General features: G+C 43.8%; 37 protein-coding genes and 1 pseudogene. 19 read left to right on the forward strand and 19 right to left on the reverse strand.

The window, feature by feature from the left end; translation table 11 throughout:
* The 11 genes and pseudogenes from NDI35_RS25340 to NDI35_RS25390 all read left to right on the forward strand — a co-directional run.
* Positions 1-228: pseudogene (locus NDI35_RS25340) on the forward strand (UDP-glucose 4-epimerase GalE); the annotation flags it as partial.
* A gap of 101 nt (positions 229-329) precedes the next feature.
* Positions 330-1,259, forward strand: coding sequence for an alpha-1,2-fucosyltransferase (locus NDI35_RS25345; RefSeq protein WP_445315135.1), 930 nt, complete (start codon positions 330-332; stop codon positions 1,257-1,259).
* Between the two features lie 24 nt (positions 1,260-1,283).
* Positions 1,284-2,120, forward strand: a complete 837-nt coding sequence (locus NDI35_RS25350) for a glycosyltransferase family protein (RefSeq protein ID WP_445315136.1) — start codon at positions 1,284-1,286, stop codon at positions 2,118-2,120.
* 280 nt (positions 2,121-2,400) lie between these two features.
* Positions 2,401-3,552, forward strand: coding sequence for a glycosyltransferase family 4 protein (locus tag NDI35_RS25355; RefSeq protein ID WP_445315137.1), 1,152 nt, complete (start codon positions 2,401-2,403; stop codon positions 3,550-3,552).
* 92 nt (positions 3,553-3,644) lie between these two features.
* Positions 3,645-5,648, forward strand: coding sequence for an ABC transporter ATP-binding protein (locus tag NDI35_RS25360; protein ID WP_445315138.1), 2,004 nt, complete (start codon positions 3,645-3,647; stop codon positions 5,646-5,648).
* A gap of 187 nt (positions 5,649-5,835) precedes the next feature.
* The gene (locus NDI35_RS25365) at positions 5,836-7,077 is read left to right on the forward strand and encodes a glycosyltransferase family 4 protein (protein WP_445315139.1); all 1,242 of its coding nucleotides are present in this window, start codon (positions 5,836-5,838) and stop codon (positions 7,075-7,077) included.
* Between the two features lie 143 nt (positions 7,078-7,220).
* Positions 7,221-8,171, forward strand: coding sequence for a glycosyltransferase family 10 domain-containing protein (locus NDI35_RS25370; protein WP_445315140.1), 951 nt, complete (start codon positions 7,221-7,223; stop codon positions 8,169-8,171).
* A gap of 11 nt (positions 8,172-8,182) precedes the next feature.
* Positions 8,183-9,292, forward strand: a complete 1,110-nt coding sequence (locus tag NDI35_RS25375) for a formylglycine-generating enzyme family protein (RefSeq protein WP_445315141.1) — start codon at positions 8,183-8,185, stop codon at positions 9,290-9,292.
* A gap of 109 nt (positions 9,293-9,401) precedes the next feature.
* The gene (locus NDI35_RS25380) at positions 9,402-10,376 is read left to right on the forward strand and encodes an Npun_R2821/Npun_R2822 family protein (protein ID WP_445315142.1); all 975 of its coding nucleotides are present in this window, start codon (positions 9,402-9,404) and stop codon (positions 10,374-10,376) included.
* Complete coding sequence (locus tag NDI35_RS25385; protein WP_445315143.1) at positions 10,373-11,245, forward strand: Npun_R2821/Npun_R2822 family protein; 873 nt, start codon at positions 10,373-10,375, stop codon at positions 11,243-11,245. The genes NDI35_RS25380 and NDI35_RS25385 overlap by 4 nt, the downstream gene beginning before the upstream one ends.
* Positions 11,246-11,396: 151 nt before the next feature.
* Entirely contained in the window at positions 11,397-13,295 is a 1,899-nt protein-coding gene (locus tag NDI35_RS25390) for an Npun_R2821/Npun_R2822 family protein (protein ID WP_445315144.1), read from the forward strand.
* A gap of 127 nt (positions 13,296-13,422) precedes the next feature.
* Here NDI35_RS25390 and NDI35_RS25395 read toward each other — a convergent pair whose 3' ends face one another.
* From NDI35_RS25395 to NDI35_RS25410, 4 genes are all read right to left on the reverse strand, one after another.
* Positions 13,423-14,373, reverse strand: a complete 951-nt coding sequence (locus tag NDI35_RS25395) for an NAD-dependent epimerase/dehydratase family protein (protein WP_445315145.1) — start codon at positions 14,371-14,373, stop codon at positions 13,423-13,425.
* A gap of 193 nt (positions 14,374-14,566) precedes the next feature.
* Positions 14,567-14,941, reverse strand: coding sequence for a hypothetical protein (locus NDI35_RS25400; protein ID WP_333095054.1), 375 nt, complete (start codon positions 14,939-14,941; stop codon positions 14,567-14,569).
* A gap of 148 nt (positions 14,942-15,089) precedes the next feature.
* Positions 15,090-16,766, reverse strand: coding sequence for an ABC1 kinase family protein (locus NDI35_RS25405; RefSeq protein WP_445315146.1), 1,677 nt, complete (start codon positions 16,764-16,766; stop codon positions 15,090-15,092).
* Between the two features lie 409 nt (positions 16,767-17,175).
* Complete coding sequence (locus NDI35_RS25410; protein ID WP_445315147.1) at positions 17,176-18,333, reverse strand: DegT/DnrJ/EryC1/StrS family aminotransferase; 1,158 nt, start codon at positions 18,331-18,333, stop codon at positions 17,176-17,178.
* Between the two features lie 127 nt (positions 18,334-18,460).
* On the opposite strand from NDI35_RS25410, the gene NDI35_RS25415 reads away from it, so the two are divergent.
* Complete coding sequence (locus tag NDI35_RS25415) at positions 18,461-19,240, forward strand: ABC transporter permease (protein WP_006634775.1); 780 nt, start codon at positions 18,461-18,463, stop codon at positions 19,238-19,240.
* Positions 19,241-19,401: 161 nt separating this feature from the next.
* Here the strand turns inward: NDI35_RS25415 and NDI35_RS25420 are convergent, their stop codons facing one another.
* The 7 genes from NDI35_RS25420 to NDI35_RS25450 form a co-directional block, all read right to left on the reverse strand.
* Entirely contained in the window at positions 19,402-20,178 is a 777-nt protein-coding gene (locus NDI35_RS25420; RefSeq protein WP_445315148.1) for a hypothetical protein, read from the reverse strand.
* The gene (locus NDI35_RS25425; protein WP_445315149.1) at positions 20,171-21,307 is read right to left on the reverse strand and encodes an AAA family ATPase; all 1,137 of its coding nucleotides are present in this window, start codon (positions 21,305-21,307) and stop codon (positions 20,171-20,173) included. Before NDI35_RS25425 ends, NDI35_RS25420 begins: the two co-directional genes overlap by 8 nt.
* A 169-nt stretch (positions 21,308-21,476) precedes the next feature.
* The gene (locus NDI35_RS25430) at positions 21,477-23,366 is read right to left on the reverse strand and encodes a hypothetical protein (RefSeq protein ID WP_445315150.1); all 1,890 of its coding nucleotides are present in this window, start codon (positions 23,364-23,366) and stop codon (positions 21,477-21,479) included.
* Between the two features lie 159 nt (positions 23,367-23,525).
* A complete protein-coding gene (locus NDI35_RS25435) occupies positions 23,526-24,242 on the reverse strand; it encodes a nitroreductase family protein (RefSeq protein ID WP_445315151.1) in 717 nt (238 codons plus the stop codon).
* Positions 24,243-24,362: 120 nt separating this feature from the next.
* Complete coding sequence (locus tag NDI35_RS25440; protein ID WP_333063099.1) at positions 24,363-25,346, reverse strand: GntR family transcriptional regulator; 984 nt, start codon at positions 25,344-25,346, stop codon at positions 24,363-24,365.
* 209 nt (positions 25,347-25,555) lie between these two features.
* Positions 25,556-27,241 carry an adenylate/guanylate cyclase domain-containing protein gene (locus tag NDI35_RS25445; RefSeq protein WP_445315152.1) on the reverse strand — a complete coding sequence of 562 codons (1,686 nt, stop codon included), beginning with the start codon at positions 27,239-27,241 and terminating at the stop codon, positions 25,556-25,558.
* Between the two features lie 58 nt (positions 27,242-27,299).
* The gene (locus tag NDI35_RS25450; RefSeq protein WP_445315153.1) at positions 27,300-28,688 is read right to left on the reverse strand and encodes an aminopeptidase P family protein; all 1,389 of its coding nucleotides are present in this window, start codon (positions 28,686-28,688) and stop codon (positions 27,300-27,302) included.
* 395 nt (positions 28,689-29,083) lie between these two features.
* Here NDI35_RS25450 and NDI35_RS25455 point away from each other — a divergent pair, with 395 nt between their 5' ends.
* Together NDI35_RS25455 and NDI35_RS25460 are read left to right on the forward strand one after the other, a co-directional pair.
* Positions 29,084-29,527: a DUF4332 domain-containing protein gene (locus NDI35_RS25455; RefSeq protein WP_445315154.1), complete on the forward strand. Its 444-nt coding sequence runs from the start codon at positions 29,084-29,086 to the stop codon at positions 29,525-29,527.
* Between the two features lie 78 nt (positions 29,528-29,605).
* Positions 29,606-29,965 carry a Spx/MgsR family RNA polymerase-binding regulatory protein gene (locus tag NDI35_RS25460; RefSeq protein WP_445315155.1) on the forward strand — a complete coding sequence of 120 codons (360 nt, stop codon included), beginning with the start codon at positions 29,606-29,608 and terminating at the stop codon, positions 29,963-29,965.
* A 2-nt stretch (positions 29,966-29,967) separates the two neighbouring features.
* Here the strand turns inward: NDI35_RS25460 and NDI35_RS25465 are convergent, their stop codons facing one another.
* The 5 genes from NDI35_RS25465 to NDI35_RS25485 form a co-directional block, all read right to left on the reverse strand.
* Positions 29,968-30,396, reverse strand: a complete 429-nt coding sequence (locus tag NDI35_RS25465; RefSeq protein ID WP_445315156.1) for a GNAT family N-acetyltransferase — start codon at positions 30,394-30,396, stop codon at positions 29,968-29,970.
* Positions 30,386-31,996 carry a cyclic peptide export ABC transporter gene (locus NDI35_RS25470; RefSeq protein WP_445315157.1) on the reverse strand — a complete coding sequence of 537 codons (1,611 nt, stop codon included), beginning with the start codon at positions 31,994-31,996 and terminating at the stop codon, positions 30,386-30,388. The genes NDI35_RS25465 and NDI35_RS25470 overlap by 11 nt, the downstream gene beginning before the upstream one ends.
* A gap of 262 nt (positions 31,997-32,258) precedes the next feature.
* Positions 32,259-32,858 (reverse strand): Uma2 family endonuclease, encoded by a 600-nt coding sequence (locus tag NDI35_RS25475; protein ID WP_445315158.1) that lies wholly within the window; start codon positions 32,856-32,858, stop codon positions 32,259-32,261.
* A gap of 110 nt (positions 32,859-32,968) precedes the next feature.
* Positions 32,969-33,460: an OsmC family protein gene (locus tag NDI35_RS25480; RefSeq protein ID WP_445315159.1), complete on the reverse strand. Its 492-nt coding sequence runs from the start codon at positions 33,458-33,460 to the stop codon at positions 32,969-32,971.
* 266 nt (positions 33,461-33,726) lie between these two features.
* Entirely contained in the window at positions 33,727-35,298 is a 1,572-nt protein-coding gene (locus tag NDI35_RS25485; RefSeq protein WP_445315168.1) for an NAD(P)H-quinone oxidoreductase subunit N, read from the reverse strand.
* A gap of 265 nt (positions 35,299-35,563) precedes the next feature.
* On the opposite strand from NDI35_RS25485, the gene NDI35_RS25490 reads away from it, so the two are divergent.
* Genes NDI35_RS25490 through NDI35_RS25510 form a run of 5 tightly spaced genes read left to right on the forward strand, consistent with a single transcriptional unit; the run spans position 35,564 to position 40,429 of the window.
* A complete protein-coding gene (locus NDI35_RS25490; protein ID WP_445315160.1) occupies positions 35,564-35,779 on the forward strand; it encodes a hypothetical protein in 216 nt (71 codons plus the stop codon).
* 35 nt (positions 35,780-35,814) lie between these two features.
* Positions 35,815-36,807: an ABC transporter substrate-binding protein gene (locus tag NDI35_RS25495; RefSeq protein WP_445315161.1), complete on the forward strand. Its 993-nt coding sequence runs from the start codon at positions 35,815-35,817 to the stop codon at positions 36,805-36,807.
* Positions 36,804-37,796, forward strand: a complete 993-nt coding sequence (locus NDI35_RS25500) for an ABC transporter substrate-binding protein (protein WP_445315162.1) — start codon at positions 36,804-36,806, stop codon at positions 37,794-37,796. The genes NDI35_RS25495 and NDI35_RS25500 overlap by 4 nt, the downstream gene beginning before the upstream one ends.
* Entirely contained in the window at positions 37,793-39,889 is a 2,097-nt protein-coding gene (locus tag NDI35_RS25505) for a SpoIIE family protein phosphatase (RefSeq protein WP_445315163.1), read from the forward strand. The genes NDI35_RS25500 and NDI35_RS25505 overlap by 4 nt, the downstream gene beginning before the upstream one ends.
* Before the next feature lie 24 nt (positions 39,890-39,913).
* Positions 39,914-40,429, forward strand: coding sequence for a helix-turn-helix domain-containing protein (locus tag NDI35_RS25510; RefSeq protein ID WP_445315164.1), 516 nt, complete (start codon positions 39,914-39,916; stop codon positions 40,427-40,429).
* Between the two features lie 219 nt (positions 40,430-40,648).
* Here the strand turns inward: NDI35_RS25510 and NDI35_RS25515 are convergent, their stop codons facing one another.
* The 3 genes from NDI35_RS25515 to NDI35_RS25525 form a co-directional block, all read right to left on the reverse strand.
* Positions 40,649-41,662 (reverse strand): alpha/beta hydrolase family protein, encoded by a 1,014-nt coding sequence (locus tag NDI35_RS25515; RefSeq protein WP_445315165.1) that lies wholly within the window; start codon positions 41,660-41,662, stop codon positions 40,649-40,651.
* 223 nt (positions 41,663-41,885) lie between these two features.
* A complete protein-coding gene (locus NDI35_RS25520) occupies positions 41,886-43,262 on the reverse strand; it encodes a hybrid sensor histidine kinase/response regulator (protein ID WP_445315166.1) in 1,377 nt (458 codons plus the stop codon).
* Positions 43,259-45,696, reverse strand: a 2,438-nt coding sequence (locus tag NDI35_RS25525) for a PAS domain S-box protein (RefSeq protein WP_445315167.1), incomplete at its 5' end; no start/stop codon positions are given. The genes NDI35_RS25525 and NDI35_RS25520, both read right to left, overlap by 4 nt.

The following is a 45,696-nucleotide window of genomic DNA, read 5'->3' on the forward strand; positions in this document are numbered from 1 at the left end:
GGCAATGGCGGCGGTTTTTCGGTGAAAGAGGTGATAGAAACGGCTCGTCAAGTGACGGGAAAAGAGATTAAGGCTGTTGAGTGCGATCGGCGTCCGGGCGACCCGCCTGCTTTGGTTGGCAGCAGCGAGAAAGCCATCAAAAGCTTGGGTTGGTCTCCAGAATATCCCGACATTAAGAACATTATCTCCCATGCTTGGCAGTGGCACCAAAAACGCCACAACTCTTAGTCTGCAAGGTGCGCCCAGCGCACCTTACCATTACAGCAAAGTTTGATTGAATTCTTGTGGGGAGTAGGGGTTGGGCGTCCCGCCCGCCCCAAAAATACAATATGCTAATAATCTCTGCTAAATCGGGACAACTCGGAAACCGACTGCTGCTTTTTGCTAATTTCATTGCTTGGGCGATCGAGCATAATTTGATTGTTCTCAATCCTGCTTTTGAGGAATATGCAGAATTCTTTGTGGGAACCGCTGGTGATTTTTTGTGTTGTTATCCTCCTCCATATTTTACCGCACCCGGTAACAAGTTTGTCAGAAGCAAATATTACAAATTAGTTAAATATTTAAGCAAGAAAAAAATATTAAAAACGCAAGAAATAACCAGAAAACAACCTTTTAGTTGGCGAAAATATCAGGAAATCGAACAAATCAAGCACGGTTCAATTGTTTGTTTTCAAGGCTGGTTATTTCGAGATGGCTGGTTTGTAGAAGATCTCCCCATGTTACACAAGTACGCCGACCAGATTAGAGCATACTTTGCACCATTAGAGCGATATAGAATCAATGTAGAGCGTTTGATATTGAATTTAAAAAATAACTCTGATATGCTCGTCGGAATTCACATCCGTCAAGGGGATTATGCTAAGCATCAAAAGGGGAGATACTTTTACACAACTCAGCAATATTTAGAAGTCATGAATTCTGTGGTAAGGCTATTTGAAGGAAAAACAATCAAGTTTTTGATTTGTTCTAATATTCCACAAAATTCGCGTTTATTTGATAATTTTAACTGTGGATTTGGCAGTGGTCATTTAATTGAAGATATGTATGCTTTGGCTGAGTGCGACTATGTTGTCGGGCCGCCTAGCAGTTATACTATGTGGGCTTCTTTTTATGGAGATAAACCTCTTTACATGATCGCAAATCTCAATAAAACAATTAACCTGAAAGATTTTGTACATTTTTATGAATGGCAAGGAATTTTTCACGAACGAGATGACTGGAGTGAGAGCTTTTGGGAGTGGACGCACGCTCGGTAAATAAGTAAATCAATAAGTAAATAAATGAATTCAAACAAATTAGCAGTCAAGGGATTTATCACTATTTTAACCGGTCTTTACTCTTTCCAGGATTGCGTTCATTTTCTGGCGTCTGTCAGGAAGTTTCACCGCGAACCCATTATTATTTTAATAGATAGAGTACCTCTAATTTTATATCCTTTACTTCAGGTGTTTGGAAATGTCATATTGAAACCTGCACCCTCTCACGAAAATCCTGTTTTAGCGTCGCGGCAAGCTAAGCTGGCTTTGTACGGGGAATCTTTATTTGAGAAAACTATTTATATGGATTGTGATATTTGTTTGCTGTCGCCAATAGATGAGGTGTTTGATTTTCTTGATGGCGTGGATTTGTTGGTGACGGAAGATGTGCAGCCTGCGATTGCTAAAGCTACAAATTTATTAAGAGTCAAGCAGGATATTCTGTCAACTTTGCAGTCCGTCGGGTTGCCGCTAAATGAAAATAGCATTCAATACAATGGCGGATTTATCGCTTTTACGAAAAGCAGTAAAACTCAGGAATTGTTTATAAACTTTAAGAAATATTTCGAGATGGTAGTCGTGCATCAAAATGTGCTATTATTGAAAGATCAGGGAGCTTTTGCGGCGGCAGTTGAATCGGTGAAACCGAAAATGACAACTTTGTCCCCCGTTTACAACTACTTGGATAAGTGGAAAGATGTTTATACGATCGACAAACCGATTAAAGTAATGCACTGCACTTATCCTTACCGCCCTCAGTACGCCAAGAACGTAACGCGATCGCTCTTTACTAGAATAGTCGATCGCACGGCGAAAATATTTTTACCAAATCAACTTAACAATCCCTGGCGTTTAAAATAATTAAAGTTTGTTGGCAAACTGCATCAAAAGCAACAAAAATTAGGGCAAAATAAAAAAAATTAGCCTCAACATATCCGAAAATTTACCTAGAAAAATTATTGCGGGCTTGAATAACAGTCTGGGGTTCATTACTGTGTTTTTTTTACCAAAAGACGCGTTGCTGCCCTTTTCCCTGGTTAAAAACCCGGTTGCTTTGGTCAAGAGTGCCTGAGTCCCCATAGCCTTGACAAAAGCTCGGTTAAGCAGGAAAATTAAATAAATGTTTTAAACAAAATACTCAGTGAAAGTTTCATTAGTAGTGAGCGATTTGTCAGGAGGAGGTGCAATTCGTGCTTTTTTATTAGCTCAAGTCTTGATAGAGCTTAAATATGATGTAGAAGTTGTTGGATTTCAGTTGGGCACGGAATTGTATGCTACTCCTCCCAGAGATATCCCGGTATGTGCGATACCGGGTAAAAATTATCCGGGGTTTTTAATGGATGCTCAAAAACTTTGGAAAAAAATAGATGGGGATATTATTTATGCAGTCAAACCTAAACCTACAAGCTTTGGGTTATCACTGCTGAAAAAACTGGCTACTCGCCACTTTATAATTTTAGATATAGACGACTGGGAACTGAGCTGGTACGGCGGAGATGAATGGAAATACCGTCCATCTTTAAAACAACTTTATCGAGATATTTTTAAACACAACGGTCAATTGAGAGAACCAGATAATCCGCTCTATCTCAAGTGGATGGAAAGTCTCATTCACCGTGCTGATGCAGTCACCGTTGATACTGAGTTTTTACAACAGCGTTTTGGTGGTGTATATTTGCCTAATGGTAAGGATACTGCAATGTTCGACCCTGCTAAATACAATCCTGAATTGAGCAGACAGTGTTACGGCTTGTCCGGGTATAGAGTTCTGATGTTTCCAGGGGCACCGCGACCTCATAAAGGGGTGGAGGATGTTTTGATGGCCCTCGAACAGTTAAATGAGCCCGATTTAAAATTAGCGATCGTCGGCGGGAGTCCTTATGATGATTATGATGATAAACTTGTGAAACAATGGGGGCGTTGGATTATTAAACTGCCAAGGTTTCCAGTGGAGACGATGCCGTCGGTTGTAGCGGCGGCTCATGTTGTCGTTGTTCCTCAGCGAGAAACTCTCACAGCCGTGGCTCAGTTTCCGCTCAAGCTGACAGATGGCATGGCAATGGCTAAGCCTGTTTTGTCTACGCGAGTGGGGGATATTCCCGCAATTTTAGGGGGAACGGGTTATTTAGTCGATCCGAGTTCTCCCGCTCAAATTTCACAAAAGATTCAATGGATATTTCAAAATTGGACAGCGGCTAATTTACAAGGAATGAAAGGGCGGGAAAGATGTGTGAAAAAATATAGTATTCAAGCAATGAAACCGATACTTTCAGATATAATCGCAGGTATGTAAATGTTATTTTAAAACTACTCACGGGAGGAAGAAAAACTGTCTGTTATTAAAAAATATTTTGAGATGCCGTACTGTTTAGCTGGGAATGCTTCATGTCTGCCAATAAGCTACTCCTAAAATTTGCCAGACGATATCCCGGCAGGATTTTCTTAACTGTGATGCTGGGCTTTTCTGGCGCTTTATTCAACGGTATCAGCACGACTCTGATTGTACCAGTGCTTTTAAGTTTTTTAGAGGAAGCGATCGAGCTGCGTGGTGCTCCACCTCTAATTAAAACTTTGATGTATCCCTTTGAGGGAATGCCCGGAAATCAGCGTTTAATGTTGATGACCGGGGCGGTTGTGCTGGCAATTTTTTTAAAAAATGTTGCGAGTTATATCAATACTTTAGTAGCTACTTCTCTGACGCGCTCTCTGACTTTTGATTTGCGAGAAGCAGGTTTGCGGTTGTTGTTAGAAGTAGATTTAGATTTTTACTCTAAAACTAAAGTCGGGGATTTAATTAATAGATTGGGCGGAGAGATTGGTCGGACTGCTAGTGCAGTTGGTACGGCCATCGGAATGTTTACTACCTCAATCACTGTTTTGGTGTTTGTGGGTCTGCTACTTTCGATCTCGTGGAAACTGACGGTGACAGCTACAGTTTTGCTGGGGTTAGTTGCTTGGACAAATCAATATATTATTAACCGTTCCAAGCATTTTGGTCACCTGCTTTCTGAAATGTCGAAAGATTATTCGGTTAGGGTGCTGGAAACGATTACTGGGATTCGGCTGGTTAAGTCAACGGGGAACGAGGAAAGAGAGTATCAGCGGATCAAGCATTTAATTCAAAAGCGAGAACAAGCGGATTTTCAGGCTCAGGTAAATTATGCGGCGATCGCCCCAATTAACGAAGTTGTTAATTTGATAGTTATAATTTTGATTGTATTTATAGGTCGCACAATATTTGCGAATGAGATAGAGTCTATTGCGACAATTTTATTAACCTATTTATTGGTACTGTTTCGATTGATTCCTTTAATTTCACAGTTGAATAGCGGGCGCAGTCAATTTGCAAATACGTCGGCTAGTGTAGAGGTGGTTAATGATTTTTTGAGCTGCGAGGACAAGCCATTTATGCTGAACGGTTCTGTGCCTTACACTCATTTGCGATCGGGAATTCATTTTAATAAAATATCTTTTAGTTATCCTAACCACAAAAATTTAGTTTTGCAAGGAATTGATTTATTTCTACCTCACGGCACTACTTTGGCTTTGGTAGGAACTTCGGGTTCTGGCAAGTCAACTTTGGCAGATTTACTGCCGAGATTTTACGATCCTACTGAAGGTCATATCTCGATCGATGGCAGGGATTTGCGCGAATTTGATCTAAAAAGTCTCAGACAAGCGATGGGTATTGTTAGCCAAGATACGTTTTTGTTTAATGCTTCAGTGCGCGAAAATATTGCTTATGCTAGACCCCAAGCGACTGAGGAAGAAATTGTGGAAGCGGCGAAGGGAGCGAATGCTTACGAGTTTATCCAACTATTGCCGGATGGGTTGGAGACTCAAATTGGCGATCGGGGCGTGATCTTATCGGGAGGGCAGCGTCAGAGAATTTCAATTGCTAGAGCCCTGCTGCAAAACCCGGAAATCTTAATTTTAGATGAGGCAACGAGTTCGCTGGATACGGTTTCGGAAAGGTACGTGCAAGCGGCGATCGAGAAATTGAGCTACGATCGCACAACGTTGGTAATCGCCCACCGCCTCTCCACAGTCCAAAAAGCCAACAAAATTGCCGTGATCGATCGCGGACAAGTAGTAGAAATGGGCTCCCACGAAGAATTGCTAGCAAAAGGAGGTTACTACACTCGCTTGTATTCAGTGCAATTTGCCGAAGAAACCGCTCGCGATGAAGCTCTAATTAGAGGTTCTTACGAAATTCGCACTCGCCTGACTCCCATGATAGCGTACCTCAAAATGCTAGTAGATGAAATGGTAGACTCTCCCGAAGAAAGAGACGAGTTAATCAGAGAATCATTTCACTCTGCTGCTAATATTTTCACTACTTTAGAATTTATAGAAAAGACTATTAAGCGTCAGGCTGTTAAAAAGTAGTCAGTTGGCAGTTGGCAGTTGGCAGTTGGCAGTTGGCAGTTGGCAGTAGTCAGTTGGCAGTTGGCAGTAGTCATTAGTCCGTAGTCATTAGTCATTAGTCATTAGTCATTAGTCATTAGTCAACAGTCAACAGTCAACAGTCAACAGTCAACAGTCAACAATTACCAATTACCAACTACCAATTACGATGTCTAAATATTATGTATTTTTTACCAGAAATATCTTACCGCAACCCAATGTAGCGAGCTTAGTTCAAGTTGCACACTCTGCCAATGCCGCAGCAAACCTAGGTTATCCAGCAGTTTTGGTATACCTCCGTAAAGGCTGGAGTGCTTTGAATCCGGTTGATTTGCTTTTTCCTTTTCAACCCAGGAAACCCGATGACAAGCTTGCCAAAATTTACAATATTCAAGATAAATTAAAAGTAGCAGATTTACCGATGCCGTGGCCGATCGATCTTTTGGACAGCAAGTGGACGAGTTCAAGTACAATAGTCTCCAAATACTACTTACCGATTCACCTGCTTAAATCCACTAAAATTGTCCACACCCGCGACTGGAACTTTGTCAAAGCAGCAGTTAAAAACGGAATTCCCGCTATCTACGAACAGCACCACCATGAAAACAAGCAATTTGAATCAGGAATTGTCCGCAATCCTCTGTTTCAGATTTCCGTAACTGTTGCCGATACGGTGCGACACAGCATGATTTTGAATGGGATGCCGCCGGAAAAAGTAATTACGCTGCACAACGGTTTTAACCATTTGTTTCTCGCCCGACAAACAGAAGCAGCCCAGAATTGGCGACAGCAATTATTAGAAGATGAAAGACAGCATTTAGCAGTTTATGCAGGCGGACTTTACCCGTTTAAAGGTGTTGATATGTTGGTGGATGTGGCTCAGGAATTGCCGCTGGTTCAATTTGCGATCGCGGGCGGTGATTCATCCCAAGTAACAGCATACCAGCAATTAGCCAAAGACAAGCAAGTTAACAACATTCAATTTCTCGGCTACCTCCCTCAAAATCAACTGGCTAGCTTGCTGCAAGCAGCCGATGTTTTGACTCACCCTCACTGTTTGACAGAGGCCGCGACGTTCACATCTCCTTTAAAATTATTTGATTACATGGCATCGGGAACTCCGATTGTAGCGACGGAGATTGCATCTTTAATGGAATTTAAATCGGGAAATATAGCAGCAACTTGGTGCGAACCGGATAACCCGCAGCAGTTCGCGCAAAGCATTCGAGATTGTTTAACCAAATATCCGAGGCAACGCGAAGGTTATGCAGAAACAATGGATTTTGTCAAGCAATTTTCGTGGGAAAATAGGATAGAGAAAATTTTAAGTTATGTGGATGAGCAAGTGCGATATCCGATAATTCAAAATTCCGTAGGGGCGGGTTTTACCAACAATCATCGCCTAAAATAAACAATCTCATAAACCCGCCCTGCCAAACGCAAAAACCACATTTATTATCAGCAGGGGCGGGTTTTACCAACAATCATCACCTAAAATAAATAATCTCATAAACCCGCCCCGCCCACACGCAAAAACCCGATTTATTATTAGATATGGACCCAAAAATCATCGGCACAATCACCACCTACCCAGGCATGAACCAAAGCGACTGGCTGTGGCAACAAACCCCCCAAAACTTCGGCAAATGGGGCAACATTCAAATGCTCGCCAACCACCCAGAACCAGACTTTTTACTCATGTATCAATTCGACTTTCCCCAACCGCCCAAAAAGCAATCGTGGCTCGATAAAATACGTCGCTACAGGCATCAAAACCAAGAAAACGACATTCAAGAAAAATTGCGCTGTGTCCCCACGGAACGCATAATTTACCTGATCCGCGAGCCACCCTTACCAGAAGTTATTGAAATTACCAAAGCCAACTATGAACAAGCCAAACTTTATTGCGGTTACGTTTCCGGGCCAGACGACTTCGCCCCAAAACCAGATTATATGCCCGCGATTTGGTATCACTCTAACTCGTTTCGAGAACTAGATGAAATGCCTGCGGCGCCGAAAACTAAATCCTGTTCTTGGATTACTTCAGGTGTTAGCCGCAGCGCCAATCACCGCCAGAGATTAGACTTTATTAAATTGCTGCGATCGCAAGAATTGGATTTTGACCTTTACGGGCGAAACTTGCCAACTTGGGCGCGGGGTAACGGCACTGTCAACAATAAATGGCACGCCGTGGCACCATACTATTACAACTTAGCTATAGAAAATTATGCCGAAAACGATTGGTATGTCAGCGAGAAGCTTTGGGATGCTTTGTTAGCTTGGTGTTTGCCAATTTATTACGGCGGTGCGGCGGCGGATAAGTTGTTGCCTGCAGGGAGTTTTCTGCGGCTGCCGAGTTTGGATGAGAAAGGAGTAGAATTTATTAAAGAGGTTGTGGCTAATGCGGATTATTGGCATGAAGCGAGGGATAAAATTGCCGAAGCCAGACAAATCATTCTCCATGAATTAAACTTGCTCAATTGGCTGTCTAACTTTGTCTCTTAGGAAATAGCGCAATGACAGAAAACCAAAATCAACCCAGAGAATACGATGCCGTCAAGGGCGGTGAATCTCAGGTGCCATTGGGTGCAGGTGTTTTAGGCGGGATTCCCGGCGTTAAGAGTCGTTTGGCTTCACCGATTGTCGAGGTGAAAATTGCTGCACTGTCTGAAGCGCTCAAATATGGAGATGCAGGTTTAGATTTAATAATGGGGGTACTGCAAGATGAATCAATGCCGATGAAGTTTGCAGCCTATTCGCTGCTGAGGGATAGAGATGAACCAAATATAAAACAGCAGTTACAAAAGTTAAAAAAATCTTTTCTTACCTTTGAGTTTGACGCGATCGCAGTTGATGCTGAAGGAAAAGAAAACAGTCGTCGCCGTCATTATGCTCACTTCTTCACAGAAGACTTAGGGTACGGAGTTGTGCTGGAAATGGTTTATATTCCCGGCGGCACATTTATGATGGGTTCCCCGGCAACAGAGAAAGATCGAGATAAGAGCGAAAGTCCGCAGCATCGAGTAACAGTACCTTTTTTTTATGCAGGCAAATACCCCATCACTCAGGAGGTATGGGAAGCAGTGATGGGAAATAATCCATCGTGGTTTCAATTTGAAAAACGTCCTGTAGTAAATGTATCGTGGCAAAATGCAGTCGAATTCTGTACTCAACTCTCGCAAAAAACCGGGAAAAAGTATCGCCTCCTGAGCGAGGCAGAATGGGAATATGCTTGTCGTGCGGGTACGACAGGGCCATTTCATTTTGGGGAAACCATTACCCCTGATTTAGTCAACTATAACGGAAACTACCCCTACGCTTCGGTATCCAAAGGACTTTACCGTGAAGAAACAACGACTATGGGGAGTTTTCCTGCCAATGCCTTTGGACTGTACGATATGCACGGTCAGGTTTGGGAATGGTGCAGCGATCGCTGGCACTATAACTATAACGGCGCACCTAATGACGGAAGTTCCTGGGAAACTGGCTCACATGATTACCGAGTGCGACGTGGAGGTTCGTGGAACAGCAATGCGGTCAATTGCCGCAGTGCCAACCGCAACAGGAACTTGCTGAGCAACAGGTACTGGGGCATAGGTTTTCGCGTAGCGGTAGCGTCGGTATAGCCTTTATCCTCGTTTTCCCCCGATCGCCCTTCTCTACCATTTTACTAAACGATCCGGCGGTTGAAACCGCAACGACACAAACAAAGTCCGCCTTCGCGAGACTATAGATATGAATGGAATTTGCACGCTAGCCAACGATACAGTTTGCGACCAACTAATTGCCTTGCTCAACAGTATTGAAGTTATCTTAGGCTCAAATACTCCTGTCTGTATTTATCCTTTCGACGACCAGATAGAGCAAATCAAAACTGAAATTGTTAACCGTCCCAACGTCTTTATTTATAAAGATAGCGCATCTATTGAGCGATGGGACAAATTCATGGAAGCAGCCGCACCCGAGCGTTTGAACCGCAAAAAATTCCGGCTTTACGGCGCACACCGACGCTTTTGCGCTTTCGACGGCCCGTTTGAAAAGTTTATCTATATGGATGCGGATACTTTGGTGATGAATTCCCTTGATGCTGTTTTTCAGAAGTTAGAGTCATCGGATTTTGTGGTTTATGATTTTCAATTTCTATCCCCAACTAAAGTATACAATATTCAGTCACCAAAACTGCTCGAAGTTTTTGAGCAAAATCGTATCGACTCGGAAATATTTTGTTCGGGATTTTACGCCAGCAAGCAAGGATTGTTTGAGAAAGATACTAGGGAATGGCTGTTAGCTAAACTGCAATTGGGCGAGGCGGAAATTCTCTATGAAGGTGCGGGAGAACAGCCGCTGCTCAATTATATGGTGATGAAAACGGGCATGAATAGCTATAATTTTGCTTATAGCCTCCCGGATGGCGAAAAAACCGGGTGCAGCGTCACTTCTAAACATTTTGAAGAGCAGGATCGGATTTTGTACGACAAGGGAAACCGACTTACTTACATTCATTATATTGGCGTGCAGCCGGATTTAATTCGGAGAGTTTGTGCGGGCGAAAATATTGAGTTTCCCTATCGCGATTTGTTCCTGCATTACCGCTATCTCCGCGAACCCTCCAAGCGCCCGGTTTTTTCCCAACCGCTAAAGTCTTATACTGAGGTTTCTGGGGCGAATTTGTTAAAAAGAGTGTTGAGAAGGTTGAGGATAAATGTATGAGTCGCGGTATTTATATTGTTGCGAATGATAAGGTGATCGAAAGTGCGATCGCCCTTTTGAACAGCATACGTCTGTATAATTGTCAAGTACCTGTTTTTCTGATTCCCTTCGACGACAATTCTCAGCAAGTCGCCACCGCCCTCAGCCGTCTCTACGGGGTGCGATTGTTCCCCAATATCGAGTTTGTGGAACAGTTTACCAGAGAAATTGGCCAAATGTTCGATCGCAACTTTTTAGCCCTCCCCAACAAAATGCGAAAACTCGCCGCCTGGTTTGGCCCCCTAGACGAATTTCTGTACATCGATACCGATATCATCGTCTTTGAAGACATCGCAGACAACTTAAACAAACTATCAGAAGTAGACTTTTTTTGCTGCGACTACCACCACCTCAGCGAAAAACTGCGAAATGTATTTTCACCCGCTGTAAAAGAACAGAATATCTTTACCGACTCACAGCTTCAAGATGTATTCAACAGCGGTTTTTGGGCTTCCAGAAAAGGAACTATTACAGAAGCGCAAATGTATGAAATTTTGCTAGAATGTTCGCAGCATCGAGAATATTTTGACTTTACTCAAAATGTCACAGACCAACCTATACTAAATTATATCATTCTTAAACTGATTCCCAAGCGCTGCAATCTTGTTAAAGATTCAGCAACCGAACCTGGAAGCTGGGCTGGTTCCAAGCATTTTCAGGAAAAAGATTATGTTCTTTATGACAAAGGCAAAAGGTTAAAATATCTTCACTGGGCTGGGATACCAATTAAATCCGGTAGCCCTTATTGGAAACTTTGGAAACATTATCGTTATCTCAATGAGGAACAACCAAATTTAGTGCAAAAAATATTTAGAGATTTGCATGGATAAATAATATTGTTTGTAGTCACACGGCGATTGAAATCTCTAGCAACGCAAGCACACAAACAAAGTCCACGCGGCCTAATAAATTAACTGGTTTCCAGACCGAGTCTAGTAACGATTAGAATTCTTCAATCTAAAATCTAAAATCTAAAATCCGATGACAGATGGCATTTATATTCTCGCAAACGATGTTGTGTTCGACCACTTAGTCGCTTTATTAAACAGTCTCGAAGTCAACGGGGCCAAAAATATTCCTGTTTGTATCATTCCCTATGATAATCGACTGAAAAAAGTGCAAGTAGAAATTGCAACTCGTCCTCATGTCACCCTGTTTGAAAATACCGATTCAATCATTTTCTGGGAAGACTTTGCGACTCAAGTTTGGAAAACTCATGCAAAAGCTCAAAAAGTTTGGCAATCTCAAGGTTTGAAACCTGTTCAATGTTTGGAAATGCACCGAAAATTATGTTGTTTCGACGGCCCTTTTGATAAATTTATCTATTTTGACGCAGACACTCTGTTAATGGGTTCTCTAGATTACATTTATCAAAAACTTGATGAGTTTGATTGGGTAGCCAACGATTTTCAATACAAATCCGACCTCAATTATATATTTGATTTGTCCTCCCCAAAATTACCTCAAATTTTAAATATTGACCAACTGCAATCTCATACTTTTTGTGCGGGTTGGTTTGCGTCAAAAGCTGGGATTTTAAATCGAAATAATTGCTCTCAATTTCTAGCTCAATTAATATCAGGAGAAGCGGAAATTATGTCTTTGCGGGGCGCTGACCAATCTTTACTTAACTATTTAGTCGCCCGCAGCAATATCTCTTTTTACAACTTTGCATATGCTGAACCCGAACAGGTAACGGGGAATCATTGGTCTTCTGAATTTGATGTGATAGATTATGTTCTATATGACAAAGGACGACGGTTGACTTACTTGCACTACATGAGTATTTCGGCTACCAAAATTAATCAATTGTGCGCTGGCGAAGATGTGGAGATTCCCTACCGAGATTTATTTCTGCATTACCGTTATTTGAAGTCGCCGGAAAAATGCCCCAAACTCAAATCCCCAAGTTGGCTAGTGCGCGGATACAGAAATGCCAAAACCTTTGTCAGGCAAAAAAATATCAACTTTAGGTATAAATTGGCAAATACAGAAATGAATATTTTGCGAAAAGCTGCCCGAAAAATTAGCAGTTTACAACTCGGAAATAAAGTTTATCAACAGTATTACAAAATTCTGATGGACTTGCGGACAAGCCCTCTAGGCGTTCGCTTAATTTCAATTCGGCGCCCGTCTGTGGCTAACAGAAGTAAAATATCTCTAGCTATTACCCATTTTAACCGTTCTAGTTTGGTTGTAGGTGCATTGTGCAATGCTTTGTATGACGATCGGATTGATGATATTATTATTTACGATGATGCTTCCTCCCCCGAAGAGTTTTCTAGGATGCAAGCAAATATAGCAAACTTGTCACCTAAGATTTCTATCCGCAGAGGTGAGCAAAATTTTGGTGCGTATAAAAGCAAAATTAGGGCTATTTCCCACTGCAAAAATGAGTGGGCAATTATTCTTGACTCTGACAATGCCTTGAGCGAAACTTATGTCGATAGAATCTACCACATAACTGCATGGAATCCTAAGCTAATTTATTGTCCGACATCTGCCAATCCCTACTTTAATTTTAAATTATTGTCGGACATAGAAATTAATATTGAAAAAGCACGAGAATTAATTCTAAGTAATCCCAATCCTAAATTATTTCGCAATTTTATTAATGACGGCAACTACTTCGTCAATGTACATAAATACCTTGATTGTGCCGAGGAGCATCAAGATATTTGCGTGCAAGCTTCCGATGTCGCCGCTTTCAATTATTTGTGGTTAAAAAGTGGCGGCAGCTTGTATGCGGTGAGTAATTTAAGTTATTATCATCGGCAACATTCAGGCAGTTATTGGCTCAGTACAATGACTGATTCTAAAAAAGTTTTGAATAAAATTATCGAAGCCATTACTAATCACAAAAAGTGCGATTTTTTATAATAAAAAATAAGGGTAGGATTGCAGCATTTCCCTTGCAGAGAAATCTCAAAACTTGGGGAAGTCAAAAAGTTAACAATGTTCAATTTAAGTTGCGGAATTTCTGGGATAGATAGCATCTAACTGTACTCTAACTGTACAAAGACTGAATCCACTCCCATTCGCGCCTTAAACCTTCTTCTAAAGCAACCTGCGGCTGATAACCTAAGATTTTCTTGGCTTTAGACACATCCGCGCTAGTGTGTCGGGCGTCTCCCCTCGCAGCTTCAGTAAAATCTATCCGAATAGGTCGATCGACTATCCTCTGTATTGTATCAATAACTTCTCTCAAAACTACCCGACTTCCCCCACCAATATTAAAAACTTCTCCCGCAGCTTCTGGAACCTCAGCCGCCGCTAAATTCGCCGCAACGCAATCGCTGATAAACGTAAAATCCCGCGTTTGCAATCCGTCGCCAAAAATAGAAATCGCCTCATCAAACAAAATCGACTTAAAAAACTTGTGAAAAGCCATATCGGGGCGCTGTCTCGGCCCGTAAACAGTAAAATAGCGCAGGGAAGTAGTCGGAAGGCCAAAATTTTTGTAATAAAGCCCGCACAAACGTTCACCGGCTAATTTCGTAATTCCGTAGGGAGAAACCGGCTGCGGACAAGCGTTTTCATTCGTGGGAAAAGATTCAGCATTGCCGTAAATTGAAGAAGAAGAAGCATAGACAAACTTTTGCAATCTTGGCGCATCTTTTGCCGCTTCTAACAATACTTGAGTGCTGTTAATATTCCGTTCCGTATAGCTGCAAAAACCCTCGCCCCAGCTAGCACGAACTCCGGCTTGCGCCGCCTGATGAAAAATCACCTTAGCATCGGATAAAAGACCTCGCCAATTTAGAGACAAAATATCGCCTTCCACCAATTCAAAACCCGGATACTTTTCAAATCGTGCAATATTCTTGCGCTTGAGATCCGGATCATAATAATCGTTGAACTCATCTACACCGATAACCGTGTCCCCTCGATTTAAAAGAGTTTCTACTAAGTTAGAGCCAATAAATCCCGCCGCACCCGTAACAATAACAATACTCATTAGATTTTAGATTTTAGATTTTAGATTTAAAAATTTTTACACAAATTATTGCATAAGTTGTCTTCTTCTTATTCTTCTTTCTCTTCCTCTGCGTTCTCTGCGTTCTCTGCGGTTCAAAAAGCATCAAAGAGGATAATCCTAGATAACTATCAACCCCCTTCCTTCTGATAAAAAGAGGTTGATAGTTAACCTTTCATTGTTCAAAAGAATCTAAATCCAGCGCTTGGGAACCGCCGCGTTCTAACTCGATCAAAAGCTTACCCAACTGAGTCCAAACTAGCCAGCCAGTGAGTAGCGTCAGTGGCAAAGCTAGGGCATAAGAAAGTAGTTTTGGGAAGCCAAAAATCTCCATTCCAGAAGCTAAAAATACGCAAATACCGCCAGCCATTCCCAGAAAAGGTATGACCAATTGCAGCCTTGGCAGGTTAGCCAAGGTGCGAGTAGAACGATTTTTAGACCACTGTTGCACGGATTGTTTGAGAGTTGCTTCAAATGCTACGCCGGAGGCCATACCTGCTAGTAATCCAGCCGACATTAAAAAATAGGGAGGTTCTGGAAAATAATACACGAATAATTCCTTAATTTGGGTAATTGAGAATTGGGAATTGGGAGTGAGTAATTGAGAATTGGGAATTGGGAATCGGTAAAAGTAGAATTATTTTTCTTTCTTCTTCCCTCTTCCTTCTTCCTTCTTCCCTCTTCCTTCTTCCTTCTAATTAAAAGCGAGTTAGCGCCGCTGCTCCTGCTGTGGAAAACTCCGTCAAAGCGCCTAGAGCAACGTTGAACAGGCGACCGGGCTGCAAATCTTCCTTGACTAAGTTCCACAGGCTGCGAACTTCTTCGGTGTGGAGCCGATCGTCCTCAATCAAAGCTAACATTAGCTGGCGTCTCAAAAACGACCCTTCCTCGGACAGCAAGAATTGCAAGCCTAGTTGTGCTGTGGGGAGCAAGTCGAAACTGCGATCCGATCGGGCGATCGCGATCATGTCCTCTAACCTGTTCCACTGGAATTTGCCATCTTTGAATAATACCTCAATCAGACGCCGCCGCAGTGCCGGAGATTCTCCGTTCAACAAACGCCGCGCTACATAAGGATACGCCACCTCGACTATCTTGAAATTCGGATTCAGCGTCAGGGCCAAACCTTCTTCTGTCACCAGAGAGCGAATAATTAAGGCAAATTTTGCCGGCACCCGGAAAGGATAATCGTACATCAACTCCGAAAACTGGTCTGTAATCGTCTTGAAGTTAAAATCTGACACCTTTTCGCCGACGATATCACCCAGTACAGATTCCAGCGCCGGGACGATCGGCATAATATCTGTATCTGGTGTCAAAAAGCCAAGTTTGACAAAATCCTTAGCTAACTCTAAGTAATCTTTGTTGATTAAGTGAACGACAGAATCAACCAAAGTTTCTTTAGTTGTTTCTTCCATCTGATCCATCATCCCAAAATCAATGTAAGCCATGCGGCCGTCCGCTAAGGCAAACAGATTTCCCGGATGGGGGTCAGCATGAAAAAATCCGTGTTCCAGCAACTGTCGCAAACCGCTGCGAACTCCGACTTCAATTAAACTATCGGTATCCAAACCTGCGGCTTTAACACGTTCTATATCTGTCAGCTTGATGCCCTCAATCCATTCGAGAGTGAGAACGCAATTTGAAGTATAGCGCCAGTAAATACTGGGAACTTTTACTGTCGGGTCGTCGGCAAAATTTGTAGCAAATTTCTCGGCGTTGCGTCCTTCATTGAGATAATCAATTTCCTCGAACAATTTGATACCAAATTCATCCACGATCAAACAGAGGTCGTGACCGAGATTCAGCGGCAACAAGGGGCCCAACCATCCAGCGGCCCAGCGCATTAAATAAAGGTCAAGACTCAAGACTGGCAGCAAATTCGGTCGCTGAACCTTGACTGCTACTGCTTCCCCGGTGAGGAGGCGAGCTCGGTAGACTTGACCGAGACTTGCCGCGGCGACAGGTTCGGGGGAAATTTCGCTGTAGGTTTCGCTAATTTTGCGATCGAGTTCCGCTTCAATAATCTCGAAAGCGCGCACCGAGTCAAACGGCGGCAATTGATCCTGAAGTTTGATCAATTCTTCGAGAAAGTCTTTGCGGATCAAATCCGGTCTGGTAGAAAGGGCTTGGCCGACTTTAATGAAAGTGGGGCCCAAGCGAGTGAGTATTTGTCGCAGGTGGGCGGCCCGTTCCGGCTGGTGTGCTGCGGCTTCGTGCTGCCAACTGTCCCACAGCATCCCCAGAACGAAGCCTGCAAAAGACCAAATAACGGTAATTGCGCGCCAAATTGCTTTCCAAGGACGGTTGCGGTAATACTGAGCGATCGCTTGTGGATCGTAGCGTCTAGCCTGAGTGAATTGATACTGAGGCACTCGTTTATTTTCCTCTTATCTTCTGAAAATTACAGGTTAAATTGAGAATTGGGCATCGGGCATCGGGCATCGGGCATCGGGCATCGGGCATCGGGGATGGAAGTCGAAAGTTCAAATATTATTTATTCTTTCTTCTTCGTTCTTCCTTCTTCGTTCTTCCCTCTTCCCTCTTCCTTCTTCATCATTGACCGATCGCATTGCAAGGTTTAGGCGAGCGGAAAATGCACCCGTGCGAGGCGGATTGCTAGCCTAAATTTGTTTCTTTTCATTAAATATAGTACATAAAAGTACAAGTGATCGGTCAAAATACTTAACAGCTCTCCCTGAACCCTGCACATTCTCACAGCACTGCAACCCTGCAATTCTTTTCTCCTCCTGCATTTCCCTCGCTGATGCCATCGCGCCAAAGCTACCGGATGCGATCGGCCTTTGCCAAGCAATCTTTCAGCCCATAAATCGTCTGCTCTTGTTGATCCCTCGACAGTTCCGGGAACATCGGCAAAGACAAGACTTCGCGACAAACTTGCTCAGCCTTTGGCAATTGACGTGCTTGATAGCCCAAAGATTTGTAAACAGGTTGCAGGTGCAAAGGTAACGGATAGTAAACCATCGAACCGATGCCGGATTCCTGCAACTGAGCCCGCACCGAGTCCCGGAAATTGCTAGAGGGATTTTGCGCGTCTTCTGGACTTGTCAGCCGGATCGTGTATTGATTCCAAACTCCTTTTGCTTCCGGTAATTCTTTGGGTACGGCAACTCCGGGCACGCGGGAGAGAAATTCGCTGTAAAGTGTCGCGATCGAACGTCGCTGCGCGTTCCAACTGTCGAGATACCGCAATTTAATGCTGAGAATCACCGCTTGCAGGGCATCTAAACGGCTGTTGTAGCCGATTTCTTCGTAGAAATACCTAGAAGACTGTCCGTGTTCTTTGAGCATTCGCATCGAAGCTGCGAGGGCAGGATCGTTTGTCGTCACCGCGCCACCGTCGCCGCAAGCCCCTAAATTTTTGGTCGGATAAAAACTGAAGCAGCCGACATGGCCGATGCTGCCGACTTTTCGAGACTGCCACTCGGCCCCGACCGACTGGGCGCAATCTTCAATTACGGCTAAATTGTGTCGAGTCGCAATTTCCATCAACCGAGTCATGTCTACCGGTTGGCCGAAGATGTGGACGGGCATAATTGCCTTGGTTTTGTCGGTAATTGCCGCTTCGAGGAGTTCGACATCCAGATTAAAAGTCTCGCTGTCAATATCGACAAATACTGGAGTGGCGCCGACGGCGCTAATTGTCTCAGCCGAAGCAAAAAAGGTAAAAGGAGTGGTAATCACTTCATCGCCAGGGCCAATTTTGAGAGCTCGCAAGGCCAAAATCAAGGCATCCGTCCCGGAGTTACAGCCAACGCACTCGGAAACGCCGATGTAGTCGGCGAACTCTCGTTCAAAACTCTTCACGGCCGGGCCGCCTACGTAGCCACCAGAGGCAAGCACTTTTTGCACCGCAGCGGTTATCTCGTCGCCAATCTGCGCGTATTGGCGGGTTAAGTCGAGGGGGGGAACATTATTCACTCTTCACACCATAAATTTCAAGCATTATCAAAGCAAATTCTTGCAGCAAAACTGTTTTCCAGAAACCTTTATTGCAATATCTTATATTTGGACAGGCAAACAATCACATTATCGAAAGGGTGGGCCGGTGTTAATTGAGCTAGATTTTACAGATTTGGGTTGGGCTTTGGGGATGGTGGCGATCGCGATCGGGCTTTCGGCGTGGCAGGGATTGGGATTGGAGGGGGCGATCGCGATCGCCGCGGGGCGCACCCTGATCCAGCTAATCTTAGTCGGCTACGTGCTCGCAGTCGTATTTGACCCGGAGGGGAAAAATCCTTGGCTGGTTTTAGCAGTTTTAGCAATCATGCTGACAACAGCTAGCATGGTTGCCAGCAACCGCATCAGCAAAAAAATCAAGAACTTACTGCCCTTAGTTTGGGGTTCAATTTTTATCAGTACGGCCTTGACTCTCGCCTATACAAACTTGCTAATTTTGCAACCTGACCCTTGGTACGAACCGCAATACCTGATTCCTTTAGCGGGTATGATTTTGGGCAATGCCATGAACTCCGGGGCGATCGCCGGCGAAAGACTTGTGAGTACAGTTAATAGCAGCCAGTTAGAAATAGAAACCCATTTAAGTTTAGGTTCGACGCCGCAGCAAGCAGTAAAGCAGTACCGCAAAGATGCGATCAAAGCTGGATTAATCCCGCTATTAAATACAATGACGGTGGTAGGAATCGTGACTTTACCCGGGATGATGACAGGTCAAATGCTGAGCGGTGTCAGTCCTCTCGATGCAGCCTCTTACCAGATTTTGATTATGTTTGTGTTAGCGCTGGCAACTGTAATCGCAACTCTGCTTTTGACTGAGGGATTGTCGCGGAAGTTTTTCAATCAAGATGCACAATTGATCAAATGGTAATTGTTCATTGGTGATTGTAGATGTAAATTGATTATGATTACCGAGGGGCGGGTTCACCAATATCTCCCACACAAATGATAAATATCATAAACTCGCCCCGCCCGTGACTTGATCGACCACAAAATCCGGTCGGGGCAGGTTTAGGGAATATCGAGCTGATCTTACTCAGCAGATCCAATGATTGGAATTAATCGTTCCTCGATTTCATCCATATAGGCTGTTAAGCCTGTATGAACACCGTTTTTTCGTAGATATTCCAGAGGCGTGTCTTCCCAGCACTGTTGTTCGCGTTCCATCTTGCCACCTGTTAGCTTTTCGAGAACAACTTTAGGATTTCTAATGCGATCGGGTTCTTTCCATGAGTTAGAGCGTAATTTGTGTGACTCATTACAAGGATTAAACGTCAATTGGGTCGTTATATCTTGAAGAATTTGTGCTTCCTCTTGATTAGATGGAACAAACCCATTCAAGACCCAGGATTCCCGCATTCTGTCGGCTGTACCAATAATAATTTCTAATTTAGGTTGTCGATTGATGTGTTCAGAACGTGCTTGCTCAATACCTTCTCTTCGCTGAGGTTGATTGTCTAAATCCCGGATCAGGAGAACTGCTTTAATCTGTCGTGTTTTTTGAATAAATCGTACTAAATTCAGAATTTTTATAGCTGCTGCACCATCAGCTTTTAATGCTCCATCTTTACCATGACCTAAATACCTTGGAGGACGGAATCCTAAGCTTTGTTGCAAATTCTCTATAATTTGATTAATATCTTGCCAACAGGAATGTTCTGTATTTTCTTGTAAGCCACTCCAACGAAATAAATATTGAAGCTGTCCAGGTTCTAACCAATCAATTTTATCCACAAAAAGGCGATCGGCTAATTTAGTAGCGGTTCGTGCGTCTGCGCTACTTTCCACAATTACAACAAACTCAATCATTGATTTCCCCTGCAACCACCCAATCTTCTCCCTCCGCATTCCAGAATTCTCCGGTGGTTAAAGTTTGTTTTGCCCATTCGACATCTGGATGTTCATCCAATCGTTTGCAACGAGTCACACCTAAATTGTTGTTACTTAATACATGAACTTGAGAAGGAATAAGTTCATCCACAATGTAAGGAGAATGTGTCGAAAAAATAATTTGCAGGTTGCTGTTTTCTTGAATAATTTCCTTGAAAACAGCGATTAATTCTCGTTGCGCTTTGGGATGGAGTCCCTGTTCAACATCATCTAGTAACACTAAATTAGGTTGATTGGGATTCATCAAAACAGTCAGTAATCCGAGAGCGAGCATTGTGCCTTCGCTAATGGCATGGGCTGGTATACGCTTACCAGTATTCATGTCTAGGACAACTTCTTTCCCTACAATTTCCTGACTTTCTTCGTAGGAGATAGATTTGCCATCGACTTCGATTAAGCGTTGGCGATTGACCATAACTTTAGCTCGCCTTACCCCTACCTCGCGTACACCTGGTACAATCCGTTTCAACATTTTCTCTAAAGATTGAAATTTATCTGGAGCTTCGTCACGAAGATAGTCTAAGGTAGGTGCTAACCCGGAACCATCGAACTCAACTCGCGGTGTAATTGCATCACTGTAAGCTGCTTTAGCAAGATTACTGGCTACGAGCTTAAGATGAACTGCGTTTCTCAAAGATTGCTGAATTTGCTCTTCCGTAGTCATTAAGGAAGTTTCAGAGATTACTTGCCTATATTCCGGGTTTTGATCTGCCTTCCATGATGCTCTAAAAGTCCACTTATGATTAACGCTTTGTCTCCAGTCATAAGAAGCTTTCCAATCATTTCTATCTGGGTTTTCCCCAAAACCACTTGCAGTAACAGACATATTATCTTGCCCAATTGTTGTAATAAATTGAGGCGCTCTTTCATGCTGAAAAATATTGTCAAATGATGAAGTAGCAAGCCGACTGAGATAATGCAATGCTTGCAAAACTGATGTTTTACCCGAACTGTTTTGTCCTACGAGGGCGTGTAGGCGTGAATTATCAAAATTAAGTTCTGTATCTTGATGACTTTTGAAGTTATGAAGTTTGACCTTTTCTAGCATTTGATTGCTAATATTATTTTATACAGTTTGATTGCCGAAATTGTAGTGTGTGTTCGGATCTTCTAAGTTGTGGGCACGCATCTAATTTTAACTATCCTGTTTCTTGAAACAATGAGTGGGGCGTTGCTCCTAGGCCGCCCCAACAACTAAAATTAAATGCCGTAACAGCTTACTTCGGTTCGTGACTCCCAATCCGCTGGCCTTCGCCATCGTACACCTGCATCGGGATTTTGGCGTTTTCGGCGATCGCCTCCAAAGCTTTTTGCAATGTTTGAACGTGCTGTTCTACAGCTTGGCGAGTCTTCACAGCATTGTTGTTGTTTGCTTGGATGAAGGTTTGTTGCAGTTTCTGCACGTAACCTGGAGTCATCTGCACCGCAATCAAATCTTTGCTAACAGTATAGTCGCAAATCTTGGGGTTGCTTTTACAAGTTCTATCTAAATCCGTGCGGGCTTTTTGCAGGTTTCTTTCTTCCTGCAACCTTACTTCTGCTTGCTGCAATGAAGTTTTGTAGGAAGCGATCAGCGGTTGGGCTTTCTGAGAATAGGCAGTTGCCGCTGGCACTTGCTCCGCGTAACTCAAAGCTCTTCGCCAGGATTCTGATGCTTTAAACCAGGCGTTTTTCCCCTCAAAAATTCGAGCTTCCGCTGCTAACGTCACAGCTTGAGTATAGGCATTTTCCGAAATCCCTTCGACATTTTTGCGCTCGCGAGCTTCTGAAAGTTTGGTTTCGTATTTGGGAACTAACAGTTTAGCTTGTTGGTAAGATGTCGTGCTCGTGGGAATTTCTGATAGGATGTCGAGGGATTCTTCCCAACCTGATTGCACTTGATCCCACGTCTCGGCTGTCTGAGCTACGGCTTCGCGAGCTTCTGCTATTTGGGCTGTACTTTTGGCCGCGAGCAGCGTTTTTTCCGCTTTTTTCTCTGTGCTTAATTGGCGATTTCCAGTTGCTAAATTTTTCCCGTATTCTTTTGTCTTTCTCTGAGCAAATGGATAAACTGGGCTGTCTGTGGGGATTTCTCCGAGTTCCGCGATCGCACTTTGCCACAGAGCTTGCGCTTCCTGCCCGTTCTCGGCAGAATAAGGCGGATTTTGGGTTTTCTGGGCTGCTGACTGTGCGAGGCGCGCTGCATCGATCGCAGAGTTTAAATTCTGATTTTGCTTCCGGTAGCTTTCCAGGGCGCTTTGAGCTTCACCGCGATGAATTGACCAGGAGGGAATCGGTTCCAAAAGGGCGATCGCCTGTTTTAACTGTCGCTGCGCTTCTTGGGGGCTGTTGGCGACTTTTGACGTTTTCAGCGTCTTCGTCGAATTCTCGCTCAACTGTTTGGCATTGGCTAAAGCACTACATCCTCCGATGACGCAGGGCCGGCTCAGCATATAATAACCGCCTGCCAAAACTAGCGCGGCGACACTGATGATTCCTGCAGCAGCCAGCATCGCAAACGGTGAATGCTTGGGTTTTTGGGCAACTGTTACCGCTTCCATATCCAGCGGATTGAAGGGATTGTCTCCAATATCTGTCGGGATTGCAGCTACCCTAAAGGCGATCGGATCGGAATTGCTGGAACTCTCAGACAAATTGGGGAAATATTCTTCATCCCACGCATCTTTCCCATCTGTTTCTAACGGTATCTCCTCCTCTACATCCGCCGTCTCGGCAACATTTTCTGTTAAGACTATCCCGGTTTCTTCGGCGGGAGTATTCTCGGTTTTTTTGAACAACTGCACTGTTTTGGGTCTTGACAAAACAGGGTTGTGCATGGTAAAAGAATGGAAAGCATAAGGCTGTTTTTGCCCGGTAATTTTTAGGCAAAGTCCAATCTGTTGAATAGATTCTGGTTCTATTTCAAGAATTGCTGCTTCTAGCACCGCAAAAGTCGGTTTGGCTTTGAGAACTAAACTGCGCGGGTGTTCTCCCACAACCGTTAAAGATTCATCTCGAAAATCGCAACTAATATAAAGCGGTAATTTTTTAAATCCGGCTGCTTGCAAGTGTTGCTGCAATTTTACTTCTAGAATTTGTGCGTTGCTTTGTCGCGTTGCTACTGTCATATTTTCTCCTCTGTCTGAGCTCACCACTTTCGATTTTAGATTGTGAATTTTTGATTTTAGATTGTAGAACTGTCGGGGTTTTTGATTGCTTTGAACTTTTGCACCGATTTATTCCCAATCTTAACTCTAAAAATTCAAGTTTCCACAAACTCTTAACTCTCAAATCTCAACCGACATTGCCTGTCCATAACTTTCGCTGTAATAAACTTGAGTCACGTCAAAACGTCCGCCATATTGTTTGAAAGGTTCTGCTGCATAACCAAGTGGCAGCAAACAGCAAACATCTACTTCTTCGGGAATTTGAAAGGCTTCTTTCACCTTAGCGCTGACAAAACCTTCCATCGGACAACTGTCTACCCCAAAACTTTTAGCTGCAATCATTAAGTGGGCTACTGCGAGCATTGTATGTCTGTTTGTCCAAGCTTCTAGGGAGTCGAAGCAGGGACGGTTCTCGAACAATTGCGGGATTGCTTGTCGCATATAACCGGCTAAATTGTCATTCATTGCCCCTGTGGCTTTGCCCAATTCGATGACGGCTTCGGTGTTTTTGGGCCCGGCGGCGCGTCGATCGCCACAACAGATTAATACTACTGGGGCTTCTACCACTTGGCGCTGATCGAAAGCGCAAGCTTTTAATTTTTGTTTGCTGGCTTGGTTTTGAAGTACGATAAACCGCCAAGGCTGCAAGTTGTAACCAGAGGGCGATCGCACTCCTAATCGCAAAATCTCTGCCAATATTGCTGGGGGAATCGGATCGGGTTGGAAACTGCGCGCGGCCCGTCGGCTTTCGATCGCCGTTTTAACATTAATTGAAGGTTGGATTTCAATAGTCATGGATAATTGGTAATTGGTAATCGGTAGTTGGGAATTGGGCATTGGGCATTGGGATTGGGGCATTGGGCATTGGGATTGGGATTGGTAACTTAAAAAAGTTGAATTGTTTTTCTTCCTTCTTCCTTCTTCCTTCTTCCTTCTTCCTTCTTCCTTCTTCCTTCGTTATCCCAAGCCCAACTCGCGCTTGAGCAAATTAATCGACTTAGAGCCGATGTAATTTTCGGAGCATATCAGTTGCGGGGGACGAATAATATCTTCTCTAGCCGCATTGATGGCAGCTTTTACTGTAGCAAAACTCGGTTGGTCGCAAAAAATTGTTCTGGCCGATCGCACGATCGAGTTAATCTTGTACTCGTCTGACACCAAGGCCGTCATCACCAGCAAATCCTCTCCCCGGATGCTGTGGATGATGACTTCGGTCGATCGTAGCATTCCCGGACTCAGGCTGACGAGACCCAAATAACTGTCTTTGGGCAAACTCCCAACTAGCTGGATTTCCTGGCTGTAGTCGTAGATGTCTACGGGAATAACTCGCACAGAACGCGGTGCCGAAATCGATTCTGCTTCTCCGATAAAATATCGACTCGTGATCACAGTTCCCGAAGAAATTTGATCCAAAAAAGTACCTAGCTGTTCCATCGGCACTAACTGTATGGGAATACGGAGAGCTTGTTCAAGTTCTTTCGCCATCAGTTCACCCACGCCGATGTCTTCTGTGGGGGCTGTGACGACCACTCTGGCGCTGCACCTGAGCCGCCAGTCAATTTCGGCCAAAAGTAATTCCCTCGCTTGGTTGAGCGTACAGCCCTGTCCCAGCAGTTGATCGATACTTCCTTGCACTATTTTGTTGGCAAGGGGATATTCTTCGAGGATCGGAGATTTGAGTTTGTTGCCGCCTTCGTTGCCTAGGGCGCGGACGTAAATGCCCGATCCTGCTTGGGCTTCTACGAGTCCGGTATTTTCGAGCTGGCGGTATACTTTGCTGATGGTGTTGCGGTGCAAACCCGTCTGCATGGCTAGCTGTCTAGTGCTGGGCAAGCGGTGTCCGGGCGGAAATTGTCGCGAGGCGATCGCAAACCTGATTTGATTGAATAGTTGGGTGGATGCTGGAATATCGCTATCGGTTTGAATATGAAATTGAACCATTATTAAAGGCTCCGACGACTTCAACTTAGTATTTTTATAACGTCGAGTACCGCGCCTAGGATTGCTCCGATATCTCTGTCTATAGCATAATCTTATTTGGTTGATCTGCAGCAGCCGTTCTGCCACAGGACGATCGCGCCGAAGAGGCGATTAATCGCAGCCTGCGGAGTTTCCCTCAACAATCAGTTACTTTCAAGTCTTAGTTTTATTTACTCTGAGATTTTGAGCTCGCTTCCTATTTTTCTACCCGTCAGCAAATAAGTCTGCATTTCCCCTTTACCTTTAATCTCGATCAAGCCACGATCTTCAAATTCATATTTATCCTGCAGCAACTCATAAGTATAGCGGCTGACTTGAATGCGACCTGTTATGCCGTGAGATTCCATGCGGCTGGCTGTATTCACCGCATTTCCCCACAAATCGTAAATGAATTTTTTAGTCCCGATTACCCCCGCTACCACCGGGCCGCTATTAATCCCGATGCGGAGTTCAAATTTCGCGTCTAGCTTCACATTTAATTTCTCAATTGCTACTAGCATATCCAGCGCCATTTCGGCGATCGCCTCTGCGTGGTCTGGGCGTTCAATGGGAATACCGGCTGCTACCATGTAAGCGTCCCCGATCGTCTTGATTTTTTCTAAGCCGTGCTTCTCACTCAGTTGGTCAAAAGCTGAGAAAATTTCATTCAGCAAGTACACTAATTTAGTTGCGGACATGGTGGTAGAAATTTGGGTAAAATGCACCAAGTCAGCAAAAAGAATTGTTGCTTTTTCAAACTTGTCTGCAATCACCCCCGGTTTGTACTTCAACCTGTGGACGATCGGTTCGGGCAAAATATTTAGCAGTAAACGTTCAGTTTTTTTCTGTTCTTTCCTGAGTGCAGATTCCATCTGCCTGCGTTTAGTTATATCATGAAAAAACACAGAAATGCCGTCGTGAGAAGGAAAAACCCTGACTTCCAACCACACTTTTAAGGGAGAATAATATTTTTCAAAAGCCACTCCAATTTGTTTGGCTACAGCTTCATGATACTCTTTATAAAAATCAGAATTTACGAATTCTGGAAACTCTTCCCAAAAATTTTTACCATAAAGTTCTTCCTGCGAGCGCTGCAAAAATTGCGATCCTTTGTAATTGACGTAAGTAAATCGCCACTGGGTGTCGAAAGCAAAAAAAGCATCACTCATTCCTTCTAAAAAATTGACAATTTGCTCGTCTGTAGAACGCAGCTTTTCTTCTACTTGTTTGTTCTTGATCTGTGCGCGCTTTAATTTAGTGAGATTTATTCGCAACTCCATGTGGTTGATAATTTGCCGTCCTAAAGTCCGCAGGGCTTCTAGCTGTTGTGGGGTGAGATTACGAGGAACTGTATCTATCGCGCACAAAGTGCCGATCGGATAACCGTCAGGAGTTACTAGCGGCGCGCCAGCATAAAACCGAATATTTGGATTGGAAGTTACTAGCGGATTGGCGGCAAAGCGATCGTCATCTAGAGCATTGGGTACAACTAGCAATTCGTTGGGATTTAAAATAGCGTGGGCGCAAAAAGCTGACTCTCTCGGAGTTTCGGGCACTTCCAGACCTGCTTTTGATTTAAACCACTGTCTGTTAGAATCTATCAAACTTACTAAAGCAATAGGAGTGCCGCAAATATAGGAGGCTAAAGCTGTTAGATCGTCAAAAGCTGCTTCGGCCTCTGTATCTAGAATGTCGTAGCGATGAAGTGCTTCTAGCCTCTCTTCTTCGTTGCTGGGCAAAGGTGCAGCTTGCATGGGCGGCGGCGAGGATACAGGTTTGCGAACAATGCGTGGAAGTATCAGTGCTACGAATTTTCTGACTTGCGAAACCAGTTTTTTAGCTAATATCAAAAGATTTGTTGGCCAACCTTTATTCATTTTTATCTTTTTTCACACCTGTATAGAACTGCGTATGTGCGATCGAACTCGGCTCTACTTACGTATTTACCGCCACTAACTCCTCAATCTCCGGAGCTTTTGTCGGCAATTTGCCTGTCAATACTTCTCTACCTTTTTCGGTGACAAGTATATCATCTTCTATGCGTATCCCCCGCACATCTGCAAATTTTTCCAACTCCTCCCACTTTACGCAATCTTCATATTTGGCGAGGTTTTCTGGGTTGTTTAAGATTGCCGGAACTTGATAAAATCCCGGTTCGATCGATACCAGCATTCCCGGCCGCAAAACTCGATTCAGCCGCAAAAATCCCAACCCAAACCGACTGCTTCTAGTTCTTCCTTCTTCATAGCCAGCCAAATCTCCTAAATCTTCCATATCGTGAACATCCAAACCGATTAAATGTCCGATACCGTGTACAAAAAATAGCGCGTGAGCATCCATTTCCACCAAATCTTCAACATTGCCCCGCAAAATGCCCAAATCAACCAATCCTTCCGCCATAATTCGAGCAGCTAACAGATGAATGTCTTGATATTCCACCCCCGGACTAACTTTATCAATACAAGCATCGTGTGCTGCCAAAACAACATCATAAATCGCTCTTTGAGTCGGAGAAAACTTGCCAGAAACCGGCCAAGTTCGAGTCACATCAGCCGCCCATCCTGTTGATGTTTCCGCACCAACATCTGCTAACAGCAAATCTCCGGTTTGTAGGGGATTGTGATAATGTTCGCTGTGCAGCACTTCTCCATGCACAGTCACGATACTAGGATAGGCATAGGTCATATTTTTGGAGATGATGACACTTTCCATTGCAGCGCGCACCCCTGCTTCAATTTGAGCATTTCGAGTTGCCGCCATCCCCGCTTTGTGAGCTTCTACAGTAACAGCCGCAGCTTGACGCAATTCGGCCAAACTGCCTGCATCATGGCTCAAGCGCAGAGATACGATCGCCTGAGTTAATTCTAGGTCGATTCCTGTTGGCGAGTTGGGCGGTACCAGAGGGCGACCGAGAATTTGAGACTGTTGCAACTGAGTCCAAGAATCCTGAACTGCGATCGTTGCTGCATTGGTTGATCGGGCTTTCAATTCGGCCATTGGAAAAGCAGCATCAGCCCCAATTAGTTCGGCAATTTCTGCTCTTTTCGGCATTTCTCCGTGCCAAAGAGTGCTGCTAGCAGGTGCGTCATCTAAGAACAATTCTAATTTGCCCGATTCTAAGCGAATGGCAGCATTTTCTAAGGGCAAACCAGCAAAATATAGAAAGTGACTGCTGGCACGAAAGGGATAAGTAAGTGCCGGATAATTGCGAGGAATGCTGCGGCCAGACCAGAGAATTACCGGAAAATTAATTAAACTAGCCAGTTTTTGCCGCCGTTGCTGTAAAGTATTAGTTAACAAATCATAACCTTGTGTAATTGTCATGGGTAAAAACCGATTATTTTGAGTTAGGTTTGCAGTCAGCCACAAGTTTTTGCATTCTCAGCATTAAAGCACTAAAATTCTGACTGCCAAGTTGGCAGCCATTTTTGAGAAAATTCTCATCTAGGACTTCTTTTTTGCTAGCATTTATAGGCTGTCTTTTTTATAGTCTTCGTCGTCATCGCCGGGATGATTTGGTTAAGCAGTAAGCCTGAACCACAGGCAGGAAAACAGGCTCAAGGTGCTACTCGGCAGGCAATTAGCAGAAATGTCACAACACCTGCAATTAATCAAATTCCTCGATCTGGTTTTTGTTGATTGGGTAACGTGAGCGATCGCCTATATTGACGGTTTGATCTTTTAGACTTTAAAGTATAAGTAAAATTAACTGCAAAAACATGAAAATTTCTCACAAAGCTCCTCAAACTTCAGCGCAAGTAAGCGATTGGCCGATCGCACATTTACCGGGATTGAGCAAGGAAAACCAATCTCAACTGGAAGAGTGCAGCATCACCACAACCGGACAACTAATTCGCATGACGAAAACGCAGGCGGCGAAAGTGTTGCTAGCCCATCAATTACAGATTAACATTCAATATGTTAATAAATGGGTAGCGATGGCAAATTTGGCTCGAATTCCAAGTGTAGGGTGTCAGTATTGCGGGCTGTTACTGCACGCGGGCGTTGCTTCTCCGGCTCAATTGGCTCAAATGCCCGTGGAAAGATTGCACCAACAAGTTTTAAGGCTGCACGTAGCGACAATGCAGCGCAATGACTTGACTCCTTCAGTCGATCGCGTGCAAAAATGGGTTCAACAAGCTAGATTAGTCAGTAGTCAGTAGTCAGTAGTCAGTTGTTAGTTGTTATTAGCCAGCAGTCAACAGTCAACAGTCAACAGTCAACAGTCAACAATCATTATTATGTCAATTCAAGTTTACGGAATCCCCAACTGCGGAACCTGCAAAAAAGCTTTCCAGTGGCTCAAAGATAGCGATGTTAATTACGAGTTCATTAACACAAAAGAACAGCCGCCGAGTCGCGAAACAATTCAAAGCTGGGTAGCTGCTTTGGGTTTTCAACCCATGCGAAATACTTCCGGTCAATCTTACCGCGCTTTGGGCGACGACAAGAATAATTGGACTAGCGAACAGTGGGTGGAGGCTTTTGCAAAGGATGCGATGCTGCTGAAACGTCCTCTTTTCGTGAAAGATGGAACGGCTGTTTTAGTTGGTTTCAAAGAAGACGTAATTCGAGAAAGATTGGGCATTTCAACAAGCTGAGCTCAGCCTGTTGTGCGCCGCAAAAACTTAAGTTCGCCCATATCATCCGAGAAACCCCAACGCTCGTAAAACGGCATCATGTTCGGCAAACAATTAAGATAAAAATGCTCGACAGCTTGCAGTTCGGGATGAGTTAAAACCGCATCCATCAACTTCGCACCCAGTCCCATCTTTCTATGTGTCGGCTTGATAATCACATCAAAAATCATTGCTCTGTATACGAAATCGGTAATGACGCGGGTAATGCCAATTAGCCGATCGCTCTCATCGACAAAACCAATGATAACATCAGTTGCCGCCAGCATTTTCACAACATCTTCCCGCGTCCGCTTGTCGCTCCAAAACTCGTTTTTATACAAATCCATCAAGTCGGAAACCTGGCTTTCGGTCAAAGTTTCGACAATTCGGTAGTTATCCATTTTATCGGTCATACTCTACTTTACCGTAATCTAGTTTAATTGCGCGATCGGCTAAATCAAAATAGCGGTCATCGTGACTAATCACAAACACCGTTTTCCCCCGCCGCTTCAACTCCGGTAGCAACTGCTTGTAAAAAATATCCCGGAAAAACGGATCTTGATCAGAAGCCCATTCATCAAACAAATAAATCGGTCTATCTTCCAAATAAGCCGTCAGCAAAGCCAGCCGCTTTCGCTGTCCCTGAGACAAAGCCGTAGTTGACAAAACTCCGTCTTTCACCTGAACTTTATTCTCCAGATGAAACTCTCGCAAATATTCAGCAGCCTGCTTGTCCAAATCATGATTAGTCATCCCCAAAAGCCTTTCAAACAGATAGAAATCCGAAAAAATAGCAGAAAAATGCTGCCTGTACCACTCTCGATTTTCCTCAGTAATTGGCTGACCATCTAGGAGAATTTTTCCCGATTCAGGAATGTACAAACCAGTGATTAACTTAGCTAAAGTAGACTTGCCGCTGCCATTTCCCCCAATTATAAACACCAATTGACCCGGATGAAACTTCAAGTTTAGCTCGCCCAAACTAAAATTGCTATCTTCTTTTTCTCCCGGATAGCTGTGAATTATTCCCTTTAACTCCAATGTCTCCCACTCAGCAGTTTGAAACGGTTTAACCGTTGAATTTATCTCAGCTTGACTCGCCAAAGCCAATCCCATTCTCTCTATCTTTTCCACCGAAGTATTAGCACGAAAAATCGCCGGCAACCTTTGCAAAATATTCTGAAACGGAGACATTAAATAGGTACTTGTCAGAATGTAAGCTGACAAAACCGGAGTAGAAACTGGCACAAACTTCGGTAAAGCAAATAACAGCAAACCCATCAGCATAAAAAATAGCAATTGCCCGACTCCAATCGCAACTGCACCAGTATTCAAAGCAGTCACGTTATAATCGCGGGAAGCATCAGCACTCACCTGCAATTGTTCCGTAAAAAACTCTTGGCGGCGCAAGGAATGCAGTTTAAGCTCCTTAATTCCATCAGTAATACTGCGAAAATGCTTAAATAATATATCTTGTTCTTCTCTGGCTAAATCGAAAAATTTCCGCATTTTGCTGAGCAACAACTGCACCGTGCCAATCATCAGCACCAGAAAACCAAATACAACAACAAAAACCGTCCCCGAAATCGTGCTTAAATAAGTTAAGCAGCCGACAACAACGGCGATATCAACACAGAGAAAAGGAATCAAAAATATAGTATTAGAAAGCGTTCCCACATCATCTGTGAGAGTTGCCAGCAAGCGGTTAGCGCCCAACTCTTCCAAATTCCGCAAAGGAGTAGACAAAATGCCACGGCTCAAACTCAGCCGCAGATTGTAAACAGCTTCTTGAGAAAGGTAGATTAACAAAAATTGGGAGACAAAGCCACTCAAAAGAGCCAAGATTGCTAATCCCGCAAAATACCAGACTAAATTAGCATTGGAATTGTCGCTGATTGCCCGATTAATTAGGGAAATTAACATAGCGCTGCAACCGCCGCTGATTAAGCCTGTGAGTATGGCGATGGAAACATTTAACCAAGAAGCCTTTAACAGTAACCAAATTACATTCATCTAATTTTACTCTTAATTTAAATTTGGAAACTCTGGAATAAACCAAGCAAATCCCCTACTTCTTGGTTACAATCTCGCTCGCCAATGAATTTGATTCAGAAGTCGGGGATATATAGCAATCCTCGCATCAGTTGTAAAAATATGTAGGGGTAGTGCTACCCCTACTCCCCGTGCCTACCCCCCCACGGATCGGGGCAACCACGGGGGGTTTGCCCCTACAACAATTACACAATTCATTTAGAATCGCTATATAGCATTAATTTTATTCTTGTACTTCCGTTTCCTCGGTTTCAAATACTACTTTTGCATAAATCTCGTTCATCGACATTTGCACTCCCAAGGAAGCAAAAGAAACTGTTGCTGTTTCTCCCTCATATTCCTGAAATAACCATTGATTAGATTCAGTTTTAATATACTGTTTGACTAACAATTCGTATTGGCTGACTAATACATATTCACGGAATTGAGGAATCGATCGATAAAACCGAAACTTATCCTCCCGATCGAAATCCTTGGTAGACTTAGAAAGCACTTCCACAATTAGCACAGGATTGAGAATCTCATCACTGCGTCCCTCGTTGAAAATGGGTTCTCCTTCAATCACCATTACATCCGGGTAAGTTCCCCGTCGGTACCGAGGAATCCACAACCGCAAATCGTTGTGAAAAAGCTCATAGGGCTGCCCCTCAAGCAAATTTCCCAAGACTCTACTCAAATTTCGGATAATCCGGCTGTGATTAATACTACCACCAGTCATTTGTACAATTTCTCCATCGCGGTATTCATTTCTAAACTCAGCAGTTTCCTCTAACTCCCGGTACTCATCTAGAGTATAAATTTTTTGCTTATTTTCTACTAACATTTTTACCTCTACAGTTGCGACTAATTTTTAACGACGGAGGATTTTATAGAATATGATAGCAAATTTTCAGGTAGCTTGAAAGGGTGCGATTTGAGATATTGCACCCAATTTTATATGGCATTGGTTCCAGAACTGTTTAATTCCATAACTGTTGCTTCATGCAGCACTGGAAAATTCACCGAATTAGCAATAAAACAAACATGATGTGCGTTGTCGTGCAAACTGCGGGCTTTTTCCAAATCGTCACCAGCTTCGATTGTTACCAGCGGATGCAAAATTACCTCGGTAAACCGAATCTTTCCATTCTTTTGTGCCATCTTGCCCGTCGCTGCATCCGAGTAAGAGACTACCCGAATCCGAGCACGAGCGCACAAAGCAAGATAGCTCAACATATGACAAGCTGACAGTGCCATCAACAACAAATCTTCGGGATTGTACAGAGAAGCATCGCCCCGAAAAGTCGGGTCTGCCGAACCCACAAATGGCGGCTTACCCTCAATATTTATGGCATACTCACGAGAATAAGCGTCGTAAGATGAAGTAGAACCTTGACTGGCACCCGTCCAAACAGTGTTGATGCGGTAGACGTGTTCTTTAGTCATTCTCAATTACCCACTTTTATCTGCGTTAATCAGCGTGAATCTGCGCTTAAAAATCATAATTAACAGTATCAGGAGTTACGCAAGTGTCATAATTAGTAAGGTGCGTCAGAGCGTCAACTCTTGATTACCCGTTGATAATGAAAGTCTGACGCACCCTACAACTCGATAGTCCCCAGTTGGCCTTAGTCCTAAGTATATCACAACAAAAAAGAAACGCCCAACTTCAAAGAGTCAGGCGTTTTCCACTATTTCAAAACCAGGAATAATTAATCCCGGCGAGACACCAAATTCGATTCAACTTTCGCAGCCACCACAGGTTGCACCTGACTCAATGCAGACTGCAAGATGGGAGTTTTGGTAATAGCATCATTAGCCAAATTAAACAAAGGGTTTGACAAAATGCCCGCTAATGTTGTCGCAACCAAGGTGAGTACAACGCTGACTTGCAAAGGCCGCAGCCCCTGAAGGTTCCAGCGAATTTCGGGATAATTCTTTACCGCGTCTGACATTTCTTGAGGTTCTTTTACTACCATCATCTTCACAACGCGGATGTAGTAGTAAATCGAAACTACGCTGGTAATTAATCCCAGAATAACTAAGCCGTAAAGTCCTGCTTGCCAGCCGGCCCAGAACAGATAGATTTTGCCGAAAAATCCAGCCAGGGGCGGAATTCCACCAAGAGAAAGCAGGCAAATACTTAAGGCTAAAGTTAACAGCGGGTCTTTTTGGTACAAACCCGAGTATTCGCTAATTTGGTCGGTTCCAGTCCGCAGCGAGAACAGGATGATGCAGGCGAAAGCGCCCAAGTTCATAAACAGGTAAACCAACAGATAAAATATCATGCTGGAGTAACCGGCTTCTGTTCCTGCAATCAAACCCAGCATCACAAAACCGGCTTGGGCGATCGACGAATAAGCCAAAAGCCGCTTCATGCTAGTCTGAGCGAGGGCAACCACATTTCCCAACACCATGCTGAGAATGGCTAAGGCCGTGAACACGAACTGCCACTGTTCGATAAGTGCGGGGAAAGCACTTGTTAACAAGCGGATTGCTAGGGCAAAACCGGCTGCTTTGGAACCGACAGAAAGAAAGGCAACAACGGGTGTAGGAGAACCTTCGTAAACGTCAGGAGTCCATTGGTGGAAGGGAACGGCAGAGATTTTGAAGGCGATTCCGGCGATCGCAAAAACCAAAGCAATCACCAAACCGAGAGATTGACCTTCATCCACAGTAGAAAGGTTAGCAGCGATCGTACTCAGCTTAGTTTCGCCGCCAGACAAGCCGTACAGCAGCGACAGCCCGTAGAGAAACACCGCCGAAGAAGACGACCCAATTAACAAATATTTCAAAGCAGCTTCATTGGAACGCGGGTCGCGTTTTGTGTAACCCGTCAGCAAATAAGACGAGATACTCAGAGTTTCCAACGAAATAAAAATCATCACCAATTCATCAGCGCCGCTGAGGAACATTCCCCCCAAAGTAGCGGTTAGCAAAATGCCGATAAATTCCGCTAAAGCAGTACCCGTTTGCAGTACATAGCGGACGGATATCAAAATAGTGACAGCCGTACTCAAAGCGATAATTCCGCGAAACACTAAACTCAAGGCATCGCTGTTAAAACCGCCCAGAAACGAGATGGTATCCGTGTTATCCCACTGCAAACACAAAGCAGCGACGGCGGCCAGCAAACCCGCAACGGCAACGTAGGGAGTCCAACCCGAGGAACTGCGGCCTACGATTAAATCGCCGACGAGAACCACCAAGAGGGTGATGATGACAATTCCCTCTGGCAAGATAGTTCCAGCATTTAGCTGGGCAGCAAGAGTAGCAAAATCCATATTTTCAGGCAGGTTGGGTAGTACAAGCCGCAAAGGCTGTAATGGGCTGTGAACTTGTAAAAATTCTTTACCAAACACAGATTGTAGCGGATTACAGCTTCGCGATCCCAGTTGGGCGGGTGTTTGTTGCCGGAGAGTTGATACTCGGTAGCGGTTTTGCATACATTTGCGGGCATTGTAGAGATTGCCGACTGATGTCACCTGCGAGGAGAGTCGCGATCGACCATAACTGCCACAATGTAGAAAGTTAAACCAGTAATGTGGCATGACTGACTCGCTAAGTGCCTATAAACGGCAGATTCTCAATGACTTCAACAACCGCCCCGACTACGAGAATGAATTTCACAAACAGGCTGCAACTCGGTTAGTAGAATTGGCAAAAGTGCGATCGGGCAAGCTTGTTCTAGATATAGCCACCACAACAGGTTTAGCGGCGATTGCGGAGGATGCACTTAGGTCGATCGGGTTCCAGAAAATATGAGTCGCCTTTTCTACACCAGGAATGCTTTATATAGTATGTCTAAACTACTCAATTTCATCTGTATCTTTATTATTACCGGCTGCCTACTGTTTGCTTGTCATTTTCCGGAACCTCTAAAAGTAAAACCCCCTCCCCTGAAAGTATCTTGTGTTCCTTTTGTTGGCTATACACCTCTAATCATTGCTCAAGAGAAAGGATTCTTCAAAGCGCAAGGGGTAGACGTGGAACTCAGCTATGTAGACTACTCACAATTGCAAGACGCGGATTTCAGTGCAGGGAAGTATGATGGGATCGGATTGACCTTGGGCGATTTTATAATCTTGAGTGCCACAAATCCTGATATGCAAGCTGTGATGGTTGTGGATGAATCGACAGGTGTAGATGTTGTAGTCGCCCAATCCGACATTAAAACAATCCCTAACTTGAAAGGAAAAAAGCTTGGTACACATCTAGGCAGCTTTAGTGAAGTTTTCGTTACTGAGATGTTGAAAACCTCTAAACTGACGAGCGATGATGTTAGCCTGGTTAAAGTCGAGGCTTTAGAAGTTCCCGATCGCTTACAAAACAATGCTATCCAAGCAGGACACACTTGGGAACCGCATCTTTCTGAAGCATTAAAATTAGGGGCAAAAATTTTGTTTACAAGCAAGCAAACCCCAGGCTTAATTGTGGATTTGATCGCGTTTCGGGGTGAGGCGATACGCGATCGCCCCGAAGATATTCGCGCCTTTGTGCGAGGCTGGCTTCAAGGCTTGTCCTATTGGGAAGCAAATATTCCCGAAGGAAACGAGCTCGTGAGCAAAGCGTTGAATATTCCCATCAAGACAATTTCTTTCGAGGGAATAGACCTCACTGATCTTGCAGAAAATCAAAAGTTTTTTCAATCAGACAGCCCTAATTATATCTACAAAACTGCCCAGAAATATGCGGACTTTTTTATTCGCGCTGGCAATGTGACGCGCCTTCCCAATCTAGAAACCTTGTTTAATTCTTCTTTTTTAACCCCCCCTCCTAGTCTGAAACCATGAAGCGCTCGTTTTTCAACAGCATCTTTATTATTATTACCTGCTGGCTGCTGTTTGCTTGTCATTCCCCGGAAGCTCTAAAAGTAAAACCTCCTCCCCTGAAAGTAAGTTGTATCTCTTTTGTGGGCCATAGACCTGGCATCATTGCTCAACAGAAAGGATTCTTCAAAGCGCAAGGAATAGAGGTGGAACTGAGCTATGTAGACTATTTACAATTGCAACAAGCAGATTTCAGTGCAGGGAAGTATGATGGGATCGGATTGACTTTGGGCGATTTTATAATCTTGAGTGCCACAAATCCTGATATGCAAGCTGTGATGGTTGTGTCTGAATCGACAGGTGCAGATGTGGTAGTCGCGCAATCGGACATTAAAACAATTCTTAACTTGAAAGGAAAAAAGCTTGGTGCAAATCTAGGCGGCTTTAGCGAAGTCTTCGTTAGTGAGATGTTGAAAATCTCTAAGCTGACGAGCGATGATGTTAGCCTGGTTAAAGTTGATGGTTTAGAAGTTCCCCAGCGCTTACAAAACAATGCTATCCAAGCAGGACACACTTGGGAACCGCATCTTTCTGAAGCATTAAAATTAGGGGCCGATATCCTCTTTACCAGCAAGCAAACCCCAGGCTTAATTTTGGATTTGATCGCGTTTCGGGGTGAGGTGATACGCGATCGCCCCGAAGATATTCGCGCCTTTGTCCGAGGCTGGCTTCAAGGCTTGTCATATTGGGAAGCCAATATTCCCGAAGGAAACGAGCTCGTGAGCAAAGCGTTGAATATTCCCATCGATACAATCTCTTTCGAGGGAATAGACCTCACTGATTTTGCAGAAAATCAAAAGTTCTTTCAATCACACAGTCCTAATTATATCTCCAAAACCGCCAAGAAATATGCGGACTTTTTTATTCGCGCTGGCAATGTGACGCGCCTTCCCAATCTAAAAACCTTGTTTAATTCTTCTTTCTTAACCCCTCCTCCTAGCCTGAAACCATGAAGCGCTCCTTTTTCAACAGCATTCGTATAAAGTTAATCGTGTCGTTTCTCGTCGTTGCTCTGATTCCATTGTTGCTGTTAGCATTTATCAACAAACAAACAACTGAAAAGGCATTGACCGACAACGCACGACAAGCCCTATATGCAGAGGCTCACGAAACCGCTAACAGAATAGATGGGTTTATCGATGCGAATCTCAATGCCGTGCGCGTAGAAGCGATTTTACCAGGTTTGGCTGCCTATCTGGATCTCCCTCCAGAACGGCGAAATGGTAGTCCCCAAGAGATGTTAGCGACTGAAACCTTAACCAGGCTCAGTCGCAAAGATATGCTTAATATTATCTCCTATGCCTTGCTCAACTTAGAGGGACGGAATGTACTAGATACGAATACACCGGATGTTGGACGAGATGAATCCGGTCAAGATTACTTCCAAGAACCGCTCAAAACTCAACTATCTTTTGTTTCTAGTATTAGACAATCGCCGACAATTCCCAACCTCGTTACGCTCTTCTTTAGTAGTCCTGTTCGCGATGCGAAGGGAAATATATTGGGTGTATTGCGGGTGACATACAATGCCACATCTGTTCAGCAGTTGGTGACTCGCGAAACTGAACACGCAGGTGCGAAATCCTTAGCAGTTCTTTTAGATGAACACTATATCCATCTGGCACATAGCACTAGACCTGAACTCCTTTTCAAATCGATTGTGCCTTTGTCACCCAATGTTGTAGCGAAACTGCAACGCGAAGGGCGTTTGCCTAAGACTCTAACGAAAGAACTTACAATCAATTTGCCCGACCTCAAGCAAGCATTAGACACTAAACAGCCCTATTTAACCACACGATTGGCAGCTACGGGTAATAATGAGTTGAGTCTCTTAGCGATCGCCCACCTGAAATATAAACCTTGGTCAGTCCTCTTCGCACAACCCATTGCCGTTGCCCTAGCACCTGTAGAAAAACAAATACGTGATGCACTTCTTTTATTAGCAATCATCGCCACAATTGTAACTATCATCGCTTTTGCGATCGCACAACTATTAACAAAGCCTGTGATTTACCTCACCCAAGCGGTTGCCCAATTTACGGCGGGTCACTTAGATATGCGTGTGAAGATGCGATCGCGAGACGAAATCGGTCTGCTGGCACGATCCTTCAACAGCATGGCGAGGCAAATCCAAGAATCCTTTGAAACCCTCGAAGACAAAGTTAAAGAACGAACAGCAGAACTTGCTAATGCTAATCAGGAAATCATTACCCTCAACGAAAAACTCAAAGTAGACAACCTCCGCTTAGGTGCAGAATTAAATGTGGCGCGTCAGATCCAGCAAATGATTTTGCCTAACCCTGAAGAACTCGAAATTGACGGACTAGATATCGCTGGATACATGGAACCCGCTGATGAAGTGGGAGGCGACTACTACGACGTGCTACAGATCGATGGTGTTGTCACACTGGCTATAGGTGATGTCACCGGACATGGCCTGGAAAGCGGCATTCTGATGCTGATGGCGCAAACCTCAGTTCGCACTCTGCAAGAGATTCGTGAACTAGATCCCGTTCGATTCCTGGATGTACTCAACCGTACCCTCTACAAAAACGTGCAGCGCATGAATTCTGAGAAAAGTCTGACGCTGGCGATTTTGAGCTACTCCGAAGGACTGATCAGCATCAGCGGTCAGCATGAAGAAACGCTTGTTGTGCGAAAAAATGGAGATGTTGAGCGCATCGACACGATGGAGTTAGGCTTCCCGATCGCATTAGATGATGATATCGCAGACTTCATCAGTCACGTCCTGATTGAGCTAGAACCTGGAGATGGGGTGGTGCTTTATACTGATGGGATTCCAGAAGCCTATAACATCCGCAAAAAGCAGTATGGACTGAAGCAATTGTGTCAAGTAATTAGTCAAAATTGGCACAAGTCTGCAGCAGGAGTTAAGGATGCGGTGATTGTAGATGTGCGGCAACATATCGGTAAGCAGAAAGTGTTTGATGATATTACGTTGCTAGTCTTTAAGCTGCAGGCTGACGTTACTGAAAAGGGAAATTTAGTTAATAATATTAACTCTTCCAAAGAAATGCTACAATGAAGAACAAAGTTTGAGGAATACTTTATGAAAGTAAACTACCAAGAAAGAATTGATTTAACCGCAGACGAGTTAAAAATAATTCTGTCCGAGCAGCGAAATCTACCTAATAAACAAAAAATTCAGGCACTTTATTGGTTAAAAACGGGAGCGAGTCAAAGCCTTACAGATGTAGCTGAACGTTTAGGTGTACATAGAATTACTGTACATAGATGGTTAACACAATATACTGCTGGCGGTATGCCAGAACTATTAAAAATACGGCAAGCAACTGGTAGACCCCGAGTAATTCCCTCAGCGGTAATAGCCGGACTATCAGAAAAGTTAAGTGAAGAGTCCTGTGATTTTAAGACTTATAAAGAAATTGGTCAATGGGTAGAAGAGAACTATCACGTCTCAGTCAAATATCAAACATTACACAAGCAAGTACACTATCGCATGAAAGCCAACTTAAAGGAACCCAAGCCTGTGAGTAACGAAAAAGCTCAGGAGGCAGCCATTGAGTTTAAAAAGACTTCAAAAACCTTGGTCAAAAACGATTAAAAGAAATAAGATTACAGCTTTTAAACTAAAATTAATAGGTCAAGTAAAAGGGTATTTAAAAGCTTATTATTTAGACAACTATAGCACTCCTCGAATCATTTGTTAATTTCTTACTTCCTCCCCTTGATAAGGGGAGAGTTGGGGTGGGAGAAAAAATTTACGACGGATTTAGTATTGCTATATTAGCCTTAATCTATCTTACGTTTTTTTTAGGTGGAGCTACTTAGAAGATGGTTTGGAAACTGCAACGGTGGTAACACGGACATTCGGATCGAGGGCGTCACCTTGAGAGTAAATATAATCAAATGCCGATCGATCTTTAAGCATATTTGCCCGCAAAAATAGCGCGCTCCAACGGGCGATCGTTTCAATACCCACGGCTCGCTCTAAGGTAGCAGTATTGCGATCGGGCATCGCACCAGCGGGGTTATTAACATTGGTAATGCCGAAGTGATTTGCACCCATAACAGTAATCAAAGCTTTGGGTGGTGTTTGAATTTGGTCAAAGGTGCTTTGAGATCGATCGGGCAGGGCGACACCATCGATAGATCCTTGAATCAACGCCACTGCAATGCCATCATTAGCGATGGGTACAAATTCATTACCAATGGGATTCCGCAAGTTAGCTCCAAAAAATGCACCCGCTAATAGTTCTTTCGGGCGCGTAAATGGCTCTTGACACAAATACAATTCTGGGAGACATTTGTTAGCAATCACTGATAACCCGACTGCACCACCAAAAGAATGACCCAATAAACCAAGGCGCTGCGTATCGATAACAGACGCGATCGGAGATGTGGGCTTCGTGTTTTCGATCGCCATTTGAGACAAAACCGCCGCAATTTGCGAAGTTTCCGACGCCAAATTAGGGGGTGAACTGGGATTGAATGGCGAAGGGCGCAAATGGTTCGGAACGACTACCACAAAGCCGTACCGCGCTACCTGGCTAGCGTAATCTGAATAAAATGATTTATCTACAAGCGCACCTTGCAATAAAAGTACAATGGGGAAAGAGTAATTACCCGAATTAAGATCGGAGGGTTTAGGATAATAAATGTCAGCTAAATCCTTATTAGCAGATATCGTCGTACTGTAAAAGCTAGTTTCTTTAAATGGCGGTGCATAATCGATTGTTGTGGCAAAGACTTTGCTAGCAAGGACAACAAACGCAGCAATTGCACAAACAATTGCTAGGGTTTTTGCCGAAAAAAAATGAGGGTGGAAATTCATCATTATTTTGGGTTTTAGAGTGCGTGCATAAGCTAGTGAAAAAAAAGCAAGTCGGCGATCGTTGGTAATTTAAGGCTTGTTGCCGGAAAAGGTTTCGGACTTTGTGACTAAAAGTATCAACTTCTGATTAATATAAATTTGTGTAAAAAGTGCCAATAAACTGACTCATAAATAAACACGCTTCCTGATTTTACACCCTTTTTGACTACTTGGATTTTAGTGTGGCTTATAACCCGACCAAATCTTCTTTAGCAAAACATTTTTTAGAGTGGTGAATCGGAATTTCGATGGCTAATGTCGCCCCTTGATCCGGTATCGAAAAACAACGGAGTTGCCCGCCGTGATCGTCCACTACAATAGCATAGCTAATCGATAACCCCAAACCCTTTCCTTGGCCCACTTTCTTCGTTGTAAAAAATGGCTCAAATATGCGTTGTTGAATATCTTCTGTTATGCCCGGCCCATTATCAGTAATATAAATACCCACTTGAAAATCGGAGAGTAACTTCGTGCAAATAGTAATAGTAGGGATGGGGCTGTTATCATCCGGCTCTTTTTCCCAACTTTTTTGTGACTGCAACGCCTCAATCGCATTAATCAGGATGTTCATAAAAACCTGATTCATTTGCCCTGCGTAGCATTCTATCTTTGGCAGAGCCTCATACTCTTTGACCACTTTAATTATCGTTTGGTCTGCTCGATCTTTCAGCCGATGCTGCAAAATCATCAGTGTACTTTCAAGTCCTTCATGGATATCCACCGCTTTCAACTCAGATTCATCGAGTCGGGAAAAATTCCGCAGCGATTGCACTATTTCTCCAATTCTGTCAGCTCCTATGCTCATAGAAGCAATTAGCTTCGGCAAGTCATTCCTGAGAAAAGTGAAATCGATTGCCTCCAGTTGTTCCTGGATAGCGGCTGTGGGATTGGGAAAATCTTCTGCGTAGAGTTGCACCAGCCTCAGCAAATCTTCAGTGTACTCCGTTATGGGGCAGAGGTTCCCTTTAATGAAGCTAATCGGATTGTTAATTTCGTGAGCTACCCCTGCTACGACATTCCCCAAACTTGACATTTTCTCGCTTTGGATGAGTTGAGCTTGTGCATTTTGTAACTGTTGTAGAGCCAGCTCTAGTTGTTGGGATTTCTTCCGCTCTTTAGCTTCAGACTCCTGCAATCGCGCATTTTGCTCGTGCAATTTTTTTTGCAAACGCTGAATAGTTAGTTGATTTTCGACACGAGCTAAAACTTCTTCTAAATGAAATGGCTTGGTGATGTAGTCTACTCCTCCCACAGCAAATGCTTTGACTTTATCCAATACTTGATCTAAGGCGCTCAAGAAAATAACTGGAATACCCGAAGTTCTGCAATCCGCTTTTAGGTGTTGGCAAACTTCATAGCCGTTCATCTGGGGCATCGTGATGTCCAGCAAAATCAAATCTGGTGGGGTTGAACGCGATGCTTTTAATGCCATTTCCCCGTTTATTACGCCCCGAACTTTATATCCTTTGTCCCTCAACATAGTAGATAAAAGACGCAGGTTGTCGGGGGTATCGTCAACCACTAAAAGATTGGCAACATGAGATTCTAATTGCTGGCTGTTCATGGGATAATTTTTTCTGTTAAGGCAGTAATTTTATCAAATCGATAATTATGAATCCAATCGGTGAGAACCTCCGCAGAAGAAGTATCGGCTTCAGGGATTGTGGCGACTAAACTTAAAATCAGGTCGGCATCAGCATCGATAGCTCCATGATGTAATTGTATCACCCACTCCGTAGGCATTCTCGCCAAAGTTGTCCTTAAAGTTTCAGTTTTTTCTCCTTCTTTTACACTCAAGTCTTGACCCTCAAGCTGAGATAATGTAAAGTTCGGTAAATCTTCATAAATATACTGTACTCCTAAATGTTCAGCCATTTTGGCAAAAATAACTTCTTCTTGAAAAGGCTTGCTCACAAAATCGTCACAGCCTGATGATAAAACAATGGCTCGCTCTTCCTCAAAAGCGCTAGCGGTCAACGCAACAATCGGGGTAGCCTCATCTTGAATCTGGGCTTTAATTTGTCTGGTAGCCTCATACCCGTCTATCACAGGCATTTGCATATCCATCCAAATTAGGTGAGGTTTCCAAGTTTCCCAGATTGTAATAGCTTCTTGACCATTTTCCGCTTCGCGCACCTCCAAGCCAAGCGGTTCGAGAAGATTAACCAATAGCAAACGGCTCTCCCATTTATCATCAACCACCAAGATGCGATATGAGGGTTGGTTGGGTTCTAAACCAATTACCCGCCTTCTTGATTGTCGAGGTTGAACTTCAGCCATCTCAGGGGAGCTAATTTGGATATCAAAACTAAAAATTGTTCCTCGATTCAAGGTACTGCTGACGGTAATATCTCCTCCCATAAGTTGTACGAATTGTCGGCTGATGGGTAAACCCAAGCCAGTTCCTTCTTGAGATTTCCGACCCGCGTCAGTTTGTACAAAAGCCTTAAATAGAGAGCCTATCTCAGTAGGAGCAATGCCGTAGCCAGTGTCTTCCACTTCAAACGTAATAGTCCGTGGTTCGTTGTCTGTTGGGGACTTTTGTTTCTCACTAATTGCTGTAACCCGAAGTGTCACACTTCCCTTCGTAGTAAACTTGATCGCATTTCCTAGCAGATTAATTAAGACTTGACGCAATTTGCTTTCGTCAGTTTTTACATACTGAGGAATGTTAGAATTGATGTGCCAACTGAGCTGTAAACCTTTAGAATTAGCTTTGAGTTTGAGCATTTCTTCGAGAGAATGGAGCAAATGATACAGGTCAAAGCTAGTAGGATTTAAGGTAATCCGACCTGCCTCGATTTTAGACATTTCCAGCACGTCATTAATCAGCGTCAGCAAATGCTCGCCAGAACGACTAATGATGCCTATCTGTTCCTGCTGTATGTGAGAAAGGGATGAGTCGCGTCCCAGCACTTGGGTAAAGCCGAGAATTGCATTGAGGGGAGTTCGCAATTCGTGACTCATTTTTGATAAAAATTCACTTTTGGCCTTGTTAGCCGCATCTGCAACTTCTTTGGCTTGTTGTAAGGCTGCCTCTGCTTTTTTGCCCTCCGTAATATCGCTGGCTGTGCCAGTTATTCCTAGAATATTTCCCTCGGAATCCCGCACTACAATTGAATTAAACCGGAGATTAATAGGTCTGCTGTCTTTAGCTAAGTGTATAGTTTCATACTGAAAAACGGACTCTCCATTCAGCATACGTTGGAATATCTCGTTATTTTTGGCAAGTTGTTCAGGTGGCTTGAAATCAGTGAATTTTCGCCCTATCATTTCTTCAGGGCAGTAGCCAAAAATCTGTTGGACGGCAGCGTTGACGAAGGTATAACGCCCTTCAACATCAACTGACCAAATCATATCCTGCGATGTTTCAACTAAGTCACGGTATTTAGCCTCGCTTTCTTTGAGCGCTTCTTCTGCCCTTTGACGATCGGTAATGTCGTTAGTGACTAAGAGAATACACGCTTCTCCACCCAGCTCAATAATATCTGCTGATACCAGCATCTTCCTCACCTCGCCTGATGAAGTACGACAATCGAATTCCTGATTGCGAATCACTCCTGATTCTTGTAATAGTTGTTGGTATCTGTCACCTTCTTCTAAATTAACCCAAAGATTCAAATCCATTGCTGTAAAACCAATTACCTGTTCGCGAGAGTAAGTAAAAGTGCTGAGGAAACTGTCGTTCACTTCAATGTAGCGTCCATCTGCAAACCGGGCGATCGCGATCGGGTTAGGACTGGAACGAAAGGCTGTAGAAAACTTTTCCTCAGACTTGCCCAAGGCTATTTCTGTCTGTATTCTGACAGCCATTTCCTGTTCCAATTCTTGCGTTCTTTCTATAACCTTACGTTCCAGCGTTCGCGAGTATTCCCCTAATTGATCGTAAAGTTGAGCATTCTCAATAGAAATAGCAATTTGTGCAGATAAAACTTTTAACAATTCTAGGCGATCGGTAGTAAAAGCCCCCTCAGTCAAATTATTTTCCAAATAAAGAA

The organism is Microcoleus vaginatus FACHB-2002, assembly GCF_040004035.1.
Lineage (GTDB): Bacteria > Cyanobacteriota > Cyanobacteriia > Cyanobacteriales > Microcoleaceae > Microcoleus > Microcoleus vaginatus_C.

Excerpts from the sequence above, each read along its gene's own strand:
- NDI35_RS25345 (WP_445315135.1), top strand. The coding sequence starts at position 330 with ATGCTAATAATCTCTGCTAAATCGGGACAACTCGGAAACCGACTGCTG.
- NDI35_RS25350 (WP_445315136.1), top strand. The coding sequence starts at position 1,284 with ATGAATTCAAACAAATTAGCAGTCAAGGGATTTATCACTATTTTAACC.
- NDI35_RS25360 (WP_445315138.1), top strand. The coding sequence starts at position 3,645 with ATGTCTGCCAATAAGCTACTCCTAAAATTTGCCAGACGATATCCCGGC.
- NDI35_RS25365 (WP_445315139.1), top strand. The coding sequence starts at position 5,836 with ATGTCTAAATATTATGTATTTTTTACCAGAAATATCTTACCGCAACCC.
- NDI35_RS25370 (WP_445315140.1), top strand. The coding sequence starts at position 7,221 with ATGGACCCAAAAATCATCGGCACAATCACCACCTACCCAGGCATGAAC.
- NDI35_RS25375 (WP_445315141.1), top strand. The coding sequence starts at position 8,183 with ATGACAGAAAACCAAAATCAACCCAGAGAATACGATGCCGTCAAGGGC.
- NDI35_RS25380 (WP_445315142.1), top strand. The coding sequence starts at position 9,402 with ATGAATGGAATTTGCACGCTAGCCAACGATACAGTTTGCGACCAACTA.
- NDI35_RS25385 (WP_445315143.1), top strand. The coding sequence starts at position 10,373 with ATGAGTCGCGGTATTTATATTGTTGCGAATGATAAGGTGATCGAAAGT.
- NDI35_RS25390 (WP_445315144.1), top strand. The coding sequence starts at position 11,397 with ATGACAGATGGCATTTATATTCTCGCAAACGATGTTGTGTTCGACCAC.
- NDI35_RS25395 (WP_445315145.1), bottom strand. The coding sequence starts at position 14,373 with ATGAGTATTGTTATTGTTACGGGTGCGGCGGGATTTATTGGCTCTAAC.
- NDI35_RS25420 (WP_445315148.1), bottom strand. The coding sequence starts at position 20,178 with ATGATTGAGTTTGTTGTAATTGTGGAAAGTAGCGCAGACGCACGAACC.
- NDI35_RS25425 (WP_445315149.1), bottom strand. The coding sequence starts at position 21,307 with ATGCTAGAAAAGGTCAAACTTCATAACTTCAAAAGTCATCAAGATACA.
- NDI35_RS25430 (WP_445315150.1), bottom strand. The coding sequence starts at position 23,366 with ATGACAGTAGCAACGCGACAAAGCAACGCACAAATTCTAGAAGTAAAA.
- NDI35_RS25435 (WP_445315151.1), bottom strand. The coding sequence starts at position 24,242 with ATGCCCAATTCCCAACTACCGATTACCAATTACCAATTATCCATGACT.
- NDI35_RS25440 (WP_333063099.1), bottom strand. The coding sequence starts at position 25,346 with ATGGTTCAATTTCATATTCAAACCGATAGCGATATTCCAGCATCCACC.
- NDI35_RS25445 (WP_445315152.1), bottom strand. The coding sequence starts at position 27,241 with ATGAATAAAGGTTGGCCAACAAATCTTTTGATATTAGCTAAAAAACTG.
- NDI35_RS25450 (WP_445315153.1), bottom strand. The coding sequence starts at position 28,688 with ATGACAATTACACAAGGTTATGATTTGTTAACTAATACTTTACAGCAA.
- NDI35_RS25455 (WP_445315154.1), top strand. The coding sequence starts at position 29,084 with ATGAAAATTTCTCACAAAGCTCCTCAAACTTCAGCGCAAGTAAGCGAT.
- NDI35_RS25460 (WP_445315155.1), top strand. The coding sequence starts at position 29,606 with ATGTCAATTCAAGTTTACGGAATCCCCAACTGCGGAACCTGCAAAAAA.
- NDI35_RS25465 (WP_445315156.1), bottom strand. The coding sequence starts at position 30,396 with ATGACCGATAAAATGGATAACTACCGAATTGTCGAAACTTTGACCGAA.
- NDI35_RS25470 (WP_445315157.1), bottom strand. The coding sequence starts at position 31,996 with ATGAATGTAATTTGGTTACTGTTAAAGGCTTCTTGGTTAAATGTTTCC.
- NDI35_RS25475 (WP_445315158.1), bottom strand. The coding sequence starts at position 32,858 with ATGTTAGTAGAAAATAAGCAAAAAATTTATACTCTAGATGAGTACCGG.
- NDI35_RS25480 (WP_445315159.1), bottom strand. The coding sequence starts at position 33,460 with ATGACTAAAGAACACGTCTACCGCATCAACACTGTTTGGACGGGTGCC.
- NDI35_RS25485 (WP_445315168.1), bottom strand. The coding sequence starts at position 35,298 with ATGGATTTTGCTACTCTTGCTGCCCAGCTAAATGCTGGAACTATCTTG.
- NDI35_RS25490 (WP_445315160.1), top strand. The coding sequence starts at position 35,564 with ATGACTGACTCGCTAAGTGCCTATAAACGGCAGATTCTCAATGACTTC.
- NDI35_RS25495 (WP_445315161.1), top strand. The coding sequence starts at position 35,815 with ATGTCTAAACTACTCAATTTCATCTGTATCTTTATTATTACCGGCTGC.
- NDI35_RS25500 (WP_445315162.1), top strand. The coding sequence starts at position 36,804 with ATGAAGCGCTCGTTTTTCAACAGCATCTTTATTATTATTACCTGCTGG.
- NDI35_RS25505 (WP_445315163.1), top strand. The coding sequence starts at position 37,793 with ATGAAGCGCTCCTTTTTCAACAGCATTCGTATAAAGTTAATCGTGTCG.
- NDI35_RS25510 (WP_445315164.1), top strand. The coding sequence starts at position 39,914 with ATGAAAGTAAACTACCAAGAAAGAATTGATTTAACCGCAGACGAGTTA.
- NDI35_RS25515 (WP_445315165.1), bottom strand. The coding sequence starts at position 41,662 with ATGATGAATTTCCACCCTCATTTTTTTTCGGCAAAAACCCTAGCAATT.
- NDI35_RS25520 (WP_445315166.1), bottom strand. The coding sequence starts at position 43,262 with ATGAACAGCCAGCAATTAGAATCTCATGTTGCCAATCTTTTAGTGGTT.